The sequence below is a fragment of the Pseudomonas putida W15Oct28 genome (assembly GCF_000708715.2).
Lineage (GTDB): Bacteria > Pseudomonadota > Gammaproteobacteria > Pseudomonadales > Pseudomonadaceae > Aquipseudomonas > Aquipseudomonas putida_R.
In genome coordinates, this window is the sequence record NZ_JENB01000008.1 from 54,852 (window position 1) to 110,093 (window position 55,242).

Annotated in this window: 55 protein-coding genes (2 of these 55 running past the window's edge); 25 read left to right on the plus strand and 30 right to left on the minus strand. The window is 64.1% G+C overall.

Going from position 1 to position 55,242, the window contains the following annotated elements; genetic code table 11:
• The 3 genes in view from hmgA to maiA are tightly spaced (at most 12 nt apart) and all read left to right on the plus strand, a layout consistent with a single transcriptional unit that may run on beyond the window.
• On the plus strand, positions 1-681 hold the 3' portion of the coding sequence (gene hmgA, locus AK81_RS07245) for a homogentisate 1,2-dioxygenase (protein WP_043197883.1). Its footprint begins 621 nt before the window's first position; the window shows 681 of its 1,302 coding nt (coding positions 622-1,302); its start codon lies off the left edge, out of view; the stop codon is at positions 679-681.
• 3 nt (positions 682-684) lie between these two features.
• On the plus strand, positions 685-1,977 hold the full coding sequence (fahA, locus tag AK81_RS07250) for a fumarylacetoacetase (RefSeq protein ID WP_043197885.1): 1,293 nt from the start codon (positions 685-687) through the stop codon (positions 1,975-1,977).
• A gap of 12 nt (positions 1,978-1,989) precedes the next feature.
• Positions 1,990-2,622 carry a maleylacetoacetate isomerase gene (gene maiA / locus AK81_RS07255; protein WP_043197886.1) on the plus strand — a complete coding sequence of 211 codons (633 nt, stop codon included), beginning with the start codon at positions 1,990-1,992 and terminating at the stop codon, positions 2,620-2,622.
• Here the strand turns inward: maiA and AK81_RS07260 are convergent.
• Positions 2,616-3,422, minus strand: coding sequence for a SirB1 family protein (locus AK81_RS07260; RefSeq protein WP_043197887.1), 807 nt, complete (start codon positions 3,420-3,422; stop codon positions 2,616-2,618). The genes maiA and AK81_RS07260 overlap by 7 nt on opposite strands.
• Positions 3,423-3,546: 124 nt before the next feature.
• On the opposite strand from AK81_RS07260, the gene AK81_RS07265 reads away from it, so the two are divergent.
• Positions 3,547-4,566, plus strand: a complete 1,020-nt coding sequence (locus AK81_RS07265; protein ID WP_016497958.1) for a Leu/Phe/Val dehydrogenase — start codon at positions 3,547-3,549, stop codon at positions 4,564-4,566.
• 124 nt (positions 4,567-4,690) lie between these two features.
• Here AK81_RS07265 and AK81_RS07270 read toward each other — a convergent pair whose 3' ends face one another.
• The 3 genes from AK81_RS07270 to AK81_RS07280 all read right to left on the minus strand — a co-directional run bounded on the left by AK81_RS07270 (position 4,691) and on the right by AK81_RS07280 (position 6,037).
• Positions 4,691-4,954: a YebG family protein gene (locus AK81_RS07270; RefSeq protein ID WP_016489064.1), complete on the minus strand. Its 264-nt coding sequence runs from the start codon at positions 4,952-4,954 to the stop codon at positions 4,691-4,693.
• Between the two features lie 421 nt (positions 4,955-5,375).
• The gene (locus tag AK81_RS07275) at positions 5,376-5,639 is read right to left on the minus strand and encodes a DUF3077 domain-containing protein (RefSeq protein WP_043197892.1); all 264 of its coding nucleotides are present in this window, start codon (positions 5,637-5,639) and stop codon (positions 5,376-5,378) included.
• Positions 5,640-5,794: 155 nt separating this feature from the next.
• The gene (locus AK81_RS07280; RefSeq protein WP_043197893.1) at positions 5,795-6,037 is read right to left on the minus strand and encodes a hypothetical protein; all 243 of its coding nucleotides are present in this window, start codon (positions 6,035-6,037) and stop codon (positions 5,795-5,797) included.
• A 449-nt stretch (positions 6,038-6,486) separates the two neighbouring features.
• On the opposite strand from AK81_RS07280, the gene AK81_RS07285 reads away from it, so the two are divergent.
• Positions 6,487-6,957, plus strand: coding sequence for a phosphate-starvation-inducible protein PsiE (locus tag AK81_RS07285; RefSeq protein ID WP_043197894.1), 471 nt, complete (start codon positions 6,487-6,489; stop codon positions 6,955-6,957).
• Positions 6,958-6,960: 3 nt separating this feature from the next.
• On the opposite strand, the gene AK81_RS07290 is transcribed toward AK81_RS07285, so the two are convergent.
• Positions 6,961-7,251, minus strand: coding sequence for a DUF3509 domain-containing protein (locus AK81_RS07290; RefSeq protein WP_043197895.1), 291 nt, complete (start codon positions 7,249-7,251; stop codon positions 6,961-6,963).
• A 142-nt stretch (positions 7,252-7,393) separates the two neighbouring features.
• Here AK81_RS07290 and AK81_RS07295 point away from each other — a divergent pair, with 142 nt between their 5' ends.
• A complete protein-coding gene (locus tag AK81_RS07295; protein ID WP_043197897.1) occupies positions 7,394-9,316 on the plus strand; it encodes a pilus assembly protein TadG-related protein in 1,923 nt (640 codons plus the stop codon).
• Here AK81_RS07295 and AK81_RS07300 read toward each other — a convergent pair.
• Positions 9,301-11,946, minus strand: a complete 2,646-nt coding sequence (locus AK81_RS07300; RefSeq protein ID WP_043197898.1) for a PAS domain-containing sensor histidine kinase — start codon at positions 11,944-11,946, stop codon at positions 9,301-9,303. The two genes, AK81_RS07295 and AK81_RS07300, sit on opposite strands and share 16 nt — an antisense overlap.
• Complete coding sequence (locus AK81_RS07305; RefSeq protein WP_043197899.1) at positions 11,943-12,386, minus strand: TadE/TadG family type IV pilus assembly protein; 444 nt, start codon at positions 12,384-12,386, stop codon at positions 11,943-11,945. Before AK81_RS07305 ends, AK81_RS07300 begins: the two co-directional genes overlap by 4 nt.
• Positions 12,387-12,461: 75 nt before the next feature.
• Here AK81_RS07305 and AK81_RS07310 point away from each other — a divergent pair, with 75 nt between their 5' ends.
• Positions 12,462-12,884 (plus strand): prepilin peptidase, encoded by a 423-nt coding sequence (locus AK81_RS07310; RefSeq protein WP_043197900.1) that lies wholly within the window; start codon positions 12,462-12,464, stop codon positions 12,882-12,884.
• Between the two features lie 12 nt (positions 12,885-12,896).
• Here AK81_RS07310 and AK81_RS07315 read toward each other — a convergent pair whose 3' ends face one another.
• From AK81_RS07315 to cpaB, 8 genes are read right to left on the minus strand one after another with little or no spacing between them, the layout of a single operon-like run.
• A complete protein-coding gene (locus AK81_RS07315; RefSeq protein ID WP_043197901.1) occupies positions 12,897-13,160 on the minus strand; it encodes a DUF3613 domain-containing protein in 264 nt (87 codons plus the stop codon).
• 15 nt (positions 13,161-13,175) lie between these two features.
• Entirely contained in the window at positions 13,176-13,877 is a 702-nt protein-coding gene (locus AK81_RS07320; RefSeq protein ID WP_043197902.1) for a tetratricopeptide repeat protein, read from the minus strand.
• A gap of 10 nt (positions 13,878-13,887) precedes the next feature.
• The gene (locus tag AK81_RS07325; protein ID WP_043197905.1) at positions 13,888-14,775 is read right to left on the minus strand and encodes a type II secretion system F family protein; all 888 of its coding nucleotides are present in this window, start codon (positions 14,773-14,775) and stop codon (positions 13,888-13,890) included.
• A gap of 2 nt (positions 14,776-14,777) precedes the next feature.
• Positions 14,778-15,659: a type II secretion system F family protein gene (locus tag AK81_RS07330; protein WP_043197906.1), complete on the minus strand. Its 882-nt coding sequence runs from the start codon at positions 15,657-15,659 to the stop codon at positions 14,778-14,780.
• On the minus strand, positions 15,656-16,912 hold the full coding sequence (locus AK81_RS07335; protein WP_043197908.1) for a CpaF family protein: 1,257 nt from the start codon (positions 16,910-16,912) through the stop codon (positions 15,656-15,658). The genes AK81_RS07330 and AK81_RS07335 overlap by 4 nt, the downstream gene beginning before the upstream one ends.
• A complete protein-coding gene (locus AK81_RS07340) occupies positions 16,909-18,099 on the minus strand; it encodes a pilus assembly protein (protein WP_043197910.1) in 1,191 nt (396 codons plus the stop codon). The genes AK81_RS07335 and AK81_RS07340 overlap by 4 nt, the downstream gene beginning before the upstream one ends.
• The gene (locus tag AK81_RS07345; RefSeq protein WP_043197911.1) at positions 18,096-19,334 is read right to left on the minus strand and encodes a type II and III secretion system protein family protein; all 1,239 of its coding nucleotides are present in this window, start codon (positions 19,332-19,334) and stop codon (positions 18,096-18,098) included. The genes AK81_RS07340 and AK81_RS07345 overlap by 4 nt, the downstream gene beginning before the upstream one ends.
• Positions 19,335-19,352: 18 nt before the next feature.
• Positions 19,353-20,303: a Flp pilus assembly protein CpaB gene (gene cpaB / locus AK81_RS07350; RefSeq protein ID WP_043197912.1), complete on the minus strand. Its 951-nt coding sequence runs from the start codon at positions 20,301-20,303 to the stop codon at positions 19,353-19,355.
• A gap of 292 nt (positions 20,304-20,595) precedes the next feature.
• Between cpaB and AK81_RS07355 the strand changes: the two genes are divergently transcribed.
• Complete coding sequence (locus tag AK81_RS07355; RefSeq protein WP_029885790.1) at positions 20,596-20,766, plus strand: Flp family type IVb pilin; 171 nt, start codon at positions 20,596-20,598, stop codon at positions 20,764-20,766.
• A 22-nt stretch (positions 20,767-20,788) separates the two neighbouring features.
• The gene (locus AK81_RS07360; protein WP_043197914.1) at positions 20,789-21,196 is read left to right on the plus strand and encodes a response regulator; all 408 of its coding nucleotides are present in this window, start codon (positions 20,789-20,791) and stop codon (positions 21,194-21,196) included.
• A 75-nt stretch (positions 21,197-21,271) separates the two neighbouring features.
• Here the strand turns inward: AK81_RS07360 and AK81_RS07365 are convergent, their stop codons facing one another.
• The 4 genes from AK81_RS07365 to AK81_RS07380 form a co-directional block, all read right to left on the minus strand.
• The gene (locus tag AK81_RS07365) at positions 21,272-21,619 is read right to left on the minus strand and encodes an HPF/RaiA family ribosome-associated protein (protein ID WP_019473941.1); all 348 of its coding nucleotides are present in this window, start codon (positions 21,617-21,619) and stop codon (positions 21,272-21,274) included.
• Positions 21,620-21,903: 284 nt separating this feature from the next.
• The gene (gene fecA / locus AK81_RS07370) at positions 21,904-24,228 is read right to left on the minus strand and encodes a TonB-dependent Fe(3+) dicitrate receptor FecA (RefSeq protein ID WP_043197916.1); all 2,325 of its coding nucleotides are present in this window, start codon (positions 24,226-24,228) and stop codon (positions 21,904-21,906) included.
• Between the two features lie 192 nt (positions 24,229-24,420).
• Positions 24,421-25,347: a FecR domain-containing protein gene (locus AK81_RS07375; RefSeq protein WP_043197918.1), complete on the minus strand. Its 927-nt coding sequence runs from the start codon at positions 25,345-25,347 to the stop codon at positions 24,421-24,423.
• Entirely contained in the window at positions 25,344-25,889 is a 546-nt protein-coding gene (locus AK81_RS07380) for a sigma-70 family RNA polymerase sigma factor (RefSeq protein ID WP_241496063.1), read from the minus strand. The genes AK81_RS07375 and AK81_RS07380 overlap by 4 nt, the downstream gene beginning before the upstream one ends.
• A 214-nt stretch (positions 25,890-26,103) precedes the next feature.
• Between AK81_RS07380 and AK81_RS07385 the strand changes: the two genes are divergently transcribed.
• From AK81_RS07385 to AK81_RS07410, 6 genes are all read left to right on the plus strand, one after another.
• Complete coding sequence (locus AK81_RS07385; protein WP_043197923.1) at positions 26,104-26,409, plus strand: DUF3649 domain-containing protein; 306 nt, start codon at positions 26,104-26,106, stop codon at positions 26,407-26,409.
• On the plus strand, positions 26,406-27,980 hold the full coding sequence (locus AK81_RS07390; RefSeq protein WP_043197925.1) for a PepSY-associated TM helix domain-containing protein: 1,575 nt from the start codon (positions 26,406-26,408) through the stop codon (positions 27,978-27,980). The genes AK81_RS07385 and AK81_RS07390 overlap by 4 nt, the downstream gene beginning before the upstream one ends.
• Positions 27,980-28,306, plus strand: a complete 327-nt coding sequence (locus tag AK81_RS07395; RefSeq protein WP_043197927.1) for a DUF3325 domain-containing protein — start codon at positions 27,980-27,982, stop codon at positions 28,304-28,306. The genes AK81_RS07390 and AK81_RS07395 overlap by 1 nt, the downstream gene beginning before the upstream one ends.
• A 4-nt stretch (positions 28,307-28,310) precedes the next feature.
• Positions 28,311-28,886 (plus strand): RNA polymerase sigma factor, encoded by a 576-nt coding sequence (locus AK81_RS07400; RefSeq protein WP_043197929.1) that lies wholly within the window; start codon positions 28,311-28,313, stop codon positions 28,884-28,886.
• A complete protein-coding gene (locus AK81_RS07405) occupies positions 28,883-29,863 on the plus strand; it encodes a FecR family protein (RefSeq protein ID WP_043197930.1) in 981 nt (326 codons plus the stop codon). Before AK81_RS07400 ends, AK81_RS07405 begins: the two co-directional genes overlap by 4 nt.
• 216 nt (positions 29,864-30,079) lie before the next feature.
• Complete coding sequence (locus AK81_RS07410; protein WP_043197933.1) at positions 30,080-32,470, plus strand: TonB-dependent siderophore receptor; 2,391 nt, start codon at positions 30,080-30,082, stop codon at positions 32,468-32,470.
• A 90-nt stretch (positions 32,471-32,560) separates the two neighbouring features.
• Here the strand turns inward: AK81_RS07410 and AK81_RS07415 are convergent, their stop codons facing one another.
• On the minus strand, positions 32,561-33,436 hold the full coding sequence (locus AK81_RS07415; protein WP_043197936.1) for a helix-turn-helix domain-containing protein: 876 nt from the start codon (positions 33,434-33,436) through the stop codon (positions 32,561-32,563).
• Positions 33,437-33,621: 185 nt separating this feature from the next.
• Here AK81_RS07415 and AK81_RS07420 point away from each other — a divergent pair, with 185 nt between their 5' ends.
• Entirely contained in the window at positions 33,622-34,524 is a 903-nt protein-coding gene (locus AK81_RS07420; RefSeq protein WP_043197937.1) for a DMT family transporter, read from the plus strand.
• A 72-nt stretch (positions 34,525-34,596) separates the two neighbouring features.
• Here AK81_RS07420 and AK81_RS07425 read toward each other — a convergent pair whose 3' ends face one another.
• Positions 34,597-35,571 (minus strand): 2-hydroxyacid dehydrogenase, encoded by a 975-nt coding sequence (locus AK81_RS07425; RefSeq protein WP_043197938.1) that lies wholly within the window; start codon positions 35,569-35,571, stop codon positions 34,597-34,599.
• 194 nt (positions 35,572-35,765) lie between these two features.
• The gene (locus AK81_RS07430; RefSeq protein WP_043197939.1) at positions 35,766-36,713 is read right to left on the minus strand and encodes a LysR family transcriptional regulator; all 948 of its coding nucleotides are present in this window, start codon (positions 36,711-36,713) and stop codon (positions 35,766-35,768) included.
• A 192-nt stretch (positions 36,714-36,905) separates the two neighbouring features.
• Here AK81_RS07430 and AK81_RS07435 point away from each other — a divergent pair, with 192 nt between their 5' ends.
• From AK81_RS07435 to AK81_RS07455, 5 genes are all read left to right on the plus strand, one after another.
• Entirely contained in the window at positions 36,906-38,447 is a 1,542-nt protein-coding gene (locus AK81_RS07435; protein WP_043197941.1) for an efflux transporter outer membrane subunit, read from the plus strand.
• Positions 38,444-40,621: an FUSC family protein gene (locus tag AK81_RS07440; RefSeq protein ID WP_043197942.1), complete on the plus strand. Its 2,178-nt coding sequence runs from the start codon at positions 38,444-38,446 to the stop codon at positions 40,619-40,621. Before AK81_RS07435 ends, AK81_RS07440 begins: the two co-directional genes overlap by 4 nt.
• Positions 40,622-40,625: 4 nt before the next feature.
• The gene (locus AK81_RS07445; RefSeq protein WP_009685040.1) at positions 40,626-40,826 is read left to right on the plus strand and encodes a DUF1656 domain-containing protein; all 201 of its coding nucleotides are present in this window, start codon (positions 40,626-40,628) and stop codon (positions 40,824-40,826) included.
• Between the two features lie 10 nt (positions 40,827-40,836).
• Positions 40,837-41,697 (plus strand): efflux RND transporter periplasmic adaptor subunit, encoded by an 861-nt coding sequence (locus AK81_RS07450; protein WP_043197943.1) that lies wholly within the window; start codon positions 40,837-40,839, stop codon positions 41,695-41,697.
• Positions 41,698-42,143: 446 nt separating this feature from the next.
• Entirely contained in the window at positions 42,144-42,626 is a 483-nt protein-coding gene (locus AK81_RS07455) for a hypothetical protein (protein ID WP_050491851.1), read from the plus strand.
• On the opposite strand, the gene AK81_RS07460 is transcribed toward AK81_RS07455, so the two are convergent.
• Positions 42,623-43,072 carry a universal stress protein gene (locus AK81_RS07460; protein ID WP_043197945.1) on the minus strand — a complete coding sequence of 150 codons (450 nt, stop codon included), beginning with the start codon at positions 43,070-43,072 and terminating at the stop codon, positions 42,623-42,625. The two genes, AK81_RS07455 and AK81_RS07460, sit on opposite strands and share 4 nt — an antisense overlap.
• 270 nt (positions 43,073-43,342) lie before the next feature.
• Here AK81_RS07460 and AK81_RS07465 point away from each other — a divergent pair, with 270 nt between their 5' ends.
• The 4 genes from AK81_RS07465 (at position 43,343) to AK81_RS07480 (ending at position 48,444) form a co-directional block, all read left to right on the plus strand.
• Positions 43,343-44,248 (plus strand): LysR family transcriptional regulator, encoded by a 906-nt coding sequence (locus tag AK81_RS07465; RefSeq protein WP_043197947.1) that lies wholly within the window; start codon positions 43,343-43,345, stop codon positions 44,246-44,248.
• Between the two features lie 116 nt (positions 44,249-44,364).
• Positions 44,365-45,906 (plus strand): MFS transporter, encoded by a 1,542-nt coding sequence (locus tag AK81_RS07470; RefSeq protein WP_043197949.1) that lies wholly within the window; start codon positions 44,365-44,367, stop codon positions 45,904-45,906.
• Positions 45,907-45,934: 28 nt separating this feature from the next.
• Positions 45,935-46,996, plus strand: a complete 1,062-nt coding sequence (locus tag AK81_RS07475) for an HlyD family secretion protein (protein WP_043197950.1) — start codon at positions 45,935-45,937, stop codon at positions 46,994-46,996.
• Positions 46,993-48,444 carry an efflux transporter outer membrane subunit gene (locus AK81_RS07480; protein ID WP_043197953.1) on the plus strand — a complete coding sequence of 484 codons (1,452 nt, stop codon included), beginning with the start codon at positions 46,993-46,995 and terminating at the stop codon, positions 48,442-48,444. The genes AK81_RS07475 and AK81_RS07480 overlap by 4 nt, the downstream gene beginning before the upstream one ends.
• A 129-nt stretch (positions 48,445-48,573) precedes the next feature.
• Here the strand turns inward: AK81_RS07480 and AK81_RS07485 are convergent, their stop codons facing one another.
• From AK81_RS07485 to AK81_RS07515, 7 genes are all read right to left on the minus strand, one after another.
• A complete protein-coding gene (locus tag AK81_RS07485; RefSeq protein ID WP_043197954.1) occupies positions 48,574-49,386 on the minus strand; it encodes an SDR family oxidoreductase in 813 nt (270 codons plus the stop codon).
• Between the two features lie 151 nt (positions 49,387-49,537).
• Positions 49,538-50,002: a hypothetical protein gene (locus AK81_RS07490; RefSeq protein WP_043197956.1), complete on the minus strand. Its 465-nt coding sequence runs from the start codon at positions 50,000-50,002 to the stop codon at positions 49,538-49,540.
• A gap of 197 nt (positions 50,003-50,199) precedes the next feature.
• Positions 50,200-51,654, minus strand: a complete 1,455-nt coding sequence (locus AK81_RS07495) for a mannose-1-phosphate guanylyltransferase/mannose-6-phosphate isomerase (protein WP_043197957.1) — start codon at positions 51,652-51,654, stop codon at positions 50,200-50,202.
• Positions 51,655-51,686: 32 nt separating this feature from the next.
• Positions 51,687-52,334 (minus strand): alginate O-acetyltransferase AlgF, encoded by a 648-nt coding sequence (locus AK81_RS07500; RefSeq protein WP_043197959.1) that lies wholly within the window; start codon positions 52,332-52,334, stop codon positions 51,687-51,689.
• Positions 52,335-52,354: 20 nt separating this feature from the next.
• Positions 52,355-53,512 carry an alginate O-acetyltransferase gene (locus tag AK81_RS07505; protein ID WP_043197962.1) on the minus strand — a complete coding sequence of 386 codons (1,158 nt, stop codon included), beginning with the start codon at positions 53,510-53,512 and terminating at the stop codon, positions 52,355-52,357.
• Between the two features lie 10 nt (positions 53,513-53,522).
• On the minus strand, positions 53,523-54,980 hold the full coding sequence (locus AK81_RS07510) for an MBOAT family O-acyltransferase (protein ID WP_043197963.1): 1,458 nt from the start codon (positions 54,978-54,980) through the stop codon (positions 53,523-53,525).
• A gap of 196 nt (positions 54,981-55,176) precedes the next feature.
• Positions 55,177-55,242, minus strand: the final stretch of a protein-coding gene (locus AK81_RS07515) for a mannuronate-specific alginate lyase (RefSeq protein ID WP_043197965.1). It continues 1,038 nt past the right edge of the window; only the last 66 of its 1,104 coding nucleotides appear in the window; the start codon falls outside the window, past its right edge — the gene reads right to left on this strand; it ends in the stop codon at positions 55,177-55,179.

Sequence of the window (55,242 nt, forward strand, 5' to 3'; positions counted from 1 at the left end):
ATTCCGGAGCTGGGCCCGATCGGCAGCAACGGCCTGGCCAACCCGCGCGACTTCCTCACCCCGGTGGCGCACTACGAAGAGGCCGAAGGGCCGGTGCAACTGGTGCAGAAGTTCCTCGGCGAGCATTGGGCCTGCCAACTGCAGCACTCGCCGCTGGATGTGGTGGCCTGGCACGGCAGCAACGTGCCGTACAAATACGACCTGCGCCGCTTCAACACCATCGGTACCGTCAGCTTCGACCACCCGGACCCGTCGATCTTCACCGTGCTGACCTCGCCGACCAGCGTGCATGGCCTGGCCAACATGGACTTCGTGATCTTCCCGCCGCGCTGGATGGTGGCCGAGAACACCTTCCGTCCGCCATGGTTCCACCGCAACCTGATGAACGAGTTCATGGGGCTGATCAGCGGTGCCTACGATGCCAAGGCCGAGGGCTTCCTGCCCGGTGGCGCCTCGCTGCACGGGGTGATGAGCGCCCACGGCCCCGACGCCGAGACTTGCGAAAAAGCCATTGCCGCCGACCTGGCGCCGCACAAGATCGACAACACCATGGCCTTCATGTTCGAGACCAGCCAAGTGCTGCGCCCGAGCCAGCAAGCCCTTGAATGCCCGCAATTGCAGGCCGACTACGATAGTTGCTGGGCCACCTTGCCGAGCACCTTCAACCCGAACCGGAGATAACCGATGAACCACACTGCCAATGCCCGTAGCTGGGTCGAGCACGCCAACGGGCACAGCGACTTCCCGCTGCAGAACCTGCCATTGGGTATCTTCAGCCGGCCGGGTGAAGCCAGGCGCTGTGGCGTGGCCATCGGCGACGCGATCCTTGACCTGGAGGCGGTACTGGCCGCCGGCCTGTTCGACGGCGCCGCCAAGGCTGCCGTCGAAGCCACCCGCGGTGGTGCACTGAACGCATTCTTCGCGCTGGGCCGCAGCGCCCGTGTCGCCCTGCGCGAGCGCTTGCAGGTGCTGCTTGGCGAACACAGCGAGCACCAGGCGGCGCTGCAGGCCGCGCTGTACCCGGCCAGCGGCTGCCAGTTGCATGTGCCTGCGCAGATCGGTGACTACACCGACTTCTACGTGGGCATCGAGCACGCCAAGAACGTGGGCAAGCTGTTCCGCCCCGACAACCCGCTGCTGCCCAACTACAAGTACGTGCCGATCGGTTATCACGGCCGCGCCTCGACCATCCGCACGTCCGGCACCGATGTACGCCGGCCCAAGGGCCAGACCTTGCCTGCCGGGCACACAGAGCCGAGCTTCGGCCCTTGCGCGCGGCTGGACTACGAACTGGAACTGGGCATCTGGATTGGCCAGGGCAATGACATGGGCCAGGCGATTCCGATTGGCGATGCTGCCGAGCACGTAGCCGGCCTGTGCCTGCTCAACGACTGGTCGGCGCGCGACATCCAGGCCTGGGAATACCAGCCATTGGGACCGTTCCTGTCCAAAAGCTTCATCACCACGATCTCGCCCTGGGTGGTCACCGCCGAAGCGCTGGAGCCGTTCCGCTGCGCCCAGCCGGCACGCCCGGAAGGCGACCCGCAGCCACTGTCGTACCTGCTGGACAAGCGCGACCAGGCCGCCGGTGCGTTCGATATCGAGCTTGAAGTGCTGCTGCTGACCGAGCGCATGCGCGAGCAGGGCGCTGCCCCGCACCGCCTGACCCTGAGCAACACCCGCAGCATGTACTGGACCGTGGCGCAGTTGGTGGCGCACCACAGTGTCAACGGCTGCCAGCTGCAGCCGGGCGACCTGTTCGGTTCGGGCACGTTGTCGGGCGCCACGCCGGGTTCGCATGGCAGCCTGCTGGAGATCACCGAAGGCGGTAAGCTGCCGGTTGAGCTGGCCAGTGGCGAGGTGCGCAAGTTCCTCGAAGACGGCGACGAGATCATCCTGCGTGCCCGCTGCACCCGTGACGGCGTGGCCAGCATCGGCTTCGGCGAATGCCGCGGCACGGTCATCGCGGCCAACTGAGGAGGCAGGGGCATGGAGCTGTACACCTATTACCGTTCCACCTCGTCCTACCGGGTGCGCATTGCCCTGGCACTGAAGGGGCTGGCTTACCAGTCCCTGCCGGTCAACCTGCTGCAGGGTGAGCAGCGCGGTGCGGGCTATGTCGCCGTCAACCCGCAGGGCCGTGTGCCGGCCTTGCGCACCGACGGCGGCGAGTTGCTGGTGCAGTCGCCAGCGATCATCGAGTACCTGGAAGAGGTTTATCCACAGCCAGCACTGCTGCCGGCCACGGCCGAAGCGCGCGCCAAGGTACGTGGCGTGGCGGCCATCATCGGCTGCGACGTTCATCCGCTGCACAACGTCAGCGTGCTCAACCGGCTGCGCCAGGCTGGCCAGGATGAAGGCCAGGTCAACCAGTGGATCGGCCACTGGGTCAGCCAGGGGTTGGCGGCGGTGGAGCAACTGATCGGTGACCATGGCTTTTGTTTCGGAGAGCAACCGGGGCTGGCGGATGTGTACCTGATCCCGCAGCTGTATGCCGCCGAGCGCTTCAACATCGACCTCGCCAGCTTCCCGCGCATCCTCCGGGTTGCCGCCCTGGCGGCCGGGCACCCGGCATTCGCCAAGGCCCACCCTGCCCAGCAGCCGGACAGCCCGGCTCAGTGAAGGGAACGGTTCGCCGTCGGAAGCTTGCCGATCCGCTCGGACAGCTTCAGGCGCTGGACCGGGTCTTCCGTCAGCAGTAACGCATGCTCCAGGTCGAAGCGCTCGGCCTGCGGGCAGTCCAGGTGCTGGTACAGCGAGGCGCGGGTCACATAGTCGCTGACTTGTACCGGCCCCAGCTGCATGATCCGCTCGGCATCGATCAAGGCCGCCAGGTGGTTGTCGTTGCTGATGTGCAACTGGCGCAGGTTGCGGGACAGGCGTTGCAGCATCTGCTGCGGGCTGGCACTGCGCATGTGCTCTGCCGTCAGCGCAACGTGCGGGCCGAACTGGCGAGCCAGCAGCTCACGGCAATCGCTGGGGTACAGGCGCCGGCCACCACAGGGGTCGAGCAGGTGGTCGGCACCCGGCACACGCAGCAGGAAATGCCCAGGGAAGCCCACACCCTCCAGCGGGATGGACAGCCGCTGGGCCAGTTCCAGGGCAAGGATGGCCAAGGTCAGCGGTTGGCCTCGGCGGCGTTGCAGCACTTTGTCCATCATTGCTGCCTGCGGGCGCAGGGGGTGATGCTCATCCTGCTGAAAGCCCAGGGCATTGAGTTGGCGCAGCAGTGGCTGGGCCAGTTCGCACAGTGGCAGCATCGGCAGGTTGGCGCTGATCTCACGCTGCAGGCCATGCAGCGTGGCAAGGCTGGCTGCGGGCTCGACACAGCGGTCGTGCTCGGCGGCCATCCACAATGCGGCTTCCAGCAGGGCGACAGGCTCGCGTTCCAGGCAGGCCAGACAGGCTTGACGTGGCTTCATGGGGTATCTCCACACACGCTTGAGTATTAGCCGGGGCGGGCGGTTTCGTCCAGTGGTCCGGCGACCACGCCAGCGTCAGGGCCGTGCCTATACTGGAAGGAGCACCTCGTGGGGGAGCCTGTCGATGTTCGCACTCATGCAAAGTACCCGTACCCAGTCACTGCACCTGTTCAACGACCCGGCTACGGGCCTTAAAGCGGTTGTGGCGATCCACAGCGAGCAGTTGGGCCCAGCCATGGGCGGTTGCCGCTACCTGCCATACGCCGATGACGAAAGCGCCATGACCGACGCCATTCGCCTGGCCCAGGGCATGAGCTACAAGGCGGCGCTGGCGGGGTTGCCGCTGGGTGGCGGCAAGGCGGTGATCATGCGCAACCCGCATGTGGAAAACCGCGCCGCGCTGTTCGAGGCCTTTGGCCGCTTCATCGATACCTTGCATGGGCGTTTCATCATCGCCGTGGACAGCGGCACCTCGACCCTGGACATGGACTGCATCGCCCAGAGTACCCCCCATGTGACCAGCACCACGGCCTCGGGTGACCCCTCGCCACATGCGGCAATGGGCGTGTTCGCGGGCATTCGCGCCACGACCTCGTTCAGGCTGGGCAGCGATGACCTGAGAGGCCTGCGGGTGGCGGTACAGGGGCTGGGCAATGTCGGTTATGCGCTGGCGGAGCAACTGCATGCGGTGGGCGCGGAGCTGCTGGTCAGCGACCTGGACCCAGGGCGTGTGCGCTTGGCGATGGAGCAGTTCGACGCAAAACCTGTGACCAACGACGCGTTGATCAGTACACCTTGCGACATCTTTGCACCCTGCGGCGTGGGGCCGGTGCTGAACGGGCAGAGCGTGATGCAACTGCGCTGTGCGGCAGTGGCCGGGGCGGCGAACAACCAGCTGACTACCTTGCAGGTAGCAGACCAGCTGGAATCACGGGGCATACTGTATGCGCCTGACTACGTGATCAATGCCGGCGGGCTTATCTACGTGGCGCTGACCCATCGCGGCGAGGACCTGGGCACCATCACCGCGCACCTGGCGCGGATTCCTTCACGGCTGACCGAAGTGTTTGGCCATGCGCAGGCGGAAAAGCGTTCGCCGGCGCGGGTGGCGCAGATGCTGGCGGAGCGTTTGCTGTATGGCTGAAGGTTGATACTGGCTTTGCTGGCCTCTTCGCGGGCTTGCCCGCTCCCACAGGTATTGCACAAGCCTTGAAGGCAGTGGGGTCCCTGTGGGAGCGGGCGAGCCCGCGAAGCAGGCGCCGCCGATGTCACTCGGCTGCGCCACCTTCCAGCAACTCGGCCAACGCATCCGGCTGGCTCTTAAAGGCCCGGGCGAACACATCGCGGTTCTTGGCCATGTAGATACCGGCTTCTTCAACCTGCTGCTCGGTCAGCGAAGGCACCGCCTTGTGCAGCACTTCAGCCAGGCGCTCGGCCAGTTCGAGCATCTTGTCGTGACGGTCTGCTTCGGCCTTATCCATAAACAAGCGCTCCGGGTCGCGGCTGCTGCGGTACACCACTTCGACGGCCATTCATCACCTCTATGCCTTTTTGCTGGTTGTGTTGCGATTTACTGTATCTATATACAGTAATGGCAATGTTGGTTGGTTCGCAAGCAGAAATTGTAGCGTGGCCTAAATCGAGCGCCGCCCGCGCGGCGCATCGCGACGCAAGGCCGCTCCCACATTTGTTACGGGCCAGTCCATCCTGTGAGACCACCGCTGTGCGCCTTGTTTGTCCCATGCGGTATCGAAGGAGACGCAGTCGCTCTTTATCGATCTCCAGCCATGCACCCAGGGTACGCGCGCCACAGGCACAGAAGAGACTGGCCCGAAACAAATGTAGGAGCGGCCTTGCGTCGCGATGCGCCGCGCGGGCGGCGCTCGGTCTCATAGGCGCAGAATTTGTTGTGGCGAACACCTGTCAGCCTTCATGCGATCCGAAGACAAGCCCTCACTGCTTCATGCCCAACTCGGCATCATCCATCAGCGCCTTCGCCATCGCACTCAGGTAATGCGCAGCCCAGATCATCATTGGTTTTTCATCCATCAGCCCGATGATGGTCAGTTCGCGTACATAGCCCATCAATTCCGACGACTGCTCGCGGGCATCCCTGCACGGAATGCCGGGCTCAATACGAAACAGTGGATGGGTCCCGTTTTCGCCTTGATAGAAAGTGGTCTTGCCGACGGTGAGCTGGGTGTCTTCTGTTGTCATTGTTCAATCCCCTGAAGTTTCTCGGCTGTCTGGCCCGGCCCTTTCGCGGGCTCGCCCGCTCCCACAGGTACTGTGCAAGCCTTGAAGGCTGTGGTGACCCTGTGGGAGCGGGCATGCCCGCGAAAGGGCCGGCCCTGGCAACACATTAATCAGCCTTAGTGCGAAGTCCTGGGCTCTGCGGGCATCTGCACCTGAACCAATGCCGACTCAAGCAAAGCCCGCAGCGCCTCCAGTTCATGCATCGAGGTCATCATCAGGATCGAAGCCGGTGATCTGGGTTGAAGCAGCAACGCCTGATGCACCACAGTGGCTGCGCATAACGCGTAGTCGGTGGCCTGGATCAGGGTGTCTTCGAGGGAATGGGGGTTGTGGGGTGGATCGGGAACTACTTTCAGCATGGTGAAGGCCTGTTCAAAGTTGGGGCCACCACCTCCTGCTGTCAAACAGTAAGGCGGCAGCTGTGCATGGGTTGACAGACCGGTGAACAGAACCAAAAGCCGGCGCACACGAGGTGCCCCATGACAGCTGCCATAAAGGCAAAGCCATGTGGTTAGTTCAAGGCGGCCTGTCAAAGCCAGTCGCTGATTGGCAGCGACGACCCGAGACTAGTGCGCATCCCCGAACGCCACAATGGCAGGGAGTATCTTTGGGAAATGCCCTACAAGGAAGGGCTTAAATCTGATTTTTCCCGAAGCACGGCCGTGCATTTTTGCAACGCGCCACACCTCAAGGTGCCTTGCGGCAATCGGTCGCCTTCCAAGACAGGGGCCTGGCCCTTTAACTGCATGGCACAAGCGTCACACGGGTGACGCATCATCCTTCAAGACGTATCGGGGAATGGAACATCGTGAACATCAAATGGGCAGAAAAACTGCGCAAGGGCCTGCACGGCTCGGCCGACTCGCTGGGCAACCTGTGCGTCGAGGGGTTCCATTACCTGGCGTTGTTCGGCATTGGCGCGATCACCGCCTATGCGGCGGTGATCACGTTCCTCGACATGCTCGGCAAGGGCGGGATCAGTGTCGATGACATCCTGCTGCTGTTCATCTACCTGGAGCTGGGGGCGATGGTCGGTATCTACTTCAAGACCAACCACATGCCGATCCGCTTCCTGCTGTACGTGGCGATTACCGCGCTGACCCGCCTGCTGATCGGCGATGTTTCGCACCACAAGGCGCCGGACGAAGGGCTGCTGTACCTGTGCGGGGGCATCCTGCTGCTGGCGCTCTCGATCCTGGTGGTGCGCTACGCCTCGTACCGCTACCCGTCGACCAAGGTGCTGGATGCCAACGGCAAGCAAGTGGACGAGGGCAAGTAGCCCTCAGTTGGCAACGAAATGGCGTGGCTCGTGGCGGGCGTCACGGGTGAGCGCGGCCAGCACCTGCATGGGGTTCTGGCTGAGTTCGATCGCAAGGCCCAGGCGGATACTGTCGATCACCCGTTGCAAGCGCACCGGGTCGTTGCGCTGGGCCTGGGTGATGAGGCGCTTGGCGACCACGCCGGCGTCGTCCGACAGGGTCAGCATGATGCTGCCGTCGAGGTTGGTGATGCTCAGGTTGACCCGGTATTCGGGGGCGAATGCAGCACTGATTCGGTCGAAAGGGTTATTCATGCCTGGGGGCCTGCTAAGAATGTCTGCAGAAATTGACCGGGCACTGCGAGGTTGGTTCCTGGCAGGCAATTAGCCATTATCGCAACTACACTCCTTGAATCGCAGCCGCGACGCATGGCCAGTGGCCGGCAAAGGAGTGCCCGTGGTTCCCTCATCTGCTGCCCGTCAACGTGGCGCAATCGGCCTCATGGCGGTGATTACCCTGGGCCTGGCCCTGTTGTTCATGCTGGTGGTGATCGACAGCGGCCGCCTGTACCTGGAGAAGCGCAAGCTGCAGCGCATTGCCGACATGTCGGCGCTGGAAGCGGCAGGCCAGTTTGCCGTGTGCACCGGCAGCGGGCCCCAGGCCAACGCGATTGCCCGCACCGCCGCCACCCGCAACGGCCATGCGGCCAGCAACCCGCTGACAGCCAGTTGCGGGTACTTGCAGACCGGCGCCAACAGCTTGCGCACCTTCACCAGTGACAACAATCGCAATGAAGCCATCCGGGTCGATGTGAGCAATACGGTGCCCACCAGTGTTGCGGCGGGGGTGTATAGCCTGGCGCAGGGCAGTGGTGTGCCGTTGACCACGACCTTGCAGGCACATGCGGTGGCATCGTCGCCTTTGCCGCCGCAGGCGATGTTGAGTATTCGGACCACGCTGGCGACCGTCGATTCGCGGCAGTCGGTTTTGCTCAATGCGCTGCTCGGCGCCTTGGGGGGCGGCGCGCAACTTGATCTGGCGGGATGGAAAGGGCTTGCTGCCACGGACATCAATTTGCTCAGTTACATTGACGCATTGATGATCGACCTGAAACTGACTGCCGGTGACTACAAGCAGCTGCTGACTGCCAACGCAACCGCTACCCAACTGGTGCAGGCCGCTATCAAGGTACTACAGCAAAGCGGGGCTGCCGCCAGTGTGATAACCAACCTGGGCACTGTGGCGTTGGGGATGAGCAACGGCACGCTTCTGCATTTGAACGAGCTACTGAATATCCAGAACGGCACTGCCCAATCCGGGCTGGATGCCAACATTCAATTGCTGCAACTTGTGCAGGGCGTCATCCTACTGGCGCTCAACGAAAACGCAGTTTCTGTGGACTTACCCATCAGCGTGCTGGGCCTGGTCAATGGTCGAGTGCGCTTGAAGGTCATTGAACCTATGCAGATGTCGGCGGTGGGTGATCCCCGCAAGGATGAACTGCGCGTGCAAACGGCCCAGGTGCGGACGTTGATTTCGTTGGACCTGCCGCTACTCAATACGGTCTTGGGATTGGCAAATGCAGTACTCAATCTTCTCTCACCCTTGACCAGCCTGATCAATAGTTTGCTCAGCCTCGATTTGTCCTCTTTGCTTTGCCTGTCGTGTACCCGCAGTGATATCCAGCTCGTTCCGGATGCATTGAAGATAGACATTGGCCTGATGGGCGCTGAGGCGACAGCACGGTTGAATCCGCAAGCTTCAGACACTTTCAATTGCGCCCCCAAGCGTTTGACCGCTCAAACCCAAAGTTCTGCAGCCAAAATTGCAATAGGTCGCTTTGCCTCGCCAGACGCCTTCTTCATCAATGGCACCACCGAGGTCAAGGCGCTGCCTTTGGTTGATATCGGTACGAAAAAGTGTGGTTTGCTGGGTTGCGATGCACGTGTTCCATTCGGTGGCGGTGGTCTGGGCCTTCGCGTCGATACCAAGGTTCTGGGCAGCGGTGCATCAGAGCGCGCGCTGGTCTTCCAATCGCCCTCCAGCACCCCGCCCAACATCGGCCAGGCTCCGTTCTTCCTGAAAATGAAGACAGCCAACGACAACGTTGTCGGCAGCCTCAGCGACACCCTGTCGGGCGTACATCTGGAAGCCTATAAACCCATCGGCAACAGCGGTCTTGGCACAGTGTTGGTGATCGTCTCCAACGTACTCAACGAGATAACGGGCATCGTTAATGCCCTGATCAAAAACCTGCTCAGCCCGTTGCTCGATCCTATCGTTAACGGGCTGCTCAAGGTATTGGGCATCGACCTGGTCAGCGCCGAAGTCGGCGCCAACCTCAGTTGCTCCAGCGGCCGCGCTCAGCTGGCGCTGTAGAGCGGCAACCACACCCGCAAGCACGCACCCTCGTTGCCGTTGTGCGCTTCCAGCCGGCCGCCCATGGCTTCGACGATGCTGTGGCTGACCGACAAACCGAGGCCGGTGCCCATGCCGGCGGGCTTGGTGGTGAAGAACGGTTCGAAGATGCGTTCGAGCAGGCGCGGGTCGATGCCGCCGCCGTTGTCTTCCACCTGCAGGCACAGTTGCCCTTCTTCGACGCGCTGGCTCACGCTGATCCGCGGCTTGGCAACCCGCCGTTCGAGCAGCGCATCACGGGCGTTGACCAGCAGGTTGATCAGTACCTGTTCGAGCTGGTCCTCATGGCCCAGCACTTCCGGGCACAGGTCGGGTTCTTCGATGTGCAATGCCACGCCTTTGCCGCTCAACCCTTCTGCCAGCAACCCCAGCGCACCGTGCACCGCTACCCAGGCAGCGAACACATGCTGTTCGACCTCGGAGCGGCGCCCATAGGTGCGCAGGTGCTCCACCAGATGCGCCACGCGCTCGACCTGGGCGTCGATGCGCTGCAGCTTGCCCGTCACATACTCGGCATCCACCTCACCGCTTTCCAGGCGCTTGAGGGTATTGACCAGCGCCAGGCGCATGGTGCTCAACGGCTGGTTGATTTCATGCACCAAACCGGTTGCCAGCTCGCCCAGTGTGGCCATCTTGGCCCCTTGCAGCAGTTGCTGCTGGCTGTGGCGTACTTCGGTGTTGTCGCGCCCCACCGCCTGCACTTCCTGCAACTGGCCGTGCTCATCGAACAGGCCACGCTCGGCCCACACCCACCACGCTGTTCTGCGCCCGGGCAGTTGCAGGCAGATTTCGGCACTGGCCAAGGGCTGCTCGGGCGTCAACCGCGCCAGGCGCTGGAGAAAGGCCGCACGTTGGCTGTCGGATAGCCACTGACCAAGGTTCATGCCTGTCAATTGTTGCGGCGCGCACTCCAGCTGTTCGGCAAGCGGGTGATTGCCAAACAGCAGTTCAAGGTCTGGGCGGTAGCGGCAGATCATGGCCGGTGAGTCTTCTACCAGCACCCGGTAACGCTCCTCGCTCTGGCGTACTTGCTCGGCCGCCTCGGTCGCTTCGCTGACGTCCAGCCACAGGCCGACGGCCTCGACAGGCTGGCCCAGGTCGTCACGCAGCAGGCGGGCTTCGTCCAGTATCCAGTGGTAGCGGCCAAGGTGGTCGCGCAGGCGGTAGCGGCTGCGGGCCTGGCCGTCGCGCAACAGCGTGCGGGTGCGCTCCAGCCACAACCAGCGGTCGTCGGGGTGCAGCGTCTGGCCTGGCTGGCGGGCCTGTTCGCTGTCCGGCTCCCAGCCCAGCAGTGGCGTCAGGCTGGCGCTGAAGAACTCACTGTGCAGCGCGCCTTCGGCATAGCGCTGGACGTAGATCACTGCGGGGGAGCTGGCGATCAGGTTTTCCAGCCGGGCGCGCGCGGCCCCGGCTTGTAGCTCCTGGGCCTTCAACGCGCTGATGTCGAGCAAAAAACCCTGAGCCTGACGGCCTTGCAACTGGCCTGCCCACTGTAGCCAGCGCGGGCTGGCCAGGCTGTTGGCGGGCAGAAGGCGCAGGCTCAGGTTCAAGGCAGTGCCTTCGCGCAGTTGCTCCAGCGCCATGCGTGCGGCTTCGCGGTCGGCCGGGTGTACCCGGCCCAGCCATTGCTCGGCGGTGGCTTCAGGCGGTACGCCCAGGCGCAAGGCCAGGGCCGGGTCAAACTGCAGCGGCCCCTGCAGGGGCCATGACCACCAGCCAGCGCCCAGTTGCTGTTGCAGTTCATCCAGGTGGCGTGAACGTAGCCGCAACTGGTGCTGGCGCAGGCGAGTGAGCAGGGGTTCGATCAGCGCTTGCAGCAGGACAGCGACCGTTTCGCTGGTCGGCGGCCGTGGCGCGCCCGCGCACAGCAACCAGGCCTGCACGGTATGGCCGTGCAGGTAGGGCACGGCCAGCAATGGCAAACCGGCGCACGATGGCTGCAACAGCGGGTTTCCAGCAGCTACTTCGCGGCCCCGTGGCGGTAGTGTTTGCAGCCAGGGGCGCAAGCGCTCGTCCTCGGCCCAGGGCCAGTCGTTGTCGCTGCAGGTGTAGGTGTACCAGCCACTATCGCCCGGCAGCATCAGGCGCACAGAGCCGGCATGCCAGTGCTCGGCCAGCTGCTGCAGTTGTTCGGTGGCCGTCTGCAACAGGCGTTCTTCGTCGCAATCACGCAGGCTGCGGCCAAGCTCCGCTGCCAGCTTCTGCTGGGTCAGGCGATGGCCGTGCTGCTCGCGTTCGCCCAGCAGGTCACCGATATCGAACACCTGCAGCAGCCAGCCATCGGCCTGCCGCTGGAGCCAGCCACGGGTGTGCAGGGCAGGGCCGTGCACGGTCGTAAAATCAAGGTCCAGCGGTTGCCCCTGCCAGTCAGCGGGGGGGCCTTCAAGCACCAGCCAGCTTTGCCGTTGCAGGTAGTCATGTACGCGGGGGGCGCTGTGCGAACTGGCAGGCAGCACCGTGCGCAAGGGCCCGGCCAGGCGCAGCACGTGCCCCTGGTCATCCAGCCAGAGTTGCAACCCCACCGCTTGCGGGGCCAGCTCTGCCTGCGCGGTGGCCGGGCCGCCCAACCAGCGATCCAACAAGCCGCTCATAGTTGCAAGCTCGCTTCGGCCCGCAGGCGATCGGGCAGACGCGGCACCTCACCGATCAGCGGCAGGACCAGCATCGGCAGCACGTTGGTCAGTTTCGTTTTGGGGTAGTTGATGGTCACGGTCAGCAATTTGTTGGCGCCCAGGGTTACCTGCGCGTCACTGGCGGGCTGGAAGTTGAAGGCGGCGGGCATCCACTGCAACTGTTGGCCGATGACCTGGTGGGCCAGGTTCTGCACATCGGTGGTGTAGCTGGCGCTATTCGGGTCCAGGGCCACGCAGCGCCGCACGGCCTCGGCGCTGGCCTGGTTGAATGACTGCAGCATCAGCATGGGCAGGGTGTAGCTGACCAGGCCGTAGAACACCGCAAAAAAAATCATGAATACGGCCGCGAACTCAATGGCTGCCGCGCCTTTCTGCCGTTTTGCCGGGCCTGCTTTCATGATTGCGTCTACCCTGACCATGAGTCCTGAGTAACAGCATAGAACCGATCGACGAACAGGGATGGCCATTTGCCTATGCATAGCCTTGCAGTGCTCGTCTGGCTGGTGTTGTGCGCTGGGCAGGATGCCTGGGAGCGGCAGATTTCCAATGTCCTGACGCTCGGTGTTGCCGCCTGTGCGCTGGTTTGGTTGCTGGCCACCGGGCACAGTTGGCTGGGCGCGCAGGGCAGCGACGCCGCCCTGGCTTTCGTCATCGTCCTGTTACTTACGCTGCCTGGCTACATGCTCGGGCAGTTTGGGGCTGGTGACGTCAAACTGCTCGGCGCGCTGGCGTTGGCCTCCAGCCTGGACCACGTGCTGGGCACCTTTATCGGCGCCGGTGTGGCACTGGTTGCATGGCAGCTGTTGCGGCGCAAAGTACGCCAGCCTGGGGAGAAAAAGCCGTTTGCGCCTTTCTTGCTGGCCGGCTTTGCCCTTTCCCTTGCCTGGGTTGGCTAAGCCTGCGGCCGCTTAGTTGTTGCGCTCTGCCATCTTGGTCCAGCGGTAGAAGTCGGGGATTTCGTACTTGTAGGTGTCCAGCCAGCGCTGCATGGACTGGTCACGTTCCCGCGCGGTTTGCACCTGCAGGCGCCTGGATGCCTGCTCACCGCTGGACTGCACGCGCAACAGCCGTTCGGTGGCCGTCTCGTCCAGAGGGGCATGGCGCGGGTATTCCTCGGCCAGCAACGTTGCGCTGCCTACGCAGCAGGCCAGTAGCATCACGTACTTGATCATGATCACCTCCGCGTATCAATTGACCATCATGTCCGGGGCCCTGGCCGATGCAATCGGGCCTCGGCCGCCGGCCTTGATCTTGCCGGCGCGCGCCTGGGCTTCGGCAAATTGCCCGGCTTTGAGCTGCAACCGGCCGACCAGGTCGGTGGCCTGCTGCCAGTTGTCCTGCACCAACGCCAAGGTCACCAGGTTGACCGCAGACAGCGTGTTGTCGTCCTTCAGTTCGATTGCCGTCAGCAACTCGAAGCGCGCCTGGTCATAGCGCCCCAGGTTCATCAGCACCACGCCAAGGTCGTTGCGCACCCGTTGGTCGGTAGGCGCAAGCCGTACGGCGCGTTGCAGGTTCTGCAGGGCCTGTACGTCGTCACCGCGGGCCGAGGCCAGTTGGCCCAGGCCATGTTCGCCTTCGGCAGCCAGGCAACCGCCAAGCAGGCTGCGGTACAAGGGCTCGGCTTCGCTGAGGCCAAGCAGCCGTGACACCTTGGCCTTGCGCAGGCGCACCTGGTCGAAGGTGTCGGGCAGTTGCTGCAGGTGGGCAAGGCTGGCGTGCGGGCGACCGTCGTTGAGCATTTCGTCTGCCAGGTTCAGTGCCAGTTGCTGATCGGCGTCCGGCTTGCTGCAACTGGCGGTGGCGAACAACTGGCGCAGGCCTTCGGGCTGTTGCCCGGCGCATCCGGTCAAAAGCACCAGGCTTGCGCACAACAGGATTGTCTTCATCAATCAGTCCTCATGGGCTCAACGCCCGCGCCAATGCAGAAAAGCCTGGCCCGGCAAGGACAATGAGCAAGGCCGGAAACAGGAACACCATCATCACTGCCGACATCTTTGCCGACATCATCGATACCCGTTCTTGCAGGCGGGTCAGGCGACGGTCGTCGAGCAGCGCCTTCAGTGCCTGCAACGACTTCATCGCGCCGCTGCCCTGTGTCAGCAACTGGCGCAGGATCACGCAGGTATCGGTGAATTCATCCACAGCCAGTAGCTGGGCGACCTTTTCCAGCTCCGGGCCCAGCGCCATGCCCGAATCCACCCGCTGCAGCACCTGGCGCAGCTCTGCGCTGATGTGCGGGATCAGTGTCCGGCCTTCGTGGCTGAGCACGCGCAGGGCCTGTTCAACGGCCAGGCCGGTCTCGAAGAGAATCCGCAGCAAGGGGATCAGCAGGCTGACCTCTTCTGCGATGCGCCGCTGGCGACGGGCCGCAGCCACGGCCAACAGGCGCTTGGGCAGCAGGTAACCGACGCCCAGCGCGCACAATGGCCAAACCATCCAGCCGGCCGCGGCGCTGCCCTTGAACCCCTGTTGCAACAGCAGCGTCAGCGCCACGGCCAGCAGCGGCAAGCCCAGCTGAAGTGCGGCAAACAGGGCGCGCTGGCGGCTGCGGCGCCAGCCGATACGCTCGAGCAGGGCCTGGCTTTCACTGTCGAACTTCTGTAGCCGCTGCCCCCATTGGCTGCTGCCCAGCCAGTGCAACCAGTCGCCCAGGCGCTCGTCGCGGGTCAGCCGCCCTTGCAGCCGTCGGGTCACCAGTGCCCGGGCGCGCCACTGGCGAACAGCCTGCAGGCCAAACAGGCTGGCGGCGATGAACAGGCACAGGGCGCAGATCAGCAAGGCCATGGTCACAGGCTCCTCATCATGCGCCACAGCACCAGGCAACCGAGCGCCTGCAAGGCGAAGGCCAGCAACAGCATCATCTGGCCGCTGCTGTCGCGCCACATGGCCAACAGGTAATGCGGGTTGGCCATCATGAAGTAGCCGACCATGGCCAGCGGCAACGAGCCGAGAATGATCGCGGTGATGCGGGTTTCGCCGGTCATCGCCTTGAGCTGACGCACCCCTTGCTCCCGCTCGCGGATCAGCTTGATCAGGTTTTCCATCAGCTCGCTGGCATTGCCACCGTAGCGCTGGTTGATGCGCAAGCCGAGGGCGAACAGCCGCAGTTCATCCTGCTTGTGCAGTTCGGCCAGCTCGCTCACGGCATCCTCAAGCGCCACACCCAACTGTACGTTGCGCCGCACCCGCGCCATGGCTGAGCGCAGGGGGTCGCGGCTGCTGTCGATACCGCCCAGCACCGCGTCATTGAGGGTGCGGCCGGCCTTGAGGCTGCGAACGCTGTAGTCCAGCAGGCTGGGTAATTGTTCGACGATTTGCCGCATCTGCCGGCGGCTTTGCCAGCTCAGGATGAGGTACGCCAGGGTTGGCAGGCCGATCAGCAGCATCAACGCGGCCACCCAGCCGGCAACGATCAGCGCCAGCAGCACCACGCCCAGCCACGCCAGCAACCAGCGTTGTGGCTCGAAGTCGATGGCCCCCAAGCCGGCGCGCTGCAGCAGGGAATCCAGCCATTCGCGCCGGGCGGTGCCATTGCGCACAATGCTGAACGCCCGCCCCAGGCGTTGCAGGATGCGTTCTTCGTGCCGCTTGTACAGGCCCCGGCGCAGCAGCAGCAAGGCCACGCCCAGCAACAGCGGGGACAGTGCCAGCAGCACGGGGCCGGTCACAGCAGGCCCTCTGCGTGCAGCTTGCTGCCTGCCGGGTTGGGTGCTTCGCGCAGAAAGGTATCGCCGCCACGACGATCGAGGCGGAACAGGGTGTTGGTCACGTACACCTCGTCGCGCACGCCGACCACTTCCAGCACCTCGCTGACGCAGCGTCGGCCATCGGGCAGGCGGGTCAGCTGGATCACCACATCCAGCGCCGCGCAAACCATTTGCCGCATGGTCTTTTCGGCAATCTGCCGGCCGCTCAGGCCGACCAGGGTTTCCAGGCGTAGCAGTGCATCCTGCGCGGTGTTGGCGTGCACCGTGCTCATCGAGCCATCGTGGCCGGTGTTCATCGCGGTGAGCACGTCGAGCACTTCGCTGCCGCGGATCTCACCCAGAATGATGCGGTCGGGCCGCATGCGCAGGGCGTTGCGGATCAGTTCGCTGGCTTTGACTTCGCCATGCCCTTCGGCATTCGGCGGGCGGGTTTCCAGGCGCACCACGTGGGGATGGTGCAAATTCAGTTCGGCGACGTCTTCGATGGTCACCAGGCGTTCGCGGGGCGCGATCATCTGGCTGAGGATGTTCAGCAGGGTGGTCTTGCCGGTGCCGGTACCGCCACTGACCAGGATGTTGCAACGTTTGCCCACGGCGCGCTCGAAGAAGTCAAAGATGTGCTGGTCGATGGCGCGGGTGGCCAGCAGGTCGGCACTCTTGAGCATGTCCTGGCGGAACTTGCGGATCGACAGGCACGGGCCGTCCAGTGCCACAGGCGGAATGATCGCATTCACCCGGCTGCCATCGGGCATGCGCGCGTCGACCATCGGCGAGGATTCGTCCAGGCGCCGGCCAAGCGGGGCGAGGATGCGCTGCATCACCCGCTCCACATGGTGGGCGTCGATGAAGCGCAGGTCGGTCTGTTGCAACAGGCCCGCCCGCTCGACGAACACCCGGTGCGGCCCGTTGACCAGGATTTCCGTGACGGTGGGGTCACGCAGCAACACTTCAAGCGGGCCGAAACCGGTCAGCTCATCCACCAGCTCTTCGGCCAGGCGCTCCATTTCGTAGCGCGACATGGCCAGGCGCAGCCGCGCGACGTAATCGCCCACCTGCTCCAGCACGAACTGGGTCAGCGCTGGCCGTGCGCCTTCGAGCAGGTTGCGGCCGCTGTCCTCGATGGCGTCGATGGCAAAGCGGTGCAGTGCACGCTTTAGCGCGTAGGGGTCGCCGGAGGCGTGTTGCTGGCCTCCAAAGGGTTGGTCATTGCTCATTTGCTCCCCCAGAGCCGCCGCAGCCAGGTGAAGGCCGGTGGTGCGAGGTTTTCCGAGCGCCGCGCCAGGCGTTCGCCCAGGCTGCGCAGGGCTTGCGTGAGGTTTTCACGCGGGGCCAGTTCGAACAGGCTCAGGCCCTGGTTTTTCACGTTCAGGCGCACTTCGGGGCTGTAGGGGATGGCCTTGAGCAAGGGCAGGCCGTAGCGTTTGGCCAGGGTATCGGCGTCGGGTGCAACGTTGTTCAGATAACGGTCCACCAACAGGCTGGCGTGCTCCAGCTTCATGCCGTGGTCACGCCACAGGTCGAGCACTTCAAGGTTGCGCCGGCAGTCGAGGATGTTCTGGTCGGTGTAGACGATCAGTTTGTCGCAATGGCTCACCAAGGTGCGCAGGGCTTCGCTGTCGGCATGCCCGGTCAGGTTCACGACAATGTGCTGGAAGTGCTGGCGCAGGGCGCTTAACAGCATGTACAGCTCGGCGGCACTGGTTTGTTGCAGCGGGTCGTCGGCCTCGGCGTAGGTCAGCAGGCGCAAGCCTTTCTTGTCGCGGGTGAATGCGCTGTCGATCAGTGTGGTGTCGAGGCGGCGCAAGTGGCGCAGGGCGTCGCCGAAGAAGAACGAAGCTTCCAGGCCGAGCAGCGCCAGGCTGTCGCCACGTGGCAGGCCCAGGTCCAGCAACAGGGTTTGCTGGCCGCTCTCCTGCACCACCCGGGCCAGGTGGGTGGTGAGCAATGCCCCGTCGGCGCTGCTTTGTACGCCGAACAGCACCGTCAGCCCGCCGAGGGCGGGGTTGCTGGCCACCGCCGGCATGCGCTTGCCCAGGCGGCGCACCAGCCCGGCCACTTCGCTTGCGCGCGAGCCATAGGCGACGAAGTCGCGGGCGCCCGCGCGCATGGCATGCAGCACCAGTTGGTTGTCCATGCCATCGCCGAGGGCGACGATCGCCAGCATCGGCTTGGCCTCCAGCACCCCCTCGATCAAGGCGCACTGGCTGACCAGTTGTTCGCGGTCCAGGCCGATGAACATCAGGGTGCTGAACGTGGCGTTGACCAGCGCCAGCAGCTCGTCGAGGCTGCCCGCGCTGGCACCGATCACCTGGCCTTGCGGCGCCAGTGCGCCCTGCAGCCAGTGCAGGTCCTCTTCGTTGCGGGTGATGGCGAGGAAGGTGGGGTTCAGGCTCTCGTTCATTGGGATAACCCGCCCTGGCCATCGAAGTTGCCGTTCTCCAGGAAAAACAGGCGCCCCCAGCTAGGGTCGTAGGTGCGCAGGTTCTCGCCCGGCAGTTGCGGCAGCCGTGCATTGGCGGCCAGCGGCTGGACCAGGTGCGGGGTGACGATCATCAACAGTTCGGTTTCTTCGCGGCGCATGGCCGAGTTGCGGAAGAACGCGCCCAGTACCGGCAGGCTACCCAGGCCGGGCAGGCGGTCTACCGCGGAACGGGTGTTGTTGCTGACCAGGCCGCTGATGATGAAGCTCTCGCCATCGGCCAGGGCAATGCTGGTGTCGGTGCGCCTTACCGTCAAACCCGGCACCTGCGTGCCGGCGATGGTCACCACGTTGGTGTAGTCCAGCTCGCTGACCTCCGGCGCCACCTTGAGGGTGATCCTGCCCTGGCTGATGACGGTGGGTGTCAGCGCCAGGCGGACGCCAAACTCCTTGTATTCGATCGACACGTTGTCGCTGCCCGCGCTGGGTACCGGGATCGGAATTTCACCGCCAGCCAGAAAGCTTGCTGTCTGGCCACTGAGCACGGTCAGGCTCGGGCGAGCCAGGGTGTAGGCGAAGCCGCTGTTTTCCAGGGCGTTGATCATGGCCAGGAAGCGGCTGCTGCCGCCGCCCCAGACGATATTGAAGACGTTGTCGCTGAGGGGGATCGACGGGGTCACGTTCGGGACTGAGCCGGGGCTGACGGACGTGCCGGGCACGGTCCCCGGCGAGCCGATCAGGCTGTTGTTCGAGCCCTTGAAGAACAACCGTGCGCCGGCCTCCTTGAATTTGGTGCGGCGTACTTCCACAAAACGGATGTCGGCCTGCACCTGGCTGATCAGTTGCGCATCCTGCGACGGCAAAAAGCTGTCTTCGGCCATGTCGGCACTGGCCCGGCCTTTGACGAACACCATGGCCCTGTGTGGTGACGGGGCGCATGCTGTCCACAACATCAGGGTGGTATTGCCTTGGCCCACTGCGGTAATCACCACGCCGCGCTCGCCGCTGGCCTGCACATCGGCCACCTTCGGCTCGCCCACGGCAACCCGGCTGATCGCCAGTGGCAGGCGCAGCTCCTGCTGCAGGCCCTGGTCTATCTCGATGACCGAGGGCAGCTGGTTGATCGCTTCGCAGCCTTTGCCCGCCGCCTGCGCCTGGGGCAACAGCGCGGCCAGCAGCCCGGTACAACATGCTTGTCTCAAAAAGGAACTACGCATCGCTGCATCCTTGCCGGCTCAGGGGGTTTTATTCGTATCGTCAGCCTGTGCGCCACGGATGATGTGCATGGCGGGTGTGGGTTTACTGGTCGCCAGGCTGGCAGCGTTGGCCACCGGTGACTGGGACAGCTGACTGAAGCGGTAGAGTTCGCGGTTGGCGGCTTCTACCTGCGGTTTGGCATCGGCTTCGTTCCAGTACCGGGCCAGGCGTTGTTCATCGGCACTGCGCACGGCCAGGCGCAACGTGCCGGCCTGGGCAGCCAGCATCAAGCGGCTGGCCAAGGCCTCGGGCACTGCCAGCGCCACGGTGCGGGTGCCGTTGCCGCTCATGCTGGCCTGTTCGCGCCGGGCCTTTTGCTCTTCGGCGGTCTGCGCCGGGCGGCCATCATTGGCCAGGCCCGTCTGCTCGCCGACGCTGAGCACGCGCAAGGCCGGCAGCACCACCTGGGCGGAGGATTGCGGGTTGTTGGGTTCTTCACGCAGGAACAGTAAAACGTCCACGTAGTCGCCCGGGCGCACTTGGCCGGCGGCGCCGACCACTTCGTCCACACCGACTGCCACGGCGCGCTCGTTGGAGCGGATCATCCGCGCCAGCGGCCCGCCAGCCTGGAAGCTGGACTCATCCAGCCAGCTGCCCGCGGCAAGTGGCCTGGCGCTGGTGCGCCCGATCACCTGGGCGGTTTGCTGGTAGGCCCCGGTGGGGGCAACCTGCAGGCGCTCGATCAGCACATCGTCTTCAGTGACCGGCGTATTGGCGGGCAGTGCCTTGCGCAGGACGACGACGGCTGTACGCAGTGGCTCCGGTGGGGCGGCGGGTGGTGGGGCGACGGCTGCAAGCGGTTGTTCGGCCGTTGGGGTAACCGGTACCGGTGGAGCGGCAGGGCGGCTGAGCACAATGCCCCAGTAGCCTGCCAGCAATGCTGCCAGCAGGAAGAATGCCGCCAGTATCAGGGTTAAGCGACTGCTCATCTCGGCCTCCCTGCACGCGTCGACTGATGGCAAAAAGTCACTATTTCGCTATAGGACGGTAGCCCAGCCATCGCCATTCGCCATGAGCTGGAGCGGTTTTTTTCGGGATTGTGATTAAGTCGAGGCAATACAGAGGGTTAGCAACTTTACGGGTGTTATTACTCTTGAATTAATCCTTTGTGATTAATCCTTTAATACATTTGCAGTCCGCCCCAGCTTGACGATGCTGATGGCAAATAGGTGTCACTTTGATACCGCCATCGCCGGCATTCATGCCGCAAGGAGCTGAGCCATGAAACTGTTCATTCTGCACTGCATGAACTTCCTGCATCGCAAGGACGGAGCATCCGGTATCGAATATGCGGTCATCGCGACGATGGTTGCGGTAGTGCTGGCCGCTTTCGTCGGGGACATCTCCACGGCCGTCAACACCACCTTCACCACGATCAAAAATGCCCTTTGACCGGTGAACAGGAGCCAAAGCCATGCAGAACGCTTCCTCGCGCCAGCAGATCCTTTTGGTGGATGACGAGCAGGACGTTCTGCTGGAGCTGGCCGAACTTCTCGAGAACGAAGGCTTCGCCTGCCTGACCGCGACATCGGTACAGGCTGCCTTGCAACAGCTTACCCGTCACCCGGACGTTGCCCTGGTGATCACGGACCTGCGTATGCCGGAGGAAAGCGGCATCGGTTTGATCAGGCGCCTGCGCGAGCATACGGCGCGCCTGCACCTGCCGGTGATTGTCATGTCCGGGCAGGCTGACCTGGATGATGTGAGCGAACTGCTGCGCCTGCAGGTGGTGGATTTTTTCCGCAAGCCGCTTTATCACAAGCGTTTGCTGACAACCCTGGAGAACCTGTTCCCCGTGCCCAGGCTCAGGGCAGTGAACTGAGGGAGGCCCTGAATGGCCTTTAATGGTCTTTAATAAAAGCGCCCGGCACTTGGCCGGGCGTTTTCATTGCTGGGGTCAGGCTTCCGGGTCGCTCAGTTCAAGGGCGCCGCGCTTGCTGCGCAGCTTGCCGTAGAAGTGTTCCAGCGCGTGGTTTAGCTTGGTGGCGGCACCGTCGACTGCCTGGTCTACCGAAGTGGCAGTGTGGGTCACGGAAATCGGTTGGTGGCCTTTGGGGCGAGCCTCCATCTGGCAGCGTTTGTCATGCGGTCCGGGCTTGGCGCCGTTCTCGTCGCGCAGGTGAACCTCGATGCGGGTGAGGTCTTCTTCGTAACGTTCCAGGGAGCTCTGCAGGGTACTGCGGACCCACTGATCGAGACGGGCGTTGCTTTCGAAATGGTTGCTGCTGTTGACCTGGATTTGCATGATCAATCCTTATTCAGCTTGCTCGCATGGAGACGCGCCTAGGCCCTTGAGACCCTTGGAATTTCTGCGCCTCTTGACTCTAAGGTCAGGCAACCGCGGACCGAATTCAAGCCCTTTCTGAAAATAAATTTCTTGTTGCAAATGGGGCTGCTGTGCAGCCCTTCGCGGGCACGCCCGCTCCCACAGGGTTTTCACAGGCTTTGAGCCGGTGCGGTTCCTGTGGGAGCGGGCATGTCGGGCGCCGAACCGCCGCGAAGGGTCGCAAAGCGGCCCCTTACGATTGGTCAGAACTCCACCGAGGTCTGCACATACAAGGTTCGCGGCTCACCCACGTACTTGCCCTTGTTGTTGTCATCGTAGGACCGCGTGTAGTACTCGCGGTTGAACAGGTTCTTCACGCCCACCGCCACCTTCAGGTTCGACAGCTGCGCGCCAAAATCGTACCCGGCGCGGGTGCTGACCAGCATGTAACCCGGAATGCGCCCGGTGCTGCCGTCGGCGCTTTCGGTGCCGGTGTTGGCGTTGTCGGCGTACTGGCTGCTCTGGAAGCTGCCGTCCAGGTTCAGCTGCCAGGGGCCATCGGTGTAGCCCACGCCCAGGTTGCCCTTGTGCCGCGACGAGAACGGCACCTGGTTACCTTTGTTCGGCCCGTCCTCGCGGATGGTGGCGTCAACGAATGCGTAGCTGGCGTGCACATCGAAGCCGGCCAGGGCCGGGCTCAGGCCGTCCAGTGCATAGCGGACGCTGGTCTCGATACCCTGGTGACGGGTTTCGCCGCGGGCGATTACCGAGTCGTTGGTCTGGTTGCTTTCGTACTGGTTGTCGAAGTTGATCAGGAACGCGCCGATCTCGGCTTGCAGGTCACCGTTGTCGTAGCGGGTGCCGACTTCCCAGGTGCGTGCCTTCTCCGGTTTTACCTCGCCGCTGCTGACGCGGTTGGGCATCTGGCTGTACTGCACGCTGCCGAACGAGCCTTCGGTGTTGGCGTACAGGTTCCAGCTGTCGGTCAGGTGGTACATCACGTTGAGCGCCGGCAGCGCGGTGTTGTAGCTGCCCTGGTAGCGCTGGCCGTTGAGCTTGTTGCTCTGCTCGGAGTCGATCATCTCGTAGCGCACGCCCGGGGTGATGGTCCAGCGGCCGATGTCGATGCGGTCATCCAGGTAGATGGCGTGGGCTTCGGTGCTGCCACGGGTGTCGCGGTCGTTGCGGCTGGCAGTGGTCGGCAGGTTGCCGTTCACCGGCTCGCGGAAGCGCAGTTCGTGGCCGGCTTCGTTGACGTAGCGATAGCCGATGCCCAGCTCGTGCCAGCTATCGCCCAACGCCAGGCCCTGCGAGAAGCGGGTTTCGATGCCGCGCACCCAGTACTCGCGTGGCGACAGCGAAACGAAGCTGCCTTGGTCCAGGTAGCCGCTGCGCAGGGTCTTGGTGAAGAAGCTGTTGACGCTGAACTGGCGGTCGTCCTGCTTGTAGTCGTAGCCGAAGTTGAACAGCGTGCGGCGGCCCCAGAACTTGTCTTTCAGGCGCGTCGACTGGTACGGGTCGGCAGCGAAGTCGGCGGTGCTCAGGCCACCTGGCATGTCGGCCTCGCCCTCGTAGTACTGGGCCATGGCATGCAGGCTGTTGGCTTCGTCCAGTTGCAGCTTGCCCTTGAGGATCAGGTCGTCGATCTGCGTGTCGCTGTGTTCGCGCCAGTCGCCACCACGGGTGCCGGAGTACAGCAGGGCGCCGCCCAGGCCGTTGTCATTGGTGCCGCCGACCAGCAGGTTGGCGCTGTTCTTGAAGCCATCGTGGCTGGAGGAGGGGCTGATCTGGTTTTGCATGGCGGCCTTGAAGGTGGCCTGCTCGGGGATCGCCCGGGTGACGAAGTTGACGATGCCGCCGACGTTCTGCGGGCCGTAACGCACCGCGCCGCCACCGCGCACCACATCCACGGCGTCCATGTTGCCCATGCTCAGCGGGGCCAGCGACAGCTGCGGCTGGCCATACGGGGCGAACGGCACCGGGATGCCATCCATCAGCACGGTCGAACGCGACGCCAGGCGCGGGTTGAGGCCGCGAATGCCGAAGTTGAGCGCCAGGTCGTGGCTGCCGGTGCCGTTGTTGTCGGGGGCATTCACCCCGGGGATGCGGTTGAGCACTTCGCGGGCGGTGGTCGCGCCGCTGCGCTCGAACGCTTCGCGGCGTACCACGTCGCGGGCGCCGGGGTGCTCGAACACATTGTCCTGCTGCGCTTCTGCCAGCCAGTCGCCGACCACGGTGGAAGCGCCGAGCTCGACCGGGGCGCCAGCAGCGGGGCTACCGATTGGTTGCAGGCTGAAGGCATTGTCGGTTTCCTGCCGCACCTGCAGGCCGCTGCCGCGCAGCAGCGCGTCGAGGCCTTGGCGCACATCGAACTGGCCGTCCAGCCCCTGGGTGCTGATGCCTTGGGTCAGTTGCGAGCCGAACGAGATCAGCGCACCGCTTTCGCGGCCAAACTGGTTGAGTGCGTCTTCAAGCGAGCCGGCAGCGATGTGGTAGCTGCGGGTTTCGGCATGGGCGGCGGGCATGGCCAGGCCGAGCGTGGTGGTGAGCAGCAGGGCGTGGAGGAGGGGGCTGGGGCGCAACGGCATGGGTCGGGTCCTGAGAAAGGGGTTCTGCCATGTCTGTCACGCGAGGTTGGGAAAATGGCTCACTGGATTGAAAATAATTTGCCTGTACCGGCCTCATCGCCGGCAAGCCAGCTCCCACAGGGATATCACAGGCCTTGAGGGCAATGATTTTCCTGTGGGAGCTGGCTTGCCGGCGATGAGGCCCGACCTGCCTTAACTCATTGTTGGCTCCACCGTCACCCAATATCGAGTGAAGCGGCGCACCCGAACCGGCAGTGCCACCTCCAGCATCTGCAGGATGCGCTCGCTGTCATCCAGCGGATACGACCCGGAAATGCGCAAGTCGGCGACACGCTCGCTGCACCCCAACTGCCCGTGGCGATAGCGCCCAAGCTCGGCCAGGAAATCCGCCAGGCGCATCTGCGAGGCCACCAGCATGCCGTCGACCCAGGCGCCCACATTGCGGTCGAGCGCCGAAACCGACCGCCAGCTACCCGTGAAGCGTGCCTGCTGCCCGGCCAGTAACGGTTGCCCCGCAACGCTGGCCACACCCTCGAAGACCGACACCAGGCTGTAGCCGTCGAACTGGCGCACGTTGAAGCGCCCGCTGTCCAGGCGCAACGCCCCTTCGCCGGTACGCAGCAGCAACGGCCGGGCATCGCTGGCCACCTGCAGCGCCAGTTCACCCTCGAACAGACGCACCCGGCGCTGTTGCCCGTCGAAGCGCACGTCGGCGGCACTGCGGGTGTTAAGTTGCAGCACGCTGCCATCTTCCAGGCCCATGCGCCGGCGCTGCCCCACAGGGCTGCGGTAGTCGGCCATCAGGCCGGGCATCGGGTTGTGCTGTTGCAGCCCAAGCCCGGTGGCACTGGCTACGCCCACCAACAGCAATGCCTTGAGCGCGCGCCGCCGGGCGGGCGAGTGGGGGGCTTGCAGTGTCGCGTGCACCACCGGCGAGGACACCCCGCGCAGGCGCTGGTTTACCTGCTGGATATGGGCCCAGGCCCGCTGGTGTTCCTGGTCGGCCCGCAGCCAGTGTTCCAGCGCCAACCGCTGCGCCTGGCCAAAATCATCGCCTTGGGACTCGATCAACCAGTGCACGGCTTGCTCCGCCACTTGTGGAGAAAACGAGGCGTTCACAGGGCGAAGTAGCAGCGCATGGCCGCCTTGTTCAGATAGCGCTTGACCGTGGCCAACGAGATACCCAGTTCGTGAGCGATTTCACCCTGGCCAAGGCCATCGACCTGGGCCAGCAGAAAGGCGCGTTTGACCAGTGGCGGCAAACCGTCCAGCAGGCGGTCGAGCTCCAGCAGGGTCTCGAAGATGATCGCCTTTTGCTCCTCGCACGGTGCTACGTCTTCAGGCACCTGGGCCAGTGCTTGCAGGTAGGCACGCTCCAGCTCCTGGCGGCGAAAGTGGTTGCACAGCACGCGCTTGGCTACGGTTGCCAGGAACGCACGCGGCTCAACCAGCTGTGGCGCCTCGCGGGCCTGCAGCAGGCGCAGGTAGGTGTCCTGGGCCAGGTCGGCGGCACTCTGCGGGCAGCCCAGGCGGCGGCGCAACCAGCCAGTGAGCCAGTTGTGATGGGCGTGGTAGAGGCCTTCGACCGTGGATGTGAGCGCGCTGGGCACCGTGATACTCCGGCGCTGTGTAGCGCAACTGGTAGTAAGAATTGTTCGCATTATATTGCAGGGCAGAATGCTCGGCAATCTCCACCGGCCCTATCGCCGGCAAGCCAGCTCCCACAGGACCCCGCTGTCTTCAAGCCCTGTGCAATACCTGTGGGAGCTGGCTTGCCGGCGATAGGGCCAGAACAGGCAACACATCGCTAACTCTTTGCCTATGAGAATTGAAATCATTATTATTGCAGCCCCGAAAAACGCCCGGACCTTCGCCATGACGCGCAAAACCGCCGGCCCCCCGCTCAGCTATCGCCTGGCCGTTGCCTCACGCAGCCTGGCCGCGCTGTTGGGCGGCTACCTGCTGGCGTCCATGGCCAGTGTCTGCATTGCCCTGGTGGCACCGCTGCCGAAGGTCGATGCCACGCTGACCGGCCTGCTGTTGTCGTTCGTCTTCTACCTGCTGGCTTTCATCTGGTGCTTCGCCTGCCGCAGCGCCTGGCGTGCCTGGCTGGGCGTATTGGCGCCCAGCCTGCTGTTGGGCATGATCAGCGGCGTTGCCTACTGGATGAAAAACCCATGAAAGAAGGCTTCCGCCAGGCGATGGCCTGGCTGCACACCTGGACCGGCCTGATCTTTGGCTGGCTGTTGTTTGCCATCTTCCTCACCGGCACGCTGTCGTATTTCAAGGAAGAAATCACCCACTGGGCGCAGCCCGAAGTGCGCAGCCATGCGTTGGACCCGGCCCTCAGCCTGGGCATGGCCCAGCATTACCTGCAGGACAATGCCGGGCATTCCGCGTCCTGGTTCATCCGCATGCCCAACGAGCGTGAAGCGGGCCTGAGCGTGGGCTATCGCGACCCCAACGGTGGGCCGCGTGGCTTTGTCAACAAAACCCTCGACACGCAGACCGGCCAGCCGGTGGAAGCACGCGACAGCCGTGGTGGCGATTTCTTCTACCGGTTCCACTTCCAGCTGCAGATGCCGCACCCGTTTGGCCGCTGGCTGTCGACCTTCTGCGCCTTCATCATGCTGCTGGGGTTGGTCACCGGCATCATCACCCACAAGAAGATCTTCAAGGAGTTCTTCACCTTCCGCCCCGGCAAGGGCCAGCGTTCCTGGCTGGACGGGCACAACGCCATCGGCGTGCTGGTGCTGCCCTTCCACCTGATGATCAGTTACAGCAGCCTGGTGCTGTTCATGTATATGGTGATGCCGGCGGGCATCATGGCCAGCTATGGCAATGACACGGGCAAGTACTTCAACGACCTGTTCGGCCGCGACGATGCGCCCAACGCGGCCCAGGTGGCCACGCCGCTGGTAGCGCTGCCAACCCTGTATGCCAAGGTCCAGGAACTGCAACCGGGCGCGCGTATCGGCTTCATCCAGGTGCAGAACCCGGGCGACAGCAATGCCCGCGTCACCTTCGCCCAGTCGGCTGCCGACCACGTGGCTTATCGGCGCAGTGCCAACTGGACGTTCGACGGCGCCAGTGGTGCGCTGCTGAGCCAGGGCAAGCCAGAGAGCGGGGCGATGATGACCGCCTTCAGCTTTGCCGGGCTGCACATGGGCAATTTCGCCGGGCCCTGGCTGCGCTGGCTGTACTTCTTCTTTGGCGTCGCCGGCACTGCGGTGATCGGCACCGGGCTGGTGATGTGGCTGGGCAAGCGCCAGCTCAAGCATGCCAAGAGCCCGCACATGCCGGGTGAGTTGCGCCTGGTCGAGGTGCTCAATATCGCCAGCATGAGCGGCCTGCTGCTGGCGGTGGCGGGCTTCTTCTGGGCCAACCGCCTGATCCCGGTAGGCGTAGAGGGCCGCGCCGACTGGGAGGTCAATGCCTTCTTCATCGCCTGGGGCTTGTCACTGGTGCATGCCGTGCTGCGCAGCGGGCGCCGGGCGTGGGGCGAGCAACTGGCGCTGGGTGCGCTGGCCTTTGCCCTGCTGCCGCTGCTCAATGGCTTGAGCACTGACCGGGGCTTGAACCATTCGTTGCCGGCAGGTGACTGGGCCATGGCCGGCTTCGACCTGACGGCCCTGGGTACCGGCCTGTTCCTGGCCTGGCTGGCCGGCAAGATGCTGCGCAGCCCCAAACCGGTAGCCAAGCGACCACGCGCGGCAAAAACAACGGGCACTGAAACGGCGCAGGTGAGCTGATGCTGGGTAACGCACTGATCGCATTCGCAGGTTTTGTCGCCCTGTGCCTGGCCATGGAAAAGCACTTCAGCGATTTGCTCGGGCGCAAGCCGCGCCCCGGGCAGTTGCGGCTGTTGCGGGTTGCCGGCTGGCTGCTGCTGATGCTGTCGCTGGTGCTCAGCGTGCACCTGCGTGGCTGGGCCCATGGCCTGGTGGAATGGACGGCAGTGATGATGGCCGGGGTGACCGTGTGGGTGTTCTGCCTGCCCTACCAACCGCGCCTGCTGCTGGGCCTGGCCGCCGCCAGCGTGGTGCTGGGGCCGTTGCTGGCCGTGTTTGCCGTGTGAACCTGTGAGCGAGCAGGGGGATATCATAGAGCCCGACGCCGACAGCACTGGCGGGCGTGCACGTTTCGTCCAGGTGTTCCTGGCCCAACGGGCGCGTATGGAGGCGCTGGTCAGCCGGCGCGTTGGCTGCCGCGCCACGGCTTCGGACCTGGTGCAGGAACTGTTCCTGCGTTTCTGGCGCCGGCCCGAGGTCAAGGTCGAAGCGCTGGACACCTACCTGTTGCGTTGTGCCGGCAACCTGGCTATTGACCACCTGCGCAGTGAAGGCAGCCGCGAACGCGTGGCAGAAGCCGCTTCGCCCATGGACGAGGCGGCCATGGCTCAGGCGCCCGAGCAGGCGCTGGAGGTCGACCACGACCTGCAACGCATCGAAACCGCCTTGCGCGCCTTGCCCGAGCGCACCCGGCAGATCTTTCTGCTCAACCGCATCCACGGCTGCAAGTACGGCGAAATTGCCAAGGCCATGCAGCTGTCCCAGAGCGCCGTGGAAAAGCATATGATGCGCGCCCTTGAAGCGTGCAAGGCGAGTGTTGCCGAGCCCGCGTCCACCCCACGCAGGCCAGGGAGTGCCCGTCGATGAGCCGTATGCCCCCGATCACCGAGGCGCAGTCCCAGGCCGCCCTGCAATGGCTCAGCCGCATCAATGAGCAGCCCGCGCAAGCCGAAGGGGCTGCGTTCAAGCGCTGGTTGCTGGCCGACCCCGGGCACCGTGACGCCTACCAACAGGCCCAGGCGCTGTGGCAGAAAAGCGCCGCCCCGGCGGCGCGGCTGGCCGACGAAGACCAGGACGCCCTGCAGCGCTACCTCGATGCCATGGCCAAGCCGCCGACCCGCGGCCCGTGGCGGCAGGTGGCAGCACTGGCGATGGCGGCCTGCCTGGTGCTGGCCGTGGGCGTTGCCGGTGGCTGGCACCCGGGGTACTGGTTGCAGGACCTGCAGGCCGACTACAGCAGTGCCGGGCAGATTCGCCAGGTGACCTTGGCCGACCAGTCGCAAGTGACGCTTGATGCCGGCAGCGCCATTGCGGTCGATTTTGCCCAGGGTGAGCGCCGTGTGCGGTTGCTGCATGGCGCGGCGTTCTTCGAGGTCACGCATACCGGCGAGCCGTTCCTGGTCGAAGCTGGCGGTGGCGAAGTGCGGGTACTTGGCACTCAGTTTGAGGTGCGCGAGCAAGGCGACGGCGCCCAGGTGACGGTGCGCAGCGGGCGTGTGGGCGTGAGCCCTGCGCAAGGCACCCTGGCGCGTAAGCTGACGGCCAACCAGCAGGTGGCCTACAGCGCAGGCAGGGTAGGCGACACCCTGGCGGTGGACAGTGAAAACCGCCTGGCCTGGCGCCAGGGGTGGCTGAACTATTACCAGGTGCCGCTGGCGCAGGTGGTTGAAGACCTTGGGCGCTATTACCCGGGGCGCATCCTGTTGCTGGATGGCGAACTGGGGCAGCGCAAGGTCAGCGGCAGCTTCCCGGTTGACGAGCCGCTGCTGGCGCTGGATTCGCTGGGCAAGGTGATGGGCTTTTCGCGGCAGACCGTGTTGGGGCGGTTGACCCTTATCCGGTGATTTCCTGTCCCGGCCTCTTCGCGGGCACGCCCGCTCCCACAGGTACTGCACAAGATTCAAGATCGATGAGGTCCCTGTGGGAGCGGGCATGCCCGCGAAGAGGCCGGTGCAGGAAAATATTTTCAGAAAGCGGGTGAGGTAACAGGACGTGGCATCCGTGTAATGAGTGAAAGTGCGATTCATTCGCAATCGTCACCCTCTCACAGGTCAGCGTCCATGAAGTTCTCCTCGCGTTGCGTCCCTCTCTGGTTCGGCCTTGCTGCGCTCCCGGCCGTCGCTGTCGCCCCTCTGGCAAGCGCCGCCGAGCAGCTGCAGGCCTATGCCTTCGCCCAGCCGGCCCAACCCTTGGCCCAAGCGCTCAACGCCTTCAGCCGCACCACCGGCCAGAGCGTGGTCTACACCCTCGAACTGCCGGGCATGCAAGCGCCCGCGTTGAATGGCCGGTTCAGCGCCGAGCAGGCGCTGCAACAGCTGCTGGGCAACGCCGGGCTGGCCTGGCGCCGCGTCGACGCACGCACCCTGACCCTGGAACCCGCCGACACCTCAGGCGCCCTCAACCTGCAGGCCACCAACGTGACCTCGCAGCTGGACGACTACAGCTATCAGCCCCCGGCCAGCGCTTCGATCATGCGCGGGCAGGGCCCGAACCAGGACATCCCCCAGGCCATCAACGTGGTACCGGCCCAGGTTATCCGCGACCAAGCCCCGCGCAACCTGGACGATGCCCTGGCCAACGTCAGCGGCATTACCCAAGGCAACAACTTTGGCGGCACGTCCGACACGGTGATGAAGCGCGGCTTTGGCGACAACCGCGACGGCTCGATCATGCGTGATGGCATGCCCATCGTGCAGGGGCGTAGCCTTAATGCCAGCACCGAGCGGGTCGAAGTGCTCAAGGGCCCGGCCTCGCTGCTGTACGGCATCCAGGACCCGGGCGGGGTGATCAACGTGGTCAGCAAGCGCCCGCAACTGCAGCAGTACAACGCCCTGGCCGTGCGCGGCTCAACCTACGGTAGCGGCAAGAACGGCAGTGGCGGCGGGCTCGACAGTACCGGTGCGCTGGGCGACAGCAACTTCGCCTACCGCTTGATCGTCGACCACGAAGACGAAGACTACTGGCGCAACTACGGCGTGCACCGCGAATCGCTGGTGGCGCCGTCGCTGGCCTGGCTGGGCGAAGACACCCAGGTGGTACTGGCCTACGAGCACCGCGAATTTCTCTACCCCTTCGACCGGGGCACCGCGTTCGGCAGCAACGGCCACCCGCTGAACATCCCCGCCACGCGCCGCCTGGACGAGCCGTTCAACGACATGGAGGGGCGCTCCGACTTGTATCGCCTGGAGGTCGACCATCAGCTGACCGATGACTGGAAGCTGCACTTTGGCTACAGCTTCAACCGCGAGACCTATGATGCAAGCCAGGTGCGAGTGACTGGCGTCAACGAAGCCAAAGGCACACTGACCCGCAGCATCGACGGCACCCACAACGCCATGAGCCGTGATCAGTTCGCCACCTTCAGCCTTGCAGGCAATGTGGAATTGGCCGGCATGCAGAATGACCTGTTGTTCGGCGTCGATCATGAAGACCGCAAGATCTTTCGCGGTGACCTGATCCGCCAGGCAGCACAATCCACGTTTAGCTATGTAAACCCTGTCTATGGTCAGGAAGTGGAAGGTACCAGCGTCGGCGCCAAAGAAAGCGTCCAGACCGACAAGCTGCGCACCGATGCACTGTTCGTGCAAGACGCCTTGCACCTGGACGAGCACTGGATCCTGGTGGCCGGCGCGCGTTTCCAGCAGTTCGACCAGTACGCCGGTCGCGGCCGCCCGTTCCACGTCAATACCGACATCAGTGGCCAGGCATGGGTGCCCCACGCGGGTATCGTCTACAAGGTCGACGACCAGCTGTCGTTCTATGGCAGCTATAGCGAATCGTTCAAGCCCAACTCCACCATCGCGCCACTGACCGGCAATGTGGTGCTCGACTCGTCGGTAGCACCGGAAGAGGGCAAGTCGTGGGAGCTGGGGGCCAAGCTCGATATGCCGGGCCGCATCACGGGCACCCTGGCGCTGTTCGATATCACCAAACGCAATGTACTGGTTTCGAACTTTGACGCCACCACCAGCGAGACGGTCTACAGCAATACCGGTGAGGTCAATTCAAGAGGTGTGGAGCTTGACCTGACCGGCCAGCTCAGCGACCGCTGGAGCTTGATCGGCAGCTATGCCTTTACCGATGCCAAGGTTACGAAAGACCCGGACCTTGAGGGTAACCGCCTGCAGAACGTGGCCAAGCACAGCGGTTCGCTGTCGGCTGTGTATGACTTCGGCAGCCTGTTCGGTGGCGATAAGCTGCGATTAGGGGCGGGTGCGCGTTACGTCGGTGAGCGGGCGGGCAACTCGACCAACACCTTCGACCTGCCGTCCTACACCGTGGCCGATGCGTTTGCCAGTTACGAGACCAAGCTTGATGAGCACAACGTGCGTTTGCAACTGAACGTGAAGAACCTGTTCGACAAGGTTTACTACAGCTCGGCGGTGAACCAGTACTTTGTGGCAATCGGGGATGCGCGGCAGGTGAGCCTGTCCAGCACCTTCGAGTTTTGAGCCAGCCTGTACCGGCCTCTTCGCGGCTAAAGCCGCTCCTACAGGGATCGCGCCCGCCTCAAGAGCAACGCTGTACCTGTGGGAGCGGCTTTAGCCGCGAATGGCCGAACGGTACTCGCCAGGTGTTGCACCCAGCGCCTGGCGGAACCGGTTGCTGAAATGGCTGGCACTGGCAAACCCGCACAAAAGGGCAATCTCCCCCAGCGGCATCACCCCCAGTTGCAGCAGCTGGCACGCCTGGTGCAGTCGCCGGGCCAGCAGGTACTGGTGCGGCGGTAGGCCGAAACTGGTACGGAACATGCGCGCAAAGTGGTATTCGGACAGGTTGCAGCGCAAGGCCAGTTCGCCCAGGGTAATCGGCTGGTCCAGGTGTGCCTCGATGTAATCGACCAGTTGCCGGCGCAGGTTCGGCGCCAGCCCGCCTTTCAGGCGCAGGCCCTGGCGCAGGCCGACCTGGTTGAGCAGCGCATGGTCGACGATCTCGTGGGCCAGGCTGCTGGCCAGCAAGCGCTCGCCGGGCTCGTTCCAGTCCAGGGTGATCAGTTGGCGAAAGCGCACGGCCTGTTGCGGGTCGTCGAGAAAGGTCGCTTCCTGCAACTGCAGTTCACGCGGTTCGCGGTCGAGCAGGCGCACGCAACCCAGGGCGAACTGCGCCTCGCTGACATACAGGTGCGCCAGGCGGATTGCACCATTGACCACCCAGTTCGATTCCTGCCCGGCCGGCATCACGCACAGCTTGCCGGGCGCGCCCTTGTCGGCCGGGCGCTGGCGGCGGAAGGTGCCGGTGCCGTCGGCGATGTAGCACGACAGGGTGTGGTGGGTCGGGGCCTGATAGTCGCGGGCATCGTCGCGGTTGCTCCACAACGCCGCCGCCAGCCCATCGCCCAGGTGCGCGCTCAGCTCCAGCCGGGCGTGGGGCGAGGCATGCATGGCGTTGAACACTTGCAGTTGGGTGAGTGGCGTCATGGGCGGTTCCTCTTGCCAGCCATCCTACTGCCACTTGGGCGGGCTTACAGCTACCTGCGGGACAAAAGCGCAAGTTTGTGCAAGCGGGCGAACGCTGATCGGAAGAACACTGGCAATCCCTGTGGGAGCGGGTTTACCCGCGAAGCGCCGGGCACCGATCTTGAAAGGCCCAAGGAACTGCCGCCATGAACCTGTCACTCTACCTGCTCACCGTCCTGATCTGGGGCACCACCTGGATCGCCTTGAAGCTCCAGCTGGGCGTGGTCGCCATCCCGGTCTCGATCGTCTATCGCTTCGCCCTGGCCGGCCTCATCCTGTTCGCCATCCTGCTGCTCACCCGCCGCCTGCAACCCATGAACCGCCGCGGCCACCTCATCTGCCTGGCCCAGGGCTTGTGCCTGTTCTGCGTCAATTTCATGTGCTTCCTCACGGCCAGCCAGTGGATTGCCAGTGGCCTGATCGCCGTGGTGTTCTCCACGGCAACCCTGTGGAATGCACTTAACGCGCGGGTCTTCTTCGGCCAGAAGATCGCCGCGAATGTACTGGGCGGCGGTGCCCTGGGCCTGCTCGGCCTGGGGCTGCTGTTCTGGCCAGAGTTGTCCCACCATGCCGCCAGCCGCGAGACCCTGTTCGGGCTCGGCCTGGCCCTGCTTGGCACGCTGTGTTTCTCGGCGGGCAACATGCTGTCGAGCATGCAGCAGAAGGCCGGGCTCAAGCCCATGACCACCAATGCCTGGGGCATGGTCTACGGGGCCGCCATGCTGATGGTTTATTGCCTGTTCAGCGGCATTCCTTTCACCATGGAGTGGAATACCCGCTACATCGGTTCGCTGATGTACCTGGTAATCCCGGGGTCGGTGATCGGCTTCACTGCCTACCTGACCCTGGTCGGGCGCATGGGGCCGGAGCGGGCCGCCTATTGCACGGTGCTGTTCCCGTTGGTGGCGTTGAATGTGTCGGCGGTGGCCGAGGGGTATCAGTGGACGGCGCCGGCCTTGTTGGGGCTGGTGGCGGTGATGGCGGGGAATGTGCTGGTGTTTCGCAAGCCCAAGGCCAGGGTGGCTGAGGGTGTTTTGGTGGCCAAATAGATAATCTGTTGCCTGCACCGGCCTCTTCGCGGGCAAGCCCGCGAAGAGGCCGGTGCAGGCAGTAGAGAGCTATCAGCCTTTCCACACCTGTGGGTTCACCAGGTCCCGCGGTCGCTCACCCAGCAGCGCAGCACGCAGGTTGTCCATCGCGCGGTTGGCCATGGCCTCACGGGTTTCGGCAGTGGCCGAACCGATGTGGGGCAAGGTCAGCGCATTGGGCAGCTTGAACAGCGGCGAATCGCTCAGTGGCTCTTTCTCGTACACATCCAGGCCCGCCCCACGAATGGTGCCGTTCTGCAGCGCTTCGATCAGCGCGGCTTCGTCCACCACCGGCCCGCGGGCGATGTTGATCAGGAACGCACTCGGCTTCATCAGCTTCAGTTCACGCGCACTGATCAGCTTGCGGGTGGCGTCGGACAATGGCACCACAATGACGACGAAGTCCGCTTCGGCCAGCAACTGCTCCAGGCTGCGCAACTGCGCGCCCAGCTCTTGCTCCAGCGCGGTCTTGCGGCTGTTGCCTGCGTAGATGACCGGCATGTTGAAGCCGAACCGGCCACGACGGGCAATGGCGGCACCGATGTTACCCATGCCGACGATACCCAGCGTTTTGCCATGCACATCGCTGCCGAAGAGGGCCGGGCCTACGGTGGCCTGCCAGTTGCCGGCCTTGGTCCAGGCATCCAGTTCGGCGGTGCGGCGGGCGCAGCCCATGACCAGCGAGAAGCCCAGGTCGGCGGTGCTTTCGGTAAGCACGTCGGGGGTGTTGGTCAGGGCGATGCCGCGTTCGTTGAAGTAGTCCAGGTCGTAGTTGTCGTAGCCGACCGACACGCTGGACACCACCTCCAGCCTGGCCGCGCCTTCAAGCTGCGCACGGCCCAACTTGCGGCCGACCCCGATCAGGCCGTGGGCCTCGGGCAGGGCTTCGTTGAACTGGGCGTTGATGTCGCCCAGCTTGGGGTTGGGCAAAATCACGTTGAAGTCTTGCTGCAGGCGCTCGGCCATGGCCGGGGTGATACGGCTGAAGGCCAGGACGGTCTTTTTCATCGGGCAACTTCTCTGCAAGGCGGTAGGACGAGGGTGGATTCTTCGCGGGTAAATCGGATCGCCGCACCGCCGCTCCCACAGGTTTTGCACAGGCCTATAGGGCAGCGCTGTACCTGTGGGAGCGGGCGCGCCCGCGAATGGGCCGACAATGGTTAGCAACCTACCATTGTCCACCCCCGCAATGCAGCAGCTTTTTAGTTGGCGATCAGCACCTGATGGGTTTTCAGGTCGGCCTCATGGGCCGCGAGAATCTCCGGCAGCGAGTTGCGCAGGTACTCGACCCACGTCTTGATCTTGGCATCCAGGTACTGCCGCGACGGGTAGATGGCGTACAGGTTCAGCTCCTGCAGGCGGTACTCCGGCAGCACCCGCACCAGGCTGCCATCACGCAGGCCATCGATGGCCGAATAGATCGGCAGCACGCCTACGCCCATGCCGCTGCGGATCGCAGTCTTCATGGCATCCGCCGTGTTGACCATGAACGGCGAGCTGGTGATGTTGACCATCTCCTGGCCTTCCGGCCCGTCGAACAGCCATTTTTCCAGCGGGATCACCGGGCTGACCATGCGCAGGCAGGCGTGCTTGAGCAGGTCGGCGGGCTTTTGCGCACTGCCGTGGCGGGCGATGTAGGCGGGCGAGGCGCAGACGATGCTGTAGGTGATGCCCAGGCGCTGCGACACGAACCCCGAGTCGGGCAGTTCGGTGGCCAGCACGATGGACACGTCATAGCCCTCGTCGAGCAGGTCGGGCACGCGGTTGGCCATGGTCAGGTCGAAGGTGACGTCCGGGTGCGATTCGCGGTAGCGGGCAATGGCATCGACCACGAAGTGCTGGCCCACCCCGGTCATCGAGTGCACCTTCAACTGCCCGGCCGGGCGGGCATGGGCATCGCTGGCTTCGGCTTCCGCTTCTTCCACATAGGTAAGAATCTGTTCGCAACGCATCAGGTAGCGTTTGCCGGCTTCGGTCAGCGCAATGCGGCGGGTAGTACGGTTGAGCAGCCTTGTTTGCAGATGGGCTTCCAGGTTGGAGACCGCCCGCGACACGTTCGCGGTGGTCGTATCCAGTTGCGCGGCAGCAGCGGTAAAGCTGCCAAGCTGGGCTACGCAACTGAAAGCACGCATGTTTTGCAGGGTGTCCATGGGTCACTCTCGATGTAGAGGACAAAATTGTGTCACGAAGTAACGCAGAAAAGCTGAAAAGTTGCCTTCGACCAAAGGCGGATTATCGCTGTTTTGGTAACAAAGATTCGCAGGAATCTGCGCTTATCGCCAGTGCTGGCGCCCCCTAGAATTGCCCAGCCCCCTTCACCTCTTCCTCGGGAAATCGCAGCTGTGCCGCGTCGCATCATCAGAACGCTCAATGCGTTCAGTGCCTGTGCCCTTGCCCTCACCTTGAGTGGCTGTATCGGAACCTGGGGCATCGCCCCGCAAAGCAAGACGCTGCAAGCCAATACCCTGACCACCGACGCGGCCATACGCCAAGCCGCGACCGACGCCCATTGGCCTGACCAGCAGTGGTGGCACGCCTATGGCGACCCGCAGCTGGATCGCTGGCTCAACCTGGCCGTGGCCGGCAGCCCGAGCCTGGCCATGGCTGCGGCGCGGGTACGTGAGGCCAAGGCCATGGCCGGCGTGGTCGAGTCGGCGGAAAAGCTCCAGGCCAATGGCCAGGCCACGCTCAAGCGCCACAACTGGCCTGAAGACCAGTTCTACGGCCCGGGCGCGCTGTCGGGCGCCAACACTTGGGACAACAACGCCGCCATCGGTTTCAGCTACGCCCTCGACCTGTGGGGCCGCGAACGCAATGCCAGCGAACAGGCCGTGGACCAGGCGCACATGAGCGTGGCCGAAGCCCGCCAGGCGCAGCTGGAGCTGCAGAACAACGTGGTGCGCGCCTATATCCAGCTGAGCCTGCATTTTGCCCAGCGCGATATCGTCAAGGCCGAACTGGAGCAGCAGGAACAGATCCTGGCCCTGGCCAAGCGCCGCCTGGATGCCGGCATCGGCACCCATTTCGAAGTCAGCCAGGCCGAAGCGCCGCTGCCGGAAACCCACCGCCAGCTCGACAGCCTGAACGAAGAAATTGCCCTGACCCGCAACCAGCTGGCCGCACTGGCCGGCAAAGGCCCGGGGGAAGGCGCGCAATTGCAGCGCCCGGCCCTGGCCTTGGCCGCGCCGTTGAAGCTGCCCTCGAACCTGCCCGCCGAACTGGTCGGCCAGCGTCCCGACGTGGTCGCCAGCCGCTGGCAGGTGGCCGCCCAGGCGCGTGGCATCGACGTCGCCCACGCCGGCTTCTTCCCCAACGTCGACCTGGTTGGCAGCCTGGGCTTCATGGCCACCGGCGGTGGCCCGCTGGAGTTTTTGACCGGGCGCAAGTTCAACTACAACGTCGGGCCGGCCATCAGCTTGCCGATCTTTGACGGTGGCCGCCTGCGCTCGGAACTGGGTGTGGCCTCGGCGGGGTATGACGTGGCCGTGGCGCGCTACAACCAGACCGTGGTGGGTGCTCTTAAGAACATCTCTGACCAGTTGATCCGCCGTGAGTCGATGAAAGAACAGTCACACTTCGCTGCCGAATCCGTCGCCGCTGCGCAGAAAACCTATGACATCGCCATGGTCGCCTTCCAGCGCGGCCTTACCGACTACCTCAACGTGCTCAACGCGCAGACCTTGCTGTTCCGCCAGCAACAGGTGCAGCAACAGGTGCAGGCCGCCCGCCTGATCGCCCATGCCGAGCTGGTCACCGCCCTGGGTGGCGGCTTGCAGGCCGGTCAGGATGCGCCGAAGGAGGAACGCCAGGCCGCGCCGGCCACCCCGGCCACCCTCCCGGCCACCCTGGCCATTTTCGACAAGAAGCCGGATAACGCCGAATGAGCACTTCCAGTTTGCCCGTGCGCTGGCTGCAAAGCCTGGAGTGGCGCCGGGGCTTCTTTGCCTGGGCACGCACCGACGGCGTGACCTGGGTGTACATCTTCAAGGTGCTGGCCGCCGCGTTCATCACCTTGTGGCTGGCCATGCGCCTGGAGCTGCCGCAACCGCGCACGGCGATGATCACCGTGTTCATCGTGATGCAGCCGCAAAGCGGGCATGTTTTCGCCAAGAGCTTCTACCGGGTGCTCGGCACCCTGGCCGGCTCGGCGATGATGGTGGCGCTGATCGCCATCTTCCCGCAGAACACCGAACTGTTCCTGCCCAGCCTGGCCCTGTGGGTGGGCCTGTGTTCGGCCGGCGCCATGCGCTACCGCACCTTCCGCGCCTATGGCTTCGTGCTGGCCGGCTACACCGCTGCGATGATCGGCCTGCCGGTGCTGCAGCACCCCGACCAGGCGTTCATGGCGGCGGTATGGCGGGTGCTGGAAATTGCCCTGGGGATTCTGGTGTCGACCTTCGTCAGCGCCGCGATCCTGCCGCAGTCGGCCAGTGCTGCCATGCGCAACGCCTTGTACCAGCGCTTTGGCGTGTTCGCCGGGGTGGTGGTCGAGGCCTTGCGTGGGGATAGCCAGAAGGACCGTTTCGAGAGCAGCAACGTGCGTTTCGTTGCCGAGGCCGTGGGCCTTGAGAGCCTGCGCAATGTCACCGCCTTTGAAGACCCGCACATGCGCCGCCGCAGTGGCCGGCTGGTGCGGATGAACAGCGAGTTCATGGCCATTACCACGCGCTTCAACGCCCTGCACCGTTTGCTGGAGCGCCTGCGCGCCCGTGGCCCGCTGCAGATCGTCAGCGCCATCGAGCCGGGCCTGAATACGCTGGTGGAGCTGCTGCAGCCCTACGTGGGGCGGGCGCTGACCGACGCCGATGCGCTGCGCCTGACCCTGGAGCTGGCGGCCTACAAGGAGGGCCTGCAAGCCCAGGTGCGCGGCCTGCGCGCCGAGTACCAGGCGACCGAGCCCAGCGAGTCCGACCTGCTCGACTTCCACACCGCATTCGAACTGCTGTACCGCTTCGTCGACGAGATGTACAGCTACGCCGAAACCCACGCCTCGCTGGCTGCGCACAAGCACGAACGCGAGCAGTGGGACGAGCCCTACGTGGCGCAGACCAGCTGGCTGGTATCGCTGGCCGCCGGGGTGCGCGCCTCGGCGGTGCTGTTGCTGCTGGGCAGCTACTGGCTGCTCAGCGACTGGCCCAGCGGCGCCATGATGACCCTGATCGCCACCGTCACCGTGGGCCTCTCGGCCGCCTCGCCCAACCCCAAGCGCATGTCGTTCCAGATGGCCTGCGGCACGGCCATTGGCGCTTTCGTCGGCTTCTTCGAAACCTTCTTCGTGTTCCCCTGGATCGACGGTTTCCCGCTGCTGTGCATGGTGCTGGCGCCGGTCTTCGTGCTGGGCGCGTTTCTCTCGTCGCGCCCGGCCTACGCTGGTTATGGCATCGGCCTGCTGGTGTTCTTCGCGATTGGCTCGGTGCCGAACAACCTCACCGTGTATGACCCGTACACCTTCATCAACGACTACATCGGCATGGTCATCGGCATGTTTGTCTGCGCCGCCGCCGGGGCGATCATCCTGCCGCCCAACAGCCGCTGGTTGTGGAACCGCCTGGAGCAGGAGCTGCGCGAGCAGGTGCTGTTCGCCATCAGCGGGCGCCTGCGCGGCATCGGCACGGCCTTTGAAAGCCGCACCCGCGACCTGTTGCACCAGGCCTATGGCCTGGCGGCCGGCAAGCCGCAGGTGCAGAGCCAGCTGATGGGCTGGATGTTCACCGTGCTGGAAATCGGCCACGCCGTGATCGAGCTGCGCAAGGAGCAAGCCCGCGCCCCGGTGCACCCGGCCTACGCCGAGTCGCAGCCGTGGCGCCAGGCAATCCGCGTCATGGGCCGTGCCCTGACACGCCTGTTCCTGCAGCCTAGTGCCAGTAACCACGAACGCGCCCTGGTCGCCGTCGACCATGCGATTGCCCGCGTGCAGGCCACCGACGAACCCTTTGCCCGCCATTTCGACACCTCGGTGCTGCGGCGTGCGCAGAGTTACCTGCACTTCATCCGTTCCTCCTTGCTGGACCCACAGTCGCCACTGGCACCGGCGAAAGGATTGCACCATGCCCCGTGAAATCATGCCCCGTGAAATCGCCTTCCATGGCGTGTACATGCCCACCATGACCTTGATGTTCCTGTTCGCCCTGGGCCTGGCCTGGGGCCTGGACCGGTTCATCGCCAGCCATGATGGCTACCGCTTCTTCTGGCACCCGGCGCTGTTGCGCCTGAGCCTGTTCGTCTGCCTGTTCGGCGCCATGGCGCTTACTGTCTACTGGTGAGAAACCTTCGATGAAAAAGTTCTTCAGCCTGATCGCCACCCTGCTGGTGCTGGTCGCTGCCGTGGCCATCGGTCGCCAGCTGTGGCTGCACTACATGACCACGCCATGGACCCGTGACGGCCGCGTGCGTGCCGACATCATCAACGTCGCCGCCGACGTGCCCGGCTACGTGGTGGACGTGCCGGTCAAGGACAACCAGCGGGTGAAGAAGGGCGACATGCTGATCCAGATCGACCCCGAGCACTATCAATTGGCGGTCGACCAGGCCAAGGCCATGGTCGCCTCGCGCAAGGCCACGTGGGAAATGCGCAAGGTCAACGCCAAGCGCCGTGCCGACATGGACAACCTGGTCATCTCCAAAGAAAACCGCGACGACGCCAGCAACATCGCCAACTCCGCCCAGGCCGATTACCAGCAGGCCCTTGCCGAGCTGGCTGCAGCCGAGCTGAACCTCAAGCGCACCCACATTGTGGCTACGGTGGACGGGTATGTGACCAACCTGAATATCCACAAGGGCGACTATGCGCGCACCGGTGAAGCGGTGATGGCGGTGGTCGACGAAAATTCCTTCTGGGTGTACGGGTTCTTCGAAGAGACCAAGCTGCCCCACGTGAAGGTGGGTGACCAGGCCGAGTTGCAGATGATGAGCGGCGAGCGCATCAAAGGGCATGTGGAGAGCATCGCCCGCGGCATCTACGACCGCGACAACCCACAAAGCCGCGAACTGATCGCTGACGTGAACCCCACCTTCAACTGGGTGCGGCTGGCACAGCGGGTGCCGGTGCGCATTCACATCGATGAAGTGCCGGAAGGGTTTTTGCTGGCGGCGGGGACGACGTGTACGGTGGTGGTGAAGCCGAGCGAGGGCTAGCCGTAGCTTAGGTTGGAGTGTTTGTTGTCTTTAGGAAAAGGACTACACGAGGGTAGGAAGTGGATGTCGTGAGTCGCCTGTAGCGCGCGCTGCACAATGCCGTTTTCGAATCGCTCCCAGCTTGCTCTGCCAGTGAGCCGGAAAAGGAATGGCCCCGCAACGCGGGGCCATTGATACGTACCTAGCGTCATCACCAGCATGACCATCCGGTCTTCTGGGAGAGGGCGACATAGGGCTGCATCGCGAATGCTAATACAGGAAGGACGAGTTTGACAAATCAGGACTGGAGCCCATTTCTTGAGCAGGCTTTTTCCAAGCCACGCCTTGCGCGATACGCCATCAACCCCCGTAAAACCGCCGCCGCTACGGCCTATGCCCACAACATGCTTCTTGGGCAAGCAATCTAACCATGCCTGCATGTACTGGAAGTCAGTCTGCGAAACGCCATGCATCAGGCTTTGCGGCTCAAGTACGGGCGAGCCGATTGGTGGGAGGCGGCGGAATCACTTACCGCTGTCGACAGGTCAGAAATCGAAAAAGCCAAGGCATCGATCAAGGTGAAGCGCCATGCTGCATCACCGGACAAGATCATTTCTGATCTGAGCTTTGGTTTTTGGGTCTCCCTGCTGAACACGCGGCATGAGCAGGCGTTCTGGAAGGAGTTACGCCTTGCCTTTCCCCGGTGCCCGAAGAAAAGGCGACAAAGAAATGAAATTTCAAAGGTATTGAACTTGATTCGGGATCTACGCAATCGAGCGGCTCATCATGATGCCTTGCTCTGGTTGGAGCCCGATATTCGGCAACGGCATCTGCTGTGCCTGGAAGTTATTGGATGGGTAAGCCCGGAGTTGAAGCCTTGGCTTACCCGATATGACGGCTTTCCCGAAGCATGGTCGAACTGGGCTTGCTGTACCGCCTGCGCTTCCTAACAAGCAGGCCCCACCAAGACAGGCACCTCCACCCGATCAATCACCTTCGCGCTGATCGACGGGTCCAGCAACCGCCCCAGCCGCGACAGGTGGCGGTGGCCCATGATGATCAGCTCGCAGTTCAATTCCTGCGCCTTGGCCACGATCGCCTCGACCGGTTGCCCCGCGACCATGCAGCCCTGGCTGGTGAAGCCGGCTTGCTGCAACTCGCGTACGGCTTCGGCTACGGCGTGGTCGGCGTGCTGCTGTTCTTCGCAGGCGGCGGGGTATTCCTCCAGTTCCTCGGCGGTGTAGGGCGCGGGTTGGTCGTGGACGGCGAAGGTGGAGTCGATGGCCAGCAGTATGTGCAGTTCGTGGTCGTTGGGGCGGCAGTAGCGCCGGGCGAGGGTGAGCAGGGCGCTGGAAGCGGGGGAGGCGTCGATGGCGATCAGGACGGGGGTGGGCATCGGGGATCCTTGGCAATGGCTGGCTGATGTATCTGCAGGATCGGCCCTTTCGCGGGCACGCCCGCTCCCACAGGTACTGCACACCCCGCGGGCATAGTGGGGTTCCTGTGGGAGCGGGCGTGCCCGCGAAGAGGCCGAACCTGCCATGCCCCATTCTTGGCTCAGTCCACTCAATGAATAAATGCCCCACCACGCAAGAGCGCATTGCGTCTGATGCAATCCACCAACCTGCTACCATCGCGTTTCCCACAGCTGTAACGGAAAACGGCCATGCAACTCCCGGACATGAACCTGCTCGTCGCCCTCGATGCCCTGCTCGATGAGGGCAGCGTGGTGGGCGCGGCGCAGCGCATGAACCTGAGCCCGGCAGCGATGAGCCGGACCTTGGGGCGTATCCGTGATGCCTTGGGCGACCCGATCCTGGTGCGCGCCGGCCGTGGCCTGGTGCCGACGCCGCGCGCATTGGCCCTGCGCGAGCAGGTGCATGGGCTGGTAGAGCAGGCCGGGCAGGTGTTCCGCAGCCGTGACGATGTCGATCTGGTCAACCTGGACCGTGCCTTCAACATCCGCACCAATGATCTGTTCATTGCCCTGTACGGCGCCCAGCTGCTGCGCATGATGCTGGCCCAGGCGCCACGTACGGTGTTGCGGTTCGTCCCGGAGGGCAGTGGTGACGATGATGCGGTGCTGCGCAACGGGCAGATTGACCTGATCATCAGCTCGGCCGTTGAGCTGGGCCCGGAAATCAAGGTGCAGAGCCTGTTCAACACCTATTTCGTCGGCCTTGCGCGTGTGGGGCACCCGATCTTCGACGCCCCGATCACCCCTGAGCGTTTTGCCGCCTACCCGCAGATCAGCGTGTCTCGACGCGGCCGTGCCAATGGCCCGATCGATGTGGCGTTGGCCAACCACAAGGTGGAGCGGCGCGTGGCCCTGATCACCACCAGCTTCCACTCGGCGATGTTCTCGCTGCCGGATTCGGACCTGATCCTGCCGATACCCGCCAATATCCTCAACAGTGTGCAGCGGCTGAAGCTGCCATTGCGCTCGTTCGAGATCCCGGTGCCGTTGGAGAAGGTCAAGGTGATGCAGGCGTGGCACCCCCGTTTCGACAACGACCCCGCGCACCGTTGGTTGCGCCAGACGTTGAAAGCGTGTGGCCGCATCGACCCGTGATTTCGACCTCGATTGCGTCTGGCGCAATATAAAACTACCAACAAGTCAGTTTTCGTCAGCATTCGACCTTCTTAAACTTGCCCCAGCCCTGAAATTGTTGCTGGAGATGTATTCCCATGAGTTCCCTGACCGCGCCCTCTGCGGCGCTGGCCGCCGCCCCCGCGCCGGCCGCGCCTGCGCAGACGGCGTTTGGCCTGCAGGTGGTGGTCGGGCTGTTCGGTGTGTTGCTGGCCGTGCTGTGTGCAGGCCTCAACGAGTCGGTCACCAAGATTTCCCTCGCCGATATCCGCGGTGCCATGGGCATTGGTGCCGACGAAGGTGCCTGGCTGCTGGCGGTGTACAGCGCCGCCTCGGTCTCGGCCATGGCCTTTGCGCCGTGGCTGGCTACCACCTTCTCGCTGCGGCGCTTCACCATGAGCGCCATCGGCCTGTTCGCCGTGCTCGGCCTGCTGCAACCGTTCGCCCCCAACCTGCACAGCCTGATGCTGCTGCGTGTGCTGCAGGGCTTTGCCTCGGGTGCCTTGCCGCCGATGCTGATGAGCGTGGCCCTGCGCTTTCTGCCGCCGGGTATCAAGGTTTACGGCCTGGCCTGCTATGCCCTGACTGCCACCTTCGGCCCCAACCTTGGCACGCCATTGGCGGGGCTGTGGACCGAGTACGTCGGCTGGCAATGGGCGTTCTGGCAGATCATCCTGCCCTCGCTGCTGGCCATCGTCTGCGTCGGCTGGGGCCTGCCGCAAGACCCGCTGCGCCTGGAGCGTTTCAAGCAGTTTGACTGGCGTGGCGTGCTGCTTGGCCTGCCGGCCATCAGCTGCATCGTGCTGGGCCTTTCGCTGGGCGACCGCTGGGGCTGGTTCGATTCGCCGCTGATCTGCTGGCTGCTGGGCGGTGGCCTGCTGTTGCTGGTGCTGTTCATGTACAACGAGTGGTCCGAGCCGCTGCCGTTCTTCCAGTTGCGCATGCTGCAGCGGCGCAACCTGAGTTTCGCCTTGGTGACCTTGGCCGGTGTGCTGATCGTGCTGTCGGGTGTGGGCAGCATTCCCTCGGCCTACCTGGCGCAGATCCAGGGCTACCGCCCGGTGCAGACCAGCCCGCTGATGATGCTGGTGGCCATGCCGCAGCTGATCGCCCTGCCGCTGACCGCGGCACTGTGCAACATCCGTGCGGTGGACTGCCGCTGGGTGCTGGGCATCGGCCTGGCGATGCTGGCGGTGTCCTGTGTGGGCAGCAGCCTGATGACCAGCGAGTGGATCCGTGGCGACTTCTACCCGTTCTACCTGCTGCAGGTGTTCGGCCAGCCGATGGCGGTGCTGCCGCTGCTGATGCTGTCCACCAACGGCATGACCCCGCAGGAAGGCCCGTTCGCCTCCAGCTGGTTCAACACCGTGAAAGGCCTGGCCGCAGTGATCGCCGGTGGCCTGCTGGATGCCCTTGGCACCCTGCGCCGGCACTTCCATTCCAACCACCTGGTGGACAGCCTGGGCAATGCCCCGCTGGTCGACGACAGCGCTGCCGGCCTGGCCAGGCGCATCCACGACCAGGCGCTGGTACTGACCTCCGCCGACCTGTACCTGGTCATGGCCTGCATCGCCGTGGCCCTGATCTGCCTGATTCCTTTCGTGCCTACCCGGGTCTATCCGCCGCGTGCGGTGGCCTGAACCCTGGATGAATTCGAGAACACCTGAAATGACCAACAACCGCAAAACCCTGTTCATCGGCTCGGTGCTGGCCGTGGCCGTGCTGGCTGGCATCGTCGGCCCTTGGATGTTTGGCAGCGACCACCGCCAGAGCACCAACGACGCCTATGTGATCGCCGATTACACCGTGGTCGCGCCCAAGGTGGCCGGCTTTATCAAAGAAGTGCTGGTGGAGGACAACCAGCAGGTCACCGCTGGCCAGTTGCTGGCGACCATCGACCCCCGCGATTACCAGGCCGCCCTGGATGCCGCGCAAGCGCAGTTGCTGGTGGCCCAGGCGCAAAGCGCCGATGCCCGCGCCACCCTGGAGCGCCAGGCCTCGTTGATTGCCCAGGCCGAGGCTGCGGTGAAAGCCGCCCAGGCCGAAGCGGCGTTCGCCGACCACGAGGTCAACCGCTACAGCCGCCTGGCCGAGCAGGGCGCCGGTACCGTACAGAACGCCCAGCAGGCGCGCAGCGGCGTCGACCAGGCCCGTGCCCGCCTGGCCAATGTTCAGGCGGCGTTGGTGGCCACGCGCAAGCAGGTGGATATTCTGACCGCCCAGGTGGCCAGCGCCGATGGCCAGCTGAAACGGGCCGAAGCGGGCGTAGAGAAGGCCCAGTTGGATCTGTCCTATACCCGCATCACTGCACCGGTTGACGGCATGGTTGGTGAGCGCGCCCTGCGCGTCGGTGCCTACGTCAACCCAGGTGCCCGCCTGCTGTCGGTGGTGCCGTTGCAACAGGCCTATGTGGTCGGCAACTTTCAGGAAACCCAGCTGACCCACGTGCAGCCTGGCCAGCCGGTGAGCATCAGCGTCGACACCTTCTCCGGCGAGAAGCTGCAAGGCCACGTGGAAAGCATCGCCCCGGCCACCGGCGTGACGTTTGCCGCGGTCAAGCCAGACAACGCCACTGGCAACTTCACCAAGGTGGTGCAGCGCATTCCGGTGAAGATCGTCTTCGATGACGGCCAGCCGCTGCTTACCCGCCTGCGTGTGGGCATGTCGGTGGAAGCGACCATCGATACCCGTGGCGACAAGCTGGACGGCAAAGAGGTAAGCGCACGATGAAACCGGCATTACGCTTGAGCCCGTTGCTGCTGGCGGTATTGATGGCCGGCTGCACCATGGGCCCGGACTTCCTGCGCCCCGACAGCCAGGCACCGCAACAGTGGGCGCCGCTGCAAGGCGAGGCGGCGGCCAGCCAGCCGCAGGCCGAACCGCTGGAACTGCGCTGGTGGGAAGCCTTTCACGATGCCCAGCTGAGCGCCTTGATCCAGCGTGTTGCCGAACGCAACCTCGACCTGCAAATGGCCAGTGCGCGGTTGCTGCAAAGCCGCGCCCTGCGCAGCACCGTGGCCGCCGATGAAGTGCCGTCGGTGGATGTGAACGCTGGCTACAGCCGCGCCCGCAACAGCGCCGAAGGCCTGAGCGACCCGTCTGGCAAGGCGGGCAAAGAGGCGTACAACCTTTGGCAAGGCGACTTGGTGGCCGGTTGGGAGCTGGACCTGTGGGGCCGGGTGCGGCGCCAGGTCGAGGCTGCCGATGCCACCGTCGAAGTGGCCGAGAACGACCGCCGCGGGGTGTTGCTGGCCTTGCTGTCGGAAACCGCCGGCAACTACATCCAGCTGCGCGCGGTGCAGCACACGATTGATGTGACGCAGGACAACCTGAAGGTCGCCCGGCACAGCCTGAAGCTGTCTGAAAATCGCCAGGCCGAGGGCGTCGCCACACGCCTGGACGTGGCCCAGGCCAGCGCCCAGGTCGCGTCGATCGAGGCCCGCCTGCCAAGCCTGGAAGCCCGGCGCGACGACCTGATCAACGCCCTCAGCCTGCTCGCTGCCGAACCGCCGCGCAGCCTGCAGGCCGAATTGCTGCAGGGCGGCGAGCTGCCCGCGCCGCAGCAGAAGTTTGCCATTGGCGTGCCGTCCGAACTGGCCGAGCGCCGGCCAGACATCCGCCAGGCCGAAGCCCGCTTGCATGCCGCCACCGCCAGCATTGGCGTGGCCAAGGCGGATTTCTACCCGAGCATCCGGCTGTCAGGCAGTGTCGGCTTCCAGGCCATGCAACTGTCCGATTTTGGTGGCTGGGATTCGCGCCGGTTTGCCTTCGGGCCGCAGCTGTCGCTGCCGATCTTCGAGGGCGGCCGGCTCAAGGGCACCCTGGAGCTGCGCGAGGCGCAGCAGCAGGAAGCGGCGCTGAACTACCGCAAGGTGGTGCTGGGGGCCTGGCATGAAATTGACGATGTGCTTCGCCTGTATAACGCCAGCCAGTTGCGCCGAGACCACTTGGCCGAGGCTGTGCGACAGAACCGCATCGCCCTGGAAACTGCCCAGCGCCAGTATGTGGAAGGGGCAGTGGACTTTCTCAATGTGCTGACGGTGCAGGGTGCATTGCTGGCCAGTGAGGAGCAGTGGATCGACAGCTCGGCAGCGGTGTCGCAGGCGTTGGTGGGGCTGTACAAGGCCCTGGGTGGTGGCTGGCAGGCGTTTGACGAACAGCCCGCGAAGAAAGCATAAAAAGCGGGGCCGCTGTGCGGCCCATCGCGACACAAGGCCGCTCCTACAGGTACAGCGCTAACCTTGGATAACACTGTCCCTGTGGGAGCGGGCATGCCCGCGAAGAGGCCGGTACAGGCACACGAAATCTCACAGCGGGCGCAGCAGGCCAAACCGCTTGCGCAACGCCCAATCCAGCAACCGCCGTGGCAGCAACCGGGCCATCAACGGCAACGCCGTACTGCCATTGCCCAACCGCACCACCGCCGGCACCGGCGACTTGCCGACTGCCGCCAACACCCCCTGGGCAAACACCGCCGCCGAAGTCGGCCTGTCCTGCGAAGCCCGCGCCCGCGCCTGGACATGGTCACGCAACGGCCACCATGGTGAGTCCGCCGCCAGTACCTGCTCGGCCTGGCGCTGGGCATTGTTGGCGAACTGTGTGTCAATCGCCCCCGGCTGCACTTCCATCACCTGCACACCGAACGGTGCCAGTTCCAGGCGCAAGGCATCGCTCAGCGCATGCACGGCCGCTTTCGAGGCGCAGTAGGCTCCGGCGAATGGCGTGACCAGCACACCGGAAACGCTGCCGATGTTCACCACCGTTGCGCGTGAGCGGCGCAGCAGCGGGAACAGCGCACGGGTAACGCCGACCACGGCGAACACGTTGGTTTCGAACTGTTGGCGCAGGGCATCCACACCACCGTCCAGCAACGGGCCCATGGCGCCGTAGCCGGCGTTGTTGATCAGGATATCCAGGGTTTCAAGTTCTTCGGCCAGGCGGGCCAGGGCCTCGCTGTCGTTCACATCCAGTTGCCGGGCGGTGAAGCCGGCGGCGTTCAATACTTCAACATCCTCTGCCTTGCGAGCAGTGGCCCAGACGTGGTGGCCGGCATCGCGAAAGGCGTCGGCCAGGGCGCGGCCGATGCCGCTGGAACAACCGGTGATCAAAACGGTGGGCATATGGAGGCCTTTGATGAAGGTTGAAGGTGTGTAGTCTGCACTGGTCCTATCGCCGGCAAGCCAGCTCCCACAGGTACTGCACAGGCCTAGAAAACTGCGGGGTACCTGTGGGAGCTGGCTTGCCGGCGATAGGGCCAGTGCAGGCTAGGCATCAATTGGCGAATGTACCTTGCAGGTGCTCGGCACGAAACTCCAGGGTTTGCGGCCGGTACCCGGCGCGCAGGGGTGGCAGCGGCAGGCAGTCCTTCCACTCGGCCCCCGGCTGCAAATCACCTGGGCCCCGGTAGCGCGGGGCGTTGTAGGTGCTTTCGGCCAGGTTCACGGTGTCGCCCGGCGCATACGCCGCCACCCGCCAGCGCAGTTCGGTCAGCGGGGCCTTGTTGCCGTTTTTCATGTGTACCTGCAAAGCGCGGTCGGCCGGGCATTGTTCGGGGGCATAGGCAAGGCGCAGGTCCAGGCGGGCCAGTTGCGAGCTTTCGCGGGTGTCTTGCCAGGCAACGAACAGGGCTACCAGGCCCAAGCCACATACGGCGGCCAACGAGATTGGCAAGGCCTTGGCCGGGTAACGTAGCAGCAGCACCAGCCAGGTGAGGATGAGGAAGGCACCGATGATCATGGGGCTTGCAGACCTTGGTTGCGCGGGGTCTGACCATCGTAGCCTGAAATGGGGAGTGGCTCAAAAGCGGGAGGGCTTTGCCCTCCTATCGCGACACAAGGCCGCTCCTACAAGGACCGCATGTTTCCCTGGATACGCGGTCCCTGTAGGAGCGGCCTTGTGTCGCGATGGGCCGCGAAGCGGCCCCGGGATATCACTTATTGCGCAATGGTCTTGACCGATACCCCACGCTCGACCGGCGTGGAAGTGCGCCCATACACATCCTCGAAGCGCTCGATGTCATCTTCGCCCAGGTAGCTGCCGGACTGCACTTCGATGATCTCCAGCGGGATCTTGCCCGGGTTGCGCAGGCGGTGGACCGAAGCGATCGGGATGTAGGTCGACTGGTTCTCGGTCAGCAGGAACACGTTCTCGTCACAGGTGACCTCGGCAGTGCCAGACACCACGATCCAGTGCTCGGCGCGGTGGTGGTGCATCTGCAGCGACAGGCTGGCCCCCGGCTTGACGGTGATGTGCTTGACCTGGAAGCGGCCGCCCATGTCCACCGAGTCGTACGAGCCCCACGGGCGATACACTTCCAGGTGGTTCTGGGTTTCAGTACGGCCTTGCTCGTCGAGGGTCTTGACCATCTGCTTGACGCCCTGGACCTTGTCCTTGTGGGCAATCATCATGGCGTCCTTGGTCTCGACCACCACGATGTTCTCCAGGCCGATCACCGACACCAGCTTGCCGTTGCCGTGGATCATGCAGTTGCGGCTGTCCTGCACCACCACGTCGCCCTTGGTGACGTTGCCGTTGTCGTCCTTCTCGTGCACTTCCCACAGCGACGACCAGCAGCCCACGTCGCTCCAGCCAGCCGACATCGGCACCACGCAGGCGCGTTGGGTCTTTTCCATCACCGCGTAGTCGATGGAGTTGTCCGGGCAGCAGGCGAAGGTGGCTTCGTCGATGCTCAGCACATCGCCGTCTTCCTCGCTGCGCTCCAGGGCCAGCACGCAGGTGTCGTAGATGTCGCCGTCGTGCTTTTTCAGCTCTTCGAGGAAGCGGCTGGCGCGGAACAGGAACATGCCGCTGTTCCAGAAGTAGCCACCGGCCTGGACGAACTCGGCGGCGCGTTTTTCATCGGGTTTTTCAACAAACTGCGCCACCCGTGCCACGCCTTCGGGCAGCAGGGCGTCCTGGCTGGAGCGGATGTAGCCGTAGCCGGTTTCCGGCTTGGTCGCCGGCACGCCGAACAGCACCATTTCGCCACGCTCGGCGGCGACGGTGGCCAGGGCCAGGGCGCGCTGCAGGGCCTTCTGGTCGTCGATCACATGGTCGGCGGGCAGCACCAGCATCAGGTCGTCGCGGCCTTCGTTGACCAGTTTCATGGCGGCCATGGCAACAGCCGGCGCGGTGTTACGGCCGAACGGCTCCATCAGGATGCCTTGGGTTTCCAGCTTCAGCGCCGCCAGCTGTTCCTGGACGATGAACTTGTGGTCCTTGTTGCAGACCACGATCGGTGTGTCCATGCCTTCGAACGCCAGACGCTCGATGGTTTGCTGGAACAGCGTGTGCTCGCCGGTCAGGGCCAGGAACTGCTTGGGGAACTGCTTGCGCGACAGAGGCCACAGACGCGAACCGCTACCACCAGAAAGAATTACCGGGATCATCATGTTTCTCCAATAGTCGTTAAAGGCAGGGATCAGTTGCTAGCCACGGGGCGAGTTACCCACACCGGCGACAAAGCGTTGCCGGAACCGGTTACGTACAACACGGCGGCTTCGCCGCGCTCCAGGGCGACGGGTTTCACGTCGCCCACTTTCTTGTCACCTTGGTACAGCGCCAGGTTGACCTTGACCGGGTTGATTTCGCGTTCGCCCCGGCCGTTGGCGGCCACCGGCTTGACCACTTCGGTCTTGCCGTCGGCGGTTTTCAGTGTCAGCTGCTGGTCGCTCAGGTTCTGCATGCGCACCAGGGCTTTCTGCTTGTTCTTGAACGGTGGTTCTTCGATCAGCTGCGGGTTGCCGCTGCCGCTGTTGACCAGGGTGTAGTACTTGTCCGAGGCCAGCTTCACCGGCACGCTCTTGCCACCGACCTGGGCGGTGTAGTCGCCGCCTGGCAGGAAGCTGAAGTCGCTGCTGGCCTGGGCGCCCACCTGCTTGATCTGGGTGTTGCCGACCGACGCGGCGGCTGGGGCGCTGGCTGCGTTGTACAGGCGCACGAAGGTCGAGCCTTTCGGCGCGCTCGGGCCGTACAGGGCGGCGTCGGCACCGGCGAAGGCCTGCATCGAAGCAAGGGAAAGGCCGGCCGCGAGGGTGAGGGCTTTGGCAATGGAAGTCTTGGTAGTCATGTGCATTTCCTCTCTATCGTTCAGGGGTTCGTCCGGGTGGACGACAAGGCCAGGTTTTCTTCGGATTTACGGGTGTTTTTCAGCTGCGCGATCCACTGCGGATCGAAGCTGCTGAGGTCGTTTTTCATGGGCAGATAACGTTCGGGGAATTCCCACACCACCACTTGCGGTGCGGCGTTCTTGAAGGCATCGCTTTGCAGGTACTTGAGCATTGGCAGCAATGGGCCGTGGCCGTCTTCGGCGTAGTTGGCGACGTCGCTGCGCAGGGCTTGCTGCAATGCGCCAAGGAAGTTCCAGTGCGGGTTGGCGCTGTAGCTGGTACCCACCAGTGCGACCGGGATCTCGTTGTCGGCGAACAGTGCGTCGTCGCCTTCACCCTCGGCTTGCGCCGGTCGGGTGCTGCGTTGTTGCAGGTTGTCCGGGGCCGGCAGCAGGTTGCTGAACAGCGGGTCGAGTGGCAGGAAGTTGGTCAGGTCGCCTTTGTAGGGCGCGGTGCTGCCGGCTTCGGTGACGTAGGTTTGCGGGTCACCGTTGAGCAGGTTCTGCCGGCTTACCGCCTCGGCCAGCGCCTGGGCGGCGACTTCGGCGCCCATCGGTGTCCAGTGGGTGTCGGTGCGCAGGAATACCTGGCCACGCGCCTTGGCTTGTTCCATGGCCGCTTGCAGGTCCGGGGCGAACACGTTGGCCTGGCGCACCTGGGCATGGAACCGGTTGTACAGGTCATCGTGCAGGCTGGCCGGCTGCTCCTTGCCCAGGTATTCCGAATAGAGGCGCGCCTTGGCCGGGATGATCGCCAGCACCAGCTGGCTGCCGTGCTGCTGCAAGGTGTCGCGCACGCCACGGATCAGCGCCAGGTTTTCCTGCATCAGTTGCTCGGCGCCGGCAGTGGGCTTGAACTCTTCGTCGCTGAACAGCCACTGGTCGCGGCCCAGCACCACACCGGGGCGGCCTTCGTTGAACAGTTTGAAGTCCATGGCCGCCCAAAGGTTGGTGCCCAGGCGCTTGATCGGGAACTCGGCGTCGTAGTGGGTCTCGGCGGCCTTGGCCAGCTTGCCGTTGAGCAGGGTCATCTGCTCGGTGCGCTGAAAGCTTTGCAGGCCACCGGTGGACCATACGCCCATGCCCACCAGCAGGCCGAGGAACGACAGGGAGTAAGTGATGCGTAATGTGCGGTTCATGTCATCGGCCTCAGAACTGGAAGTACAGGAACGGCGAGTAGCTCTGCGCCGAAAGCTTGAGGATCGAGGCCACGAACAGCAGCAGCACCAGGGCGCGGGTCATCACCCGGGTCCAGTCCAGGCCGATCGAGCCGTCAGCGTTGACCTGCACCGGGGTCGCCTTGGGCGTCGGCTTGGCGTTGCGGTAGAAGTCGCGCAGGCCGAAGTACGCCAACGTGATGTAGGCAATGATCAGGGTTGCGACTTGCAGGCCGGTGAGGTTGGCGCGGTTGAGCTCCGACAGCTGCCAGTCGCCGAAGCTGAACATGGCGCCATACATGCGGCCGGCCACGTGCAGGTTCTCGGCGCGGAAGATCACCCAGCCGACCACCACCAGCAGGAAGGTGAAGGCCCATTTGACCGGGTTGAAGCGCTGCGGGTTGGTGTCCAGGCCCAGCGCACGTTCGATGGCCAGCCACATGCCGTGCCAGGCGCCCCAGATGATGTAGGTGAAGTTGGCACCGTGCCACAGGCCGCCCAGCAGCATGGTCAGGAACAGGTTGCGGTAGGTGTTGAAGGTGCCTTTGCGGTTACCGCCCAGGGTGATGTACAGGTAGTCGCGCAGCCAGGTCGACAGGCTGATGTGCCAGCGCCGCCAGAACTCGGTGATCGACTGGCTGATGTACGGCTGCTTGAAGTTCTCCATGAAGCGGAAGCCCATCATCAGGCCCAGGCCGATGGCCATGTCGCTGTAGCCGCTGAAGTCGAAGTACAGCTGCGCGGTGTAGGCCAGCGCGCCCAGCCAGGCGTCACCCGTGGTCGGGTTTTGCAGGGCGAAGCAGTGGTCGGCGACCACCGCCAGGGTGTCGGCGATGAACACTTTCTTGATGAAGCCCTGCATGAAGCGGGTGCAGCCTTCGGAGAACTTGTCCAGCGTGTGCGTGCGGTTGTTGAACTGGTCGACCAGGTCCTTGAAGCGCAGCACGGGGCCGGCGATCAGGTGCGGGAAGATCGCCACGAACGCTGCGAAGTCGATCAGGTTGCGGGTAGCCGGGGTGTCGCCGCGGTACACGTCGATGATGTAGCTGATCGACTCGAAGATGTAGAACGAGATACCGATCGGCAGCAGCACGTGGGTGAGGATGAACGGCTCCAGGCCAAACGAGGCGACGATCGCGTTCAGGCTGTCGACGCCGAAGTTGGCGTACTTGAAGTAACCAAGGATGGCCAGGTCGACGCCCACACCGAGCAGCAGCCAGCGCTGGGCGGGTTTGGTGCGCACGCCGGCGGCACCCACTTTCAGGCCGATCCAGTAGTTCCACAGGGTGACCCCGGCGAACAGGGCCAGGAAGTCCACCCGCCACCAGGCATAGAAGATGTAGCTGGCGACCAGCAGCAGCAGGTTGCGATAGCGTTGCCCGCTCAAGTAGTACAGGCCGAGGAAGATCGGCAAGAACAGGAACAGGAACACGTTGGACGAGAAGACCATCCCGGTTCTCCTAATTTGTTCACAGCATCCAGGGCAAAGCGCCCCCCAAACCCCCCACTGAAAAAGTGAGGGAAGCCTTGGCCCCTGTGGGAGCGGGCGTGCCCGCGAACAAGGGCGAAGCCCTTGCCATGCACCGCGGTGCCTTCTTCGCGGGCATGCCCGCTCCCACAGGTTCCGACCCCACTAGGGGTTCAATTCATTTCTTGCTCTCTGCGTTCGGGTCGTAGACCCGGGTCAGGTCGCCGCCAAGCCGGAAGCTGTT

Coding starts and splice junctions, on each gene's coding strand:
- AK81_RS07475 (WP_043197950.1), top strand. CDS start 45,935: ATGACCAACAACCGCAAAACCCTGTTCATCGGCTCGGTGCTGGCCGTG.
- AK81_RS07275 (WP_043197892.1), bottom strand. CDS start 5,639: ATGACAACAGAAGACACCCAGCTCACCGTCGGCAAGACCACTTTCTAT.
- AK81_RS07360 (WP_043197914.1), top strand. CDS start 20,789: ATGCAGAACGCTTCCTCGCGCCAGCAGATCCTTTTGGTGGATGACGAG.
- AK81_RS07380 (WP_241496063.1), bottom strand. CDS start 25,889: ATGCGAACAATTCTTACTACCAGTTGCGCTACACAGCGCCGGAGTATC.
- AK81_RS07355 (WP_029885790.1), top strand. CDS start 20,596: ATGAAACTGTTCATTCTGCACTGCATGAACTTCCTGCATCGCAAGGAC.
- AK81_RS07420 (WP_043197937.1), top strand. CDS start 33,622: ATGAACCTGTCACTCTACCTGCTCACCGTCCTGATCTGGGGCACCACC.
- AK81_RS07390 (WP_043197925.1), top strand. CDS start 26,406: ATGAAAGAAGGCTTCCGCCAGGCGATGGCCTGGCTGCACACCTGGACC.
- AK81_RS07270 (WP_016489064.1), bottom strand. CDS start 4,954: ATGGCCGTCGAAGTGGTGTACCGCAGCAGCCGCGACCCGGAGCGCTTG.
- AK81_RS07385 (WP_043197923.1), top strand. CDS start 26,104: ATGACGCGCAAAACCGCCGGCCCCCCGCTCAGCTATCGCCTGGCCGTT.
- AK81_RS07345 (WP_043197911.1), bottom strand. CDS start 19,334: ATGCGTAGTTCCTTTTTGAGACAAGCATGTTGTACCGGGCTGCTGGCC.
- AK81_RS07410 (WP_043197933.1), top strand. CDS start 30,080: ATGAAGTTCTCCTCGCGTTGCGTCCCTCTCTGGTTCGGCCTTGCTGCG.
- AK81_RS07485 (WP_043197954.1), bottom strand. CDS start 49,386: ATGCCCACCGTTTTGATCACCGGTTGTTCCAGCGGCATCGGCCGCGCC.
- AK81_RS07340 (WP_043197910.1), bottom strand. CDS start 18,099: ATGAACGAGAGCCTGAACCCCACCTTCCTCGCCATCACCCGCAACGAA.
- AK81_RS07425 (WP_043197938.1), bottom strand. CDS start 35,571: ATGAAAAAGACCGTCCTGGCCTTCAGCCGTATCACCCCGGCCATGGCC.
- AK81_RS07260 (WP_043197887.1), bottom strand. CDS start 3,422: ATGAAGCCACGTCAAGCCTGTCTGGCCTGCCTGGAACGCGAGCCTGTC.
- fecA (WP_043197916.1), bottom strand. CDS start 24,228: ATGCCGTTGCGCCCCAGCCCCCTCCTCCACGCCCTGCTGCTCACCACC.
- AK81_RS07490 (WP_043197956.1), bottom strand. CDS start 50,002: ATGATCATCGGTGCCTTCCTCATCCTCACCTGGCTGGTGCTGCTGCTA.
- AK81_RS07480 (WP_043197953.1), top strand. CDS start 46,993: ATGAAACCGGCATTACGCTTGAGCCCGTTGCTGCTGGCGGTATTGATG.
- AK81_RS07300 (WP_043197898.1), bottom strand. CDS start 11,946: ATGAGCGGCTTGTTGGATCGCTGGTTGGGCGGCCCGGCCACCGCGCAG.
- AK81_RS07365 (WP_019473941.1), bottom strand. CDS start 21,619: ATGCAAATCCAGGTCAACAGCAGCAACCATTTCGAAAGCAACGCCCGT.
- fahA (WP_043197885.1), top strand. CDS start 685: ATGAACCACACTGCCAATGCCCGTAGCTGGGTCGAGCACGCCAACGGG.
- AK81_RS07445 (WP_009685040.1), top strand. CDS start 40,626: ATGCCCCGTGAAATCGCCTTCCATGGCGTGTACATGCCCACCATGACC.
- AK81_RS07290 (WP_043197895.1), bottom strand. CDS start 7,251: ATGAATAACCCTTTCGACCGAATCAGTGCTGCATTCGCCCCCGAATAC.
- AK81_RS07405 (WP_043197930.1), top strand. CDS start 28,883: ATGAGCCGTATGCCCCCGATCACCGAGGCGCAGTCCCAGGCCGCCCTG.
- AK81_RS07495 (WP_043197957.1), bottom strand. CDS start 51,654: ATGATCCCGGTAATTCTTTCTGGTGGTAGCGGTTCGCGTCTGTGGCCT.
- AK81_RS07440 (WP_043197942.1), top strand. CDS start 38,444: ATGAGCACTTCCAGTTTGCCCGTGCGCTGGCTGCAAAGCCTGGAGTGG.
- AK81_RS07315 (WP_043197901.1), bottom strand. CDS start 13,160: ATGATCAAGTACGTGATGCTACTGGCCTGCTGCGTAGGCAGCGCAACG.
- AK81_RS07465 (WP_043197947.1), top strand. CDS start 43,343: ATGCAACTCCCGGACATGAACCTGCTCGTCGCCCTCGATGCCCTGCTC.
- AK81_RS07265 (WP_016497958.1), top strand. CDS start 3,547: ATGTTCGCACTCATGCAAAGTACCCGTACCCAGTCACTGCACCTGTTC.
- AK81_RS07395 (WP_043197927.1), top strand. CDS start 27,980: ATGCTGGGTAACGCACTGATCGCATTCGCAGGTTTTGTCGCCCTGTGC.
- AK81_RS07325 (WP_043197905.1), bottom strand. CDS start 14,775: ATGGCCTTGCTGATCTGCGCCCTGTGCCTGTTCATCGCCGCCAGCCTG.
- AK81_RS07335 (WP_043197908.1), bottom strand. CDS start 16,912: ATGAGCAATGACCAACCCTTTGGAGGCCAGCAACACGCCTCCGGCGAC.
- AK81_RS07430 (WP_043197939.1), bottom strand. CDS start 36,713: ATGGACACCCTGCAAAACATGCGTGCTTTCAGTTGCGTAGCCCAGCTT.
- AK81_RS07415 (WP_043197936.1), bottom strand. CDS start 33,436: ATGACGCCACTCACCCAACTGCAAGTGTTCAACGCCATGCATGCCTCG.
- AK81_RS07470 (WP_043197949.1), top strand. CDS start 44,365: ATGAGTTCCCTGACCGCGCCCTCTGCGGCGCTGGCCGCCGCCCCCGCG.
- AK81_RS07460 (WP_043197945.1), bottom strand. CDS start 43,072: ATGCCCACCCCCGTCCTGATCGCCATCGACGCCTCCCCCGCTTCCAGC.
- AK81_RS07450 (WP_043197943.1), top strand. CDS start 40,837: ATGAAAAAGTTCTTCAGCCTGATCGCCACCCTGCTGGTGCTGGTCGCT.
- AK81_RS07310 (WP_043197900.1), top strand. CDS start 12,462: ATGCATAGCCTTGCAGTGCTCGTCTGGCTGGTGTTGTGCGCTGGGCAG.
- cpaB (WP_043197912.1), bottom strand. CDS start 20,303: ATGAGCAGTCGCTTAACCCTGATACTGGCGGCATTCTTCCTGCTGGCA.
- AK81_RS07510 (WP_043197963.1), bottom strand. CDS start 54,980: ATGGTCTTCTCGTCCAACGTGTTCCTGTTCCTGTTCTTGCCGATCTTC.
- AK81_RS07455 (WP_050491851.1), top strand. CDS start 42,144: ATGCATCAGGCTTTGCGGCTCAAGTACGGGCGAGCCGATTGGTGGGAG.
- AK81_RS07500 (WP_043197959.1), bottom strand. CDS start 52,334: ATGACTACCAAGACTTCCATTGCCAAAGCCCTCACCCTCGCGGCCGGC.
- AK81_RS07305 (WP_043197899.1), bottom strand. CDS start 12,386: ATGAAAGCAGGCCCGGCAAAACGGCAGAAAGGCGCGGCAGCCATTGAG.
- AK81_RS07320 (WP_043197902.1), bottom strand. CDS start 13,877: ATGAAGACAATCCTGTTGTGCGCAAGCCTGGTGCTTTTGACCGGATGC.
- AK81_RS07505 (WP_043197962.1), bottom strand. CDS start 53,512: ATGAACCGCACATTACGCATCACTTACTCCCTGTCGTTCCTCGGCCTG.
- AK81_RS07280 (WP_043197893.1), bottom strand. CDS start 6,037: ATGCTGAAAGTAGTTCCCGATCCACCCCACAACCCCCATTCCCTCGAA.
- maiA (WP_043197886.1), top strand. CDS start 1,990: ATGGAGCTGTACACCTATTACCGTTCCACCTCGTCCTACCGGGTGCGC.